At 37.5% G+C, this 57671-nt stretch carries 54 protein-coding genes, 3 pseudogenes and 2 riboswitches (1 of these 59 only partly in view); of the genes and pseudogenes, 38 read left to right on the top strand and 19 right to left on the bottom strand.

The features are described from left to right. The 4 genes from RCG22_RS16755 to RCG22_RS16770 form a co-directional block, all read right to left on the bottom strand. Positions 1-2248, bottom strand: partial view of a DEAD/DEAH box helicase gene (locus RCG22_RS16755; protein ID WP_308103845.1) — the 5' portion only. The gene continues 728 nt to the left of window position 1, outside the view; 2248 of the gene's 2976 nt are visible here — the first part of the coding sequence; its start codon is at positions 2246-2248; its stop codon lies beyond the left edge, outside the window. 449 nt (positions 2249-2697) lie between these two features. After that, positions 2698-2991: an RNA polymerase alpha subunit C-terminal domain-containing protein gene (locus RCG22_RS16760; protein WP_308103846.1), complete on the bottom strand. Its 294-nt coding sequence runs from the start codon at positions 2989-2991 to the stop codon at positions 2698-2700. Between the two features lie 116 nt (positions 2992-3107). Then, positions 3108-4739 (bottom strand): SWIM zinc finger family protein, encoded by a 1632-nt coding sequence (locus RCG22_RS16765; protein WP_308103847.1) that lies wholly within the window; start codon positions 4737-4739, stop codon positions 3108-3110. A gap of 350 nt (positions 4740-5089) precedes the next feature. After that, positions 5090-5227: a hypothetical protein gene (locus RCG22_RS16770; protein WP_308103848.1), complete on the bottom strand. Its 138-nt coding sequence runs from the start codon at positions 5225-5227 to the stop codon at positions 5090-5092. Between the two features lie 570 nt (positions 5228-5797). Here RCG22_RS16770 and RCG22_RS16775 point away from each other — a divergent pair. After that, positions 5798-7036: an SH3 domain-containing protein gene (locus RCG22_RS16775; RefSeq protein WP_308103849.1), complete on the top strand. Its 1239-nt coding sequence runs from the start codon at positions 5798-5800 to the stop codon at positions 7034-7036. A 301-nt stretch (positions 7037-7337) separates the two neighbouring features. Here RCG22_RS16775 and RCG22_RS16780 read toward each other — a convergent pair whose 3' ends face one another. The 4 genes from RCG22_RS16780 to RCG22_RS16795 form a co-directional block, all read right to left on the bottom strand. Continuing rightward, positions 7338-7646 (bottom strand): hypothetical protein, encoded by a 309-nt coding sequence (locus tag RCG22_RS16780; RefSeq protein ID WP_308103850.1) that lies wholly within the window; start codon positions 7644-7646, stop codon positions 7338-7340. Between the two features lie 5 nt (positions 7647-7651). Continuing rightward, positions 7652-8077 (bottom strand): hypothetical protein, encoded by a 426-nt coding sequence (locus tag RCG22_RS16785; RefSeq protein WP_308103851.1) that lies wholly within the window; start codon positions 8075-8077, stop codon positions 7652-7654. 69 nt (positions 8078-8146) lie between these two features. Then, positions 8147-9679, bottom strand: coding sequence for a multicopper oxidase family protein (locus tag RCG22_RS16790; RefSeq protein ID WP_308103852.1), 1533 nt, complete (start codon positions 9677-9679; stop codon positions 8147-8149). A gap of 128 nt (positions 9680-9807) precedes the next feature. Next, positions 9808-9921, bottom strand: coding sequence for a YjcZ family sporulation protein (locus RCG22_RS16795; RefSeq protein WP_308103853.1), 114 nt, complete (start codon positions 9919-9921; stop codon positions 9808-9810). Between the two features lie 538 nt (positions 9922-10459). On the opposite strand from RCG22_RS16795, the gene RCG22_RS16800 reads away from it, so the two are divergent. Continuing rightward, entirely contained in the window at positions 10460-10798 is a 339-nt protein-coding gene (locus RCG22_RS16800; RefSeq protein WP_308103854.1) for a hypothetical protein, read from the top strand. Between the two features lie 46 nt (positions 10799-10844). Here RCG22_RS16800 and RCG22_RS16805 read toward each other — a convergent pair whose 3' ends face one another. Then, positions 10845-11357, bottom strand: a complete 513-nt coding sequence (locus RCG22_RS16805) for a GNAT family N-acetyltransferase (protein ID WP_308103855.1) — start codon at positions 11355-11357, stop codon at positions 10845-10847. A gap of 220 nt (positions 11358-11577) precedes the next feature. On the opposite strand from RCG22_RS16805, the gene RCG22_RS16810 reads away from it, so the two are divergent. The 8 genes from RCG22_RS16810 to RCG22_RS16845 all read left to right on the top strand — a co-directional run bounded on the left by RCG22_RS16810 (position 11578) and on the right by RCG22_RS16845 (position 19165). Then, positions 11578-12003, top strand: coding sequence for a hypothetical protein (locus RCG22_RS16810; RefSeq protein WP_308103856.1), 426 nt, complete (start codon positions 11578-11580; stop codon positions 12001-12003). A gap of 179 nt (positions 12004-12182) precedes the next feature. After that, positions 12183-12623 (top strand): hypothetical protein, encoded by a 441-nt coding sequence (locus RCG22_RS16815; protein ID WP_308103857.1) that lies wholly within the window; start codon positions 12183-12185, stop codon positions 12621-12623. 262 nt (positions 12624-12885) lie between these two features. After that, entirely contained in the window at positions 12886-13152 is a 267-nt protein-coding gene (locus tag RCG22_RS16820; protein WP_308103858.1) for an AbrB/MazE/SpoVT family DNA-binding domain-containing protein, read from the top strand. A 15-nt stretch (positions 13153-13167) separates the two neighbouring features. Further along, on the top strand, positions 13168-13572 hold the full coding sequence (locus RCG22_RS16825; RefSeq protein WP_308107189.1) for a type II toxin-antitoxin system death-on-curing family toxin: 405 nt from the start codon (positions 13168-13170) through the stop codon (positions 13570-13572). Positions 13573-13737: 165 nt separating this feature from the next. Beyond that, positions 13738-14175, top strand: coding sequence for a CBO0543 family protein (locus RCG22_RS16830; protein ID WP_308103859.1), 438 nt, complete (start codon positions 13738-13740; stop codon positions 14173-14175). A 347-nt stretch (positions 14176-14522) separates the two neighbouring features. After that, positions 14523-14703: riboswitch (cobalamin riboswitch) on the top strand. Between the two features lie 175 nt (positions 14704-14878). Further along, complete coding sequence (metE, locus tag RCG22_RS16835) at positions 14879-17170, top strand: 5-methyltetrahydropteroyltriglutamate--homocysteine S-methyltransferase (RefSeq protein ID WP_308103861.1); 2292 nt, start codon at positions 14879-14881, stop codon at positions 17168-17170. A 975-nt stretch (positions 17171-18145) separates the two neighbouring features. Then, positions 18146-18667, top strand: coding sequence for a GNAT family N-acetyltransferase (locus RCG22_RS16840; protein ID WP_308103862.1), 522 nt, complete (start codon positions 18146-18148; stop codon positions 18665-18667). A gap of 363 nt (positions 18668-19030) precedes the next feature. Next, entirely contained in the window at positions 19031-19165 is a 135-nt protein-coding gene (locus tag RCG22_RS16845) for a hypothetical protein (RefSeq protein WP_308103863.1), read from the top strand. 155 nt (positions 19166-19320) lie between these two features. Here RCG22_RS16845 and RCG22_RS16850 read toward each other — a convergent pair whose 3' ends face one another. Both RCG22_RS16850 and RCG22_RS16855 read right to left on the bottom strand, forming a co-directional pair. Then, positions 19321-19671 (bottom strand): DUF805 domain-containing protein, encoded by a 351-nt coding sequence (locus tag RCG22_RS16850; protein WP_308103864.1) that lies wholly within the window; start codon positions 19669-19671, stop codon positions 19321-19323. Between the two features lie 115 nt (positions 19672-19786). After that, a complete protein-coding gene (locus tag RCG22_RS16855) occupies positions 19787-21010 on the bottom strand; it encodes a C40 family peptidase (protein WP_308103865.1) in 1224 nt (407 codons plus the stop codon). A 292-nt stretch (positions 21011-21302) separates the two neighbouring features. Between RCG22_RS16855 and RCG22_RS16860 the strand changes: the two genes are divergently transcribed. Further along, positions 21303-21458, top strand: coding sequence for a YwzD family small protein (locus RCG22_RS16860; RefSeq protein ID WP_308103866.1), 156 nt, complete (start codon positions 21303-21305; stop codon positions 21456-21458). Positions 21459-21640: 182 nt separating this feature from the next. Here the strand turns inward: RCG22_RS16860 and RCG22_RS16865 are convergent, their stop codons facing one another. After that, on the bottom strand, positions 21641-22441 hold the full coding sequence (locus tag RCG22_RS16865; protein WP_308103867.1) for an SGNH/GDSL hydrolase family protein: 801 nt from the start codon (positions 22439-22441) through the stop codon (positions 21641-21643). A gap of 223 nt (positions 22442-22664) precedes the next feature. On the opposite strand from RCG22_RS16865, the gene RCG22_RS16870 reads away from it, so the two are divergent. The 20 genes and pseudogenes from RCG22_RS16870 (at position 22665) to RCG22_RS16965 (ending at position 40339) form a co-directional block, all read left to right on the top strand. After that, a complete protein-coding gene (locus RCG22_RS16870; RefSeq protein ID WP_308103868.1) occupies positions 22665-23414 on the top strand; it encodes a YveK family protein in 750 nt (249 codons plus the stop codon). 46 nt (positions 23415-23460) lie between these two features. Continuing rightward, complete coding sequence (locus tag RCG22_RS16875; protein WP_308107190.1) at positions 23461-24105, top strand: CpsD/CapB family tyrosine-protein kinase; 645 nt, start codon at positions 23461-23463, stop codon at positions 24103-24105. A 98-nt stretch (positions 24106-24203) separates the two neighbouring features. Next, positions 24204-24965, top strand: a complete 762-nt coding sequence (locus RCG22_RS16880; RefSeq protein ID WP_308107191.1) for a tyrosine-protein phosphatase — start codon at positions 24204-24206, stop codon at positions 24963-24965. A gap of 329 nt (positions 24966-25294) precedes the next feature. Continuing rightward, positions 25295-26188: a UTP--glucose-1-phosphate uridylyltransferase GalU gene (gene galU, locus RCG22_RS16885; RefSeq protein WP_308103869.1), complete on the top strand. Its 894-nt coding sequence runs from the start codon at positions 25295-25297 to the stop codon at positions 26186-26188. A gap of 20 nt (positions 26189-26208) precedes the next feature. After that, positions 26209-26880, top strand: coding sequence for a sugar transferase (locus RCG22_RS16890; RefSeq protein WP_374049372.1), 672 nt, complete (start codon positions 26209-26211; stop codon positions 26878-26880). An 81-nt stretch (positions 26881-26961) separates the two neighbouring features. Then, positions 26962-27870: a glycosyltransferase family 2 protein gene (locus RCG22_RS16895; RefSeq protein ID WP_308103870.1), complete on the top strand. Its 909-nt coding sequence runs from the start codon at positions 26962-26964 to the stop codon at positions 27868-27870. A gap of 25 nt (positions 27871-27895) precedes the next feature. Beyond that, the gene (locus RCG22_RS16900; protein WP_308103871.1) at positions 27896-28984 is read left to right on the top strand and encodes a glycosyltransferase WbsX family protein; all 1089 of its coding nucleotides are present in this window, start codon (positions 27896-27898) and stop codon (positions 28982-28984) included. Between the two features lie 61 nt (positions 28985-29045). Then, positions 29046-30215 (top strand): glycosyltransferase, encoded by a 1170-nt coding sequence (locus tag RCG22_RS16905; RefSeq protein WP_308103872.1) that lies wholly within the window; start codon positions 29046-29048, stop codon positions 30213-30215. 4 nt (positions 30216-30219) lie between these two features. Further along, complete coding sequence (locus tag RCG22_RS16910) at positions 30220-31551, top strand: O-antigen ligase family protein (RefSeq protein WP_308103873.1); 1332 nt, start codon at positions 30220-30222, stop codon at positions 31549-31551. An 8-nt stretch (positions 31552-31559) separates the two neighbouring features. After that, the gene (locus RCG22_RS16915) at positions 31560-32942 is read left to right on the top strand and encodes a flippase (protein WP_308103874.1); all 1383 of its coding nucleotides are present in this window, start codon (positions 31560-31562) and stop codon (positions 32940-32942) included. Between the two features lies 1 nt (position 32943). Continuing rightward, the gene (murA, locus tag RCG22_RS16920; RefSeq protein WP_308103875.1) at positions 32944-34248 is read left to right on the top strand and encodes a UDP-N-acetylglucosamine 1-carboxyvinyltransferase; all 1305 of its coding nucleotides are present in this window, start codon (positions 32944-32946) and stop codon (positions 34246-34248) included. A gap of 94 nt (positions 34249-34342) precedes the next feature. Further along, a complete protein-coding gene (locus RCG22_RS16925) occupies positions 34343-34894 on the top strand; it encodes a hypothetical protein (protein ID WP_308103876.1) in 552 nt (183 codons plus the stop codon). Beyond that, the gene (locus tag RCG22_RS16930; RefSeq protein WP_308103877.1) at positions 34887-35429 is read left to right on the top strand and encodes a nitroreductase family protein; all 543 of its coding nucleotides are present in this window, start codon (positions 34887-34889) and stop codon (positions 35427-35429) included. Before RCG22_RS16925 ends, RCG22_RS16930 begins: the two co-directional genes overlap by 8 nt. A 29-nt stretch (positions 35430-35458) precedes the next feature. Further along, entirely contained in the window at positions 35459-36337 is an 879-nt protein-coding gene (gene rfbA / locus RCG22_RS16935; protein ID WP_308103878.1) for a glucose-1-phosphate thymidylyltransferase RfbA, read from the top strand. A 15-nt stretch (positions 36338-36352) separates the two neighbouring features. Further along, the gene (rfbC, locus tag RCG22_RS16940; protein ID WP_308103879.1) at positions 36353-36913 is read left to right on the top strand and encodes a dTDP-4-dehydrorhamnose 3,5-epimerase; all 561 of its coding nucleotides are present in this window, start codon (positions 36353-36355) and stop codon (positions 36911-36913) included. Positions 36914-36916: 3 nt separating this feature from the next. Continuing rightward, positions 36917-37771 (top strand): dTDP-4-dehydrorhamnose reductase, encoded by an 855-nt coding sequence (gene rfbD / locus RCG22_RS16945; RefSeq protein ID WP_308107193.1) that lies wholly within the window; start codon positions 36917-36919, stop codon positions 37769-37771. After that, positions 37771-38790, top strand: coding sequence for a dTDP-glucose 4,6-dehydratase (gene rfbB, locus RCG22_RS16950; protein ID WP_308103880.1), 1020 nt, complete (start codon positions 37771-37773; stop codon positions 38788-38790). The genes rfbD and rfbB overlap by 1 nt, the downstream gene beginning before the upstream one ends. A gap of 452 nt (positions 38791-39242) precedes the next feature. Beyond that, complete coding sequence (locus RCG22_RS16955) at positions 39243-39362, top strand: ATP-binding protein (protein ID WP_308103881.1); 120 nt, start codon at positions 39243-39245, stop codon at positions 39360-39362. Between the two features lie 133 nt (positions 39363-39495). Next, positions 39496-39771 (top strand): annotated as a pseudogene (locus tag RCG22_RS16960) (hypothetical protein); the annotation flags it as partial. A gap of 308 nt (positions 39772-40079) precedes the next feature. After that, positions 40080-40165: riboswitch (cyclic di-GMP riboswitch) on the top strand. Positions 40166-40213: 48 nt separating this feature from the next. Continuing rightward, positions 40214-40339 carry a DUF3789 domain-containing protein gene (locus RCG22_RS16965; protein ID WP_308103883.1) on the top strand — a complete coding sequence of 42 codons (126 nt, stop codon included), beginning with the start codon at positions 40214-40216 and terminating at the stop codon, positions 40337-40339. Positions 40340-40425: 86 nt separating this feature from the next. Here the strand turns inward: RCG22_RS16965 and RCG22_RS16970 are convergent, their stop codons facing one another. Further along, positions 40426-41403 carry an LCP family protein gene (locus RCG22_RS16970; RefSeq protein WP_308103884.1) on the bottom strand — a complete coding sequence of 326 codons (978 nt, stop codon included), beginning with the start codon at positions 41401-41403 and terminating at the stop codon, positions 40426-40428. Between the two features lie 534 nt (positions 41404-41937). Here RCG22_RS16970 and RCG22_RS16975 point away from each other — a divergent pair. The 4 genes and pseudogenes from RCG22_RS16975 to RCG22_RS16990 all read left to right on the top strand — a co-directional run. After that, entirely contained in the window at positions 41938-42438 is a 501-nt protein-coding gene (locus RCG22_RS16975) for a hypothetical protein (protein ID WP_308103885.1), read from the top strand. 87 nt (positions 42439-42525) lie between these two features. Next, a complete protein-coding gene (gene istA, locus RCG22_RS16980) occupies positions 42526-44055 on the top strand; it encodes an IS21 family transposase (RefSeq protein WP_308103886.1) in 1530 nt (509 codons plus the stop codon). Further along, positions 44052-44750, top strand: coding sequence for an IS21-like element helper ATPase IstB (istB, locus tag RCG22_RS16985; RefSeq protein WP_308103887.1), 699 nt, complete (start codon positions 44052-44054; stop codon positions 44748-44750). The genes istA and istB overlap by 4 nt, the downstream gene beginning before the upstream one ends. A 123-nt stretch (positions 44751-44873) precedes the next feature. Further along, a pseudogene (locus RCG22_RS16990) lies at positions 44874-45482 on the top strand (transposase); the annotation flags it as partial. 309 nt (positions 45483-45791) lie between these two features. On the opposite strand, the gene RCG22_RS16995 reads toward RCG22_RS16990, so the two are convergent. After that, the gene (locus RCG22_RS16995; protein ID WP_308103889.1) at positions 45792-46628 is read right to left on the bottom strand and encodes a hypothetical protein; all 837 of its coding nucleotides are present in this window, start codon (positions 46626-46628) and stop codon (positions 45792-45794) included. A gap of 548 nt (positions 46629-47176) precedes the next feature. Further along, complete coding sequence (locus RCG22_RS17000) at positions 47177-47518, bottom strand: hypothetical protein (protein WP_308103890.1); 342 nt, start codon at positions 47516-47518, stop codon at positions 47177-47179. A gap of 268 nt (positions 47519-47786) precedes the next feature. On the opposite strand from RCG22_RS17000, the pseudogene RCG22_RS25520 reads away from it, so the two are divergent. Both RCG22_RS25520 and RCG22_RS25525 read left to right on the top strand, forming a co-directional pair. Further along, positions 47787-49022: pseudogene (locus RCG22_RS25520) on the top strand (SpoIID/LytB domain-containing protein); the annotation flags it as partial. A gap of 21 nt (positions 49023-49043) precedes the next feature. Then, a complete protein-coding gene (locus RCG22_RS25525) occupies positions 49044-50084 on the top strand; it encodes a fibronectin type III domain-containing protein (RefSeq protein ID WP_489685536.1) in 1041 nt (346 codons plus the stop codon). A 768-nt stretch (positions 50085-50852) separates the two neighbouring features. Here RCG22_RS25525 and RCG22_RS17010 read toward each other — a convergent pair. From RCG22_RS17010 to RCG22_RS17020, 3 genes are all read right to left on the bottom strand, one after another. Beyond that, the gene (locus RCG22_RS17010; RefSeq protein ID WP_308103892.1) at positions 50853-51086 is read right to left on the bottom strand and encodes a helix-turn-helix domain-containing protein; all 234 of its coding nucleotides are present in this window, start codon (positions 51084-51086) and stop codon (positions 50853-50855) included. Between the two features lie 33 nt (positions 51087-51119). Beyond that, positions 51120-51722 (bottom strand): competence protein ComK, encoded by a 603-nt coding sequence (locus tag RCG22_RS17015; protein ID WP_308107194.1) that lies wholly within the window; start codon positions 51720-51722, stop codon positions 51120-51122. A gap of 383 nt (positions 51723-52105) precedes the next feature. Then, the gene (locus tag RCG22_RS17020) at positions 52106-52939 is read right to left on the bottom strand and encodes a hypothetical protein (protein ID WP_308103893.1); all 834 of its coding nucleotides are present in this window, start codon (positions 52937-52939) and stop codon (positions 52106-52108) included. Positions 52940-53943: 1004 nt separating this feature from the next. Between RCG22_RS17020 and RCG22_RS17025 the strand changes: the two genes are divergently transcribed. Then, a complete protein-coding gene (locus RCG22_RS17025; protein ID WP_308103894.1) occupies positions 53944-55488 on the top strand; it encodes a fibronectin type III domain-containing protein in 1545 nt (514 codons plus the stop codon). A gap of 315 nt (positions 55489-55803) precedes the next feature. On the opposite strand, the gene RCG22_RS17030 is transcribed toward RCG22_RS17025, so the two are convergent. Then, positions 55804-56775: an SMP-30/gluconolactonase/LRE family protein gene (locus RCG22_RS17030; protein ID WP_308103895.1), complete on the bottom strand. Its 972-nt coding sequence runs from the start codon at positions 56773-56775 to the stop codon at positions 55804-55806. Positions 56776-57671: the final 896 nt, after the last annotated feature.

Genomic DNA, 57671 nt, shown 5'->3' on the forward strand with positions numbered 1-57671 from the left:
TATCAGGGAGATTCAAGGCAACCTCTTCATCCTTTTTCGTGCGGCGCAGTAAAAACGGCCGGATCAATGATTGAAGCTGCTGCACTTTGTCCTTCTTTTCATCCTTTTCAATCGGAATCACGAACTTTTTCTGAAAATGGCCCAAACTGCCGAGATAGCCGTGATTGGTAAAATCAAAAATAGACCACAGCTCTGAAAGGCGGTTTTCCATCGGGGTTCCGGTTAGCGCGATATGGTGGCGGCCGCGCAGTTTTCTCACCGCCTTTGATTGCTTCGTCTGCGCATTTTTAATGTTTTGCGCTTCATCAATCGCAATCGAGCTCCAAATCAGCGACTCGAACTCCGCGAGGTCAATGTGGCTCAGGCCATACGAAGTTAATACGATATCAGCTTCCTTGGCCTTGGCGGCAAAAGCTTCCTCTTTGAGACGGTTCGACCCATAATGCAAATACACCTTCAGCTCCGGTGCAAAACGCTCCAGCTCCTTCTGCCAGTTTCCAAGCACAGAAGTCGGGCAAATAATCAGCGCCGCCTTCGTTGGAACCTTAGCGGCAGACTTGGCATCTTCATCCTTCTTGGAGCGCTTTTTCACCTTATTTTGAGTGTCATTTCCAGTCTCGGTGTCAGGCACCACAGTCAACTCATCGCCGACGACTTCTTTCACCTTTAATAGATAGGAGATTAGCTGGACGGTTTTCCCGAGGCCCATATCATCGGCGAGGCAGGCACCAAATCCGTATTGGCGCAAGAACCAAAGCCAGCTCATCCCCAGCTGCTGGTATGGTCGGAGCTCGCCTTGCAGTCCTTGTGGCACGTCCTCAAGCGGAATTTCGTGCACTTCTGACAGCTGCTTGATCATTTGCTTCCATTGACGGTTCAACTCGATTTGAATCTTCGCAAATGCCTTCGGGTTCTCCAGTTCATCCTCAGGTGCATCCTCCTCAATTAGCTCCTGCTCAAGCAAATCGCGAACATGCAAGCCTTCTTTTTCGGCACGTTTCATCATATCTTGAATCTGTCGAATAAACTGCGGATCCAGCTTCACCCAGCGGCCGCGAATAAAAACAAGCCGTCTTTTTTCCTCGACAAGTTTCCCGAACTCATCCTCGGACAAGTCGACACCATTCATTGAAAAGCGCCAGTTAAAATCAAGCATCGCCTGAAGTCCGACGAAGGATGGGCGGTGACTCGAAGTCCCCTTCAGCGACGCCTTTACCTTCAAATTGGCATTCTTCATCGCCTGCCACCAAGAAGGGAGAAGAATTTCGACATCCAACGCCACCAAGGTCTCACTCGCCTCCGTCAGAAACATCCACGCTTCTTCCTCGCTAAGATGCGTCTTGAAGGAACCATCTTCGCCCAACCACGGAATCAATCGCACCCAGCGCCCGCGCTCACGGTCGACCTTTTCTAAAAAGGGACGCCACTTCGCCGGTATCTTGGCGGAGCCATCGACATCATAGACCTCATCGATATTTTTCTTTCCTCGTAAAAATAAATCCAGACTCCACGCGCCTTCGCCATCAAGCGGCTCATCGAGACGGAGCCCGATTGTAAACGGCGTGTCACTTTCTTTAATCCCGACCCATTCCAACCAGCTTTCCTCATCAAAATAGCGTGCGAGTTCGCCGCCCGAGATATTTTGCTTGCGGAGCAGATCGAGCTTCGGCCCGAACAACTCCTTCATCGCTGAATTCCGCGTAAGGTAGCCATCGAGGGCCTCGTTGTAGAGGTCGGAGATATAAGTCTTAGTCGTCCCTAGATGGGGGTCTATCGGCACATCAATTGGACCTTCGCTGGGTTCTTCGGAATCCTCAATTTGTTGTTCCCAAAACGAGGGGTCAAACTCTTCCTTCACACGCTCTGGAAGCTTCCATCGGAAATCGCCATGCTCCCAGACCGAAAAGTCCGGCAGCCAATCTTTTTCCAAGATGCCTTCATATAGTGAATGGGCGGCTGCTAAGCAAATCTCAGATTGCTCATTCCAATCCCATTCGATGTAGCGATTAAACGACTCCTTGGCAAAGAGAGATACGAGATGCCAGCTGCTTAGCGCAACACCTTCCACGTCATTGACAGTCTCCGTTTCAAGGAGCGTGCCAAAGAAGCTTTCTTCATGACTGCTGAAAACGAGATTCTTCCACTGAACCGGGTTCATCGTGCGTCCTTTTTCATTCTCAGCCGTAAGAAGAAAGCGGCCGTCCCCTAATTTAGTTGTCATCAATTTCAAAAACCTTGTTTTAAGCATCGATACAAAAACTCCTTTGTTGGGGGAGAGAACATAATAGGCTAAAAACTAGCTGATAATTTCCAATAAATGTCTAATTGAACAAAACCCCATGAAAAATGAACAAAACCTATAAAAAATTGAACAAAAGTCCCCTGAAATTGAACAAAACCATATAAAAAATGAACAAAACTGCTCAAAAAATAAACAAAACAAAAACCAAAGATAAAACTACAAACCCCAGAACCACAATATGTAATTAGAAACATCCAATATCATATAAATGTCCACCCCGTGCAGACAAAATGCACTAAATTGTCCACGACCGGTGCCTGACACCACAAACGACACTATGAATATCACCAAAATGACATATAATTGATAAATTAAATGACTCCATAAAAATCCATATCCTCTATTATACCCAAAAATTCAAGGCGAGGCTTGAATTATCTTGAAACAACAGGTATCTATGGTTTAAATGATAATCCCTCTTCCTCCAAAGCCTTCCGAAGTTTGGGCAAAGAACTGGGGCCCATCCCGTGAAATTGCAAAATCTCTTTCTCTGTAAAATTGGATAGCTGTTGCAAAGTGGTTACCCGATTGTTTTCTAGTGCCCGTCTTGCTGGGGCTGAGAGTACAGATAGAAATCCATGTGCAGGCTTGCGTTCTTGTTCACAAGTTGGGCAGGTTGGACAGTCGCTGCTTTTATAATATTGGTGACCTTGCTTGCAAGTTCTTAAATTTTTTTCAGAAGCGGTCATGCTAAAATGTCTCCTTTTGTGATGAATTATCGGTTGGGCCATACAAACGGCCCCGTAGGAACTGTTGCCAAAATAAAAACAAAAGGTGCCTGAACCACCGGCACCTTTAAAAACCATCAACCTTCAATCAGCTTACTCCGTTTACACTCCTCATGAAACGCCCGCAGCCGCTTCGTCCGCTCCATCAACGTGTCCAAGAAATATTCCCAATCATCGACCCGTTTCAGCTTCTTATAAAGCGTCCGCAGCTTCTTCAAATGGCGCACTGCCATCCGGTAGCTCGCCCGGTTCTTCTGATCAATTTCTTTCTGGGCCGTCTGATGAAGCATCCCGAGCAGCACCTCAGGCCGCTCCTTTTCAATCAGCTTCAACCGTTCTTTTGGCAGCTCGTAATAATCAAAGCCGACAAATGCCTGGAGCTCACCCCAGCGATCATACTGCTTCCGCTCAAACAACACATACTCGTAATCCACAAAGCTATACGGCAGCATCGAAAGCAGGGCCCGCTCATACAAATCCCCCCGGTCACTCTCCGCGCAATAAGGCGCCACCGTCCGCAGCGCATTCCGCACAAACGTTGCACAGCTATGATAACCGCCAAGCCACTCCAAATATCCCTTCACCTTTTGCAAAAATAACTCAACTACCGGACCGACACGTTTCCAATCCTTCAGCCCCGACAAATACTCAATCCAATACACCAAATAGGGCGTAATCTCCTCATCATTAAACGGAGCCGTCAGCTTCAACGCCGCCTCATCATCCCCAAGCAAGAAGTTCAAATGAATCCCGGCTAAGAGCAGTGGAGCAGGGCTCTCCCAATCCTGCAGCCCCTTCAGTCGCGTCTGAATCTTCACCAGCTCTTCCTCACGCCACGCCTTCTTTTTGAAAAAATGAATCCACAACAGCCGGTACAAGAAAATCCGCTCATATGCTAGCCCCTGTGTACATGTCAGCAACTCAAACGTATCCTCACGAAGCTTTTCGACAAATTCATCAAAATCAAACGGCAGCGACTGTACGCCAATTTTCAGCGAAAGCTCCTCGGCATCATCCATCAAATTATGGAACAAATGCAAATAAGCCCGCTTCACCATATCCTCCTCATGGCCAAGGTCGTCACTCAGCCGCGCCAGCTTCCGAAACGACACGACAATCCCGACCAATTCATACAACAAGCGCCATTCCTGTTCGACCGGCGCACTTGCATGAATCCGGCGTTCATAAATCCCAAACAGCTCAGGAATCACATACGGACTCGTATACTTCTTCGTCGCCAAGAGTGTATCAAAACTCACCTCAAACGAATGAACCCAGCGGCCATAATCCGGCTTCGACACCCCATTCGCCTTAATCAGATCCTTCGCCGTCTGTAGCCCCCAGCCAGATATCGACTTCGACTCACGCACCGGTTCCCGCCAACCCGTCACCCAATCGGCCACACTGCCGACCCGAGCATACGCACCAAAAAACACCGCCATCTGATGACGGCAAAATCCCTCCGTCGGGCATGAACACTTACTCTGCGACAAAAACTCAAAATTCAACTTCACATAACACGGCGTCACATCCTGTACCGTCGCCGTAATCTGCTCATTCCATATCTGTATCTGCTTCACCAGCCCTTGCCGGTACAACATCAAACCCTTCTGAACCAGCCGCGCATCCTCCGTCACCGTCGGGTGCAGCAGCTCCCGCACCTGATCCCCAAAAAGCTCAATCCGTTCACTTGCAGGCGTCAACTCCAAAGCCACAACCCCCTCAAAAAAATCCATATCCTCTATTATACCCAAAATCGCGGTGTCAGGCACCATGTGAAATCTTCACATGTTGTCTGACACCGAACCTCGAGGGAGGTTTTTATTAAAAAGGTAACTTAAGAAGGGGTTGATGTTGGAATTAGGCAGGCTTGCTGAGAAATGTGGGTTTTGGCGGAATAGTTGCTGAAGTTGGCGGAATCCCTCCATAGTTTGGCGGAATCAATCTGGAAATTGGCGGAATCATGCTATGGTTTGGCGGAATCTTCATCCAAATCGGCGGAATCCACCCCCACTTCAGTAAGCTAACCACCCAAAGAAAAAAGCCACCCCGCACGAATTCACGGGGTTGGCTCGATCTTCACACCATCATTTTTTGACAAACTAGAAATATATTCAAATAAACTCGTAAGATAGCTAGTAAGCTCAAAACCTTCTTCACTCGCAAACTCCGACAATGACAACTGACTTTCCTTCATTCGGATACCCCCTCGATTACGACTATCCTCATTATCGCCAAACTACCATTCTTCTATACATACAATCTCAGGAAAAATGACCTGATCCAGGCTTGAATGCCTGAATACTTAGTTAGTTGGAGGGGGAAGGAAGTAAATCCGCCGGGCCTAGAGGATTCTCCCTATCAGTAATACCGAAATCTAGGACCAATCTTTCTTAAAATAGGTATCTTAAAAGGGGTTTGGCGGAATTGTAGCTGAAGTTGGCGGAATCCCTCCGTAGTTTGGCGGAATAAATCTAGAAATCGGCGGAATCCTGCCACTAGCTGGCGGAAATCGCCACTAAAATGGCGGAATCCCTTTAGAAAGTTCGCCATTGTGATTTAGTCAGACACCAGTATTTTCGTATATTTCTAAAAAATCAACGAAAATTGCGACAGAAAATGACGAGAAATGTCGAACAATACATAGGGGAGGTAAATGGTCATGGGCCGCATTAAGTGTTAATCATGATCTTCTACCTTATTAAAACTATATCATCGTCCATTTTTCATAAATAACAACAAACAAGAAATAGGAGAACAAGGTATTATGTCGAAGGAATTATTTGTAAATGGTGAATTAACACGAATCAGAAAAGAAACCCACGGAAAAAGCAAGCAAAATAAAACAGTACAAGATTTCACCTCGAGGATGGAAAAACGTAAATACTATCAAACTATCAATTATTTTGATATTCGGAATGTATTAGACGTCAAAGGTTTCTTACAAGATATTCGTTCGAATTGGAATACATATGTGTCACAGGTTAACCAATGGATACAAACTAGCCCAGTAAAAAAAATGGTCGTAACGGGCATTTTTACCGTAGTACTTAGCTTTTTTGCGAGCACATCTAATGCCGCATTTATTCAGGAATATACATATCAGGTAAAAAGCGGTGAAAAAATTGGAAATATCGCCGCCGCACATGGAATAACAGCACAAGAAATATTAGAGGCCAATGGGCTAACTTCCATTAACGGTAAAAAAATTCTTTTACCAAAAGTACATAACAGAATGGTAACCGCCACTACACTAAATGTTCGCACACACCCGACGACAGGAAGCAATATCATTGGAACCTATAAGCAAGGGGATGTAGTGAAGGTTTCATTCGTAGAAAACGGCTGGGCTGGCATTCTGATTAAAGGAAGAGTTTGTTTTGTGAGTGCCGATTACCTTACCACACAAGTAGAAACGACGAAACCGGTGATCGCTCAATCCAAACCTATGTATGTAACGGCCACTTCATTGAGAGTGAGAGAGGCTGCCTCTACCAGTAGTGCGGTATTAGGTACGCTAAAAGTAAACGAAAGTGTTTCTGTCAAATCATCCATAAATGGTTGGGCCCAGATTCATTTCAAAGGCAAAGTTGCGTACGTGAGTGCAACCTATTTAACACCTAATCGACCAGCAACAACAAAAACAAGTACATCCGTGTATGTGATAAAGCCCGGTGACACATTTACAAAAATCAGTAAAGCCCTGACGATCTCTGTCTCAGTCATTCAACAACTAAATCCAAACTTAGACTCAACAAAGTTGAAAATTGGCCAAGAAATCAAAATCCCTGCCACAACAGCTACGAATCAAATAAAAGTTGCAGCTCGTATAGGAAGGGTGGACCCCGAAGGAACGTTTCGGTTTATCACATCCAATGGGATTACGTATGCTGCCAAGGCATCAGGCCGCTTGTTAAAGGAATTAGTCGAACATCAAGGGGGAAAAGCAATCCTCACACTTGAAGGAAAAAGGGGTCAGCAAATGACTTTACGATCTTTACAATAAATCGTACAAAAAAGTAGCCTCAGATTTTGAGGCTTTTTTTATCAATCTTGGCGAGTCAGACAGCACATCCTAGCGGGTCCTCCCCAATATCGAAATCTAGACATCATTCATCTTAAAATAGGTATCTAAAAGGGGTTGGCGGAATAGTTGCTGAAGTTGGCGGAATCCCTCCACAGTTTGGTGGAATCAATCTAGAGATCCGCGGAATCACGCCACAAGTTGGCGGAAATCTCCGCTAAATCGGCGGAATCCCCAATCCAAACGCCCCTCGACCCGTAGGGAAAGTGCACTATCAATCAAGCTAATAGTAAGAATAAGATCCAGGATACCCATACCCATAATAAGGGGCACCGTAATCATAACCATAACCATTAGCAGTGAAAAATGGGCGGTTAAACCATCCATCCATAAACCCGCCGAACAAAGGGGCACCGAAATGTGGTCCCCCATACCCATAGTGAAAATGGTGATAAAACCCATGAGGGTGCAGGAATATCCGTCTCGTATCATTCCCATTAACCAAGTGCTTTCTCGATGGATCCATTTCAAACCAGTTCCTTTTTATCAAAATAGTTGGCCATGTCTCCAATTCAAACTTCAACCAATCCATAACCGTTATGGAAAGAACTTGAGCGGTGCCAATTCATCCTGTTTTTCCTCCAGAATAATTTGCGTACCTGCGTTTGCTTCTAATAAAGTCCCTAAGGTTTGGAGCCAATCTCCCACATTGGTGATTTCCTGCGCCTCCAACGTGATCTCTTCCTCATCCGATACAATTTGTTGCGTCGTACCATAACCTTCTAAAAATTGCCCCAAGGTTTGAATCCATGCTCCCAGTAATATCTGTTGTTCATTGGCATCCGATCGGACTTCTTCACTAACCAACATAATCTTTGATAAATAATATGCCTCCATGATTTGGCCAATAAATTGAATCCAGACCGCAATGGAAACTTGCTTTTCAAGCTGTAAAAGCACTTCTTCATTGTCAGAATGACTATTTTCCTTGGCTGCCTTTGTATTTTCTGTTTGAGCATTCACTGTCATTCACCCCACTTTATATATCCTTATGCAAGGATCGAGGGGAATGCCTATAAAAAAAATGGCCAGTTACCGGATCACGATAAATGGCCGCATCATCTCATAATCCTCATGCTCCAGCATATGACAGTGCCAGACATACAAGCCTGTAAACGGACCAAACCTCATAATCATTCGCGTCACTTGCTTCGGATCGGCGCGAACGGTATCTTTCCAGCCGCGTTCGTGCGGTTCGGGCGGATGCGCCGGCCCCGTATAGTGGATCGTTTTCTCCTTTTTATACCTATCCACATCAAAATCCCTGCGGTCTAACACTTGAAAATCAATTAAGTGAATGTGAATCGGGTGGGAATCCGTAGTTAAGTTAATCAAATACCATATTTCCGTCGAGCCCAATTTTGGATTTTCAGAGATGGGTGCATCCCACGACTTGTTATCAAGCAGCATCCATTCCCGGCCGTACGAATCCATCTTGTCATCTAACGTGAGAAATCGTGACCTGGAAGATGACTGTTCATGAAGCCTCGGAACAGGCATCAGAAACGCAGGAATCATACTCGTATCCACACGAGCCAAGGGAAGTACCACTTGAAACTGCATCACCGTGCCCGTATCTTCACCCACCGGCTTTCCCGCTGGAAAAGCAGCAGGCGCATCATTTTTCATAATAATATGTTTGCCCTCAAGATTCGTGAAATCAATAATCACCTCAGCCCGTTCAGCCGGCGACAACAGGATTTCATTCACACCCACCGGCTCCTGCATGAAACCCCGTTCCGTCGCAATCAAATACATCCGTGGCCCCGAATCCAGCTTCAGCCTAAAAAAACGACTATTGGCGGCGTTGAGGAGCCGAAATCGATATTTACGCGGTTCCACTTTTAAAAAGGGAAAGACCTTGCCATTCACCAACAGCATATCCCCAAAAAACTCCGGAACAATCGACGTTTCCAGTCCAGGGACAGGTTTTTTGGGCTGTTTCGGGTAAAAAAGCGACCCATCTGGATGGAACGTCTTATCTTGAATCATCAGCGGGACCTCATATTTCCCACTTGGTAAATTCAATGACCGCTCCCGCTGATCTCGGATCAAATAGAATCCTGCTAAGCCCGCATACATATTAAGCCTCGTGATCCCGAGGGCATGGTCGTGATACCAAAGGGTGCAGGCACGCTGACAATTATCATAGCGAGAAACCTGCTTCCGAAAATAAGGACCCACCTTTTCAAAGCCCTTCGTAAACCAGGCCTCGGGGTAGCCATCACTCTCCCATTCCACACACGCCCCGTGAACATGAACCACCGCCCGGACCTCCGGCACATCCTTATGGGCGCCATGTACCGAATAATCCACTGGCAAAAAATGTTGAGCCGGCAAATCATTGATCCATTTGATATACACCTTTTCATCACTTTCGACCTCCAGCGTTGGGCCCGGATAGCCGCCTTCAAAGCCCCACACTGTCGTTTCCTTCAAGTCACGATGGAAGGAATGCTTACATTCCGTCATCTTCACCTCATAATAACTAGAGGCCGCATCCCTCCACCGGGGCTTTAAAATCGCAGGAATCGGCAGTTCATCCACAAACTTAGCGAGCTTCATAGGTCCGTACCCTCCTCCCTCGGAAAATTATCATCATAGTAATGTATGAAACAGAAATCGAAAATATATTAACATAGGAAAAAGGACAGGTTATTCCAACCTGTCCTTCATTCCTTTCCAATCCTAAATTAGTAGCCGCTCATTAAAGAAGCGCCAACAATGATCAACAAAATGAAAAGTACAACGATTAAGACAAAGCTGTTACCGCCGCCATAACCGCCGCCGCCGTATCCGTAGCCCATACATGATTCACCACCTTATACCACTTTTAGGATGCCAACAACCATCCCACAAATAGTATATTTTTTCCAGAACAACATGATTGGACAAGTTCATATTTCCTATAAAAATCCGCAATTATCTCAGAAAATCAGGCATTTATTTTCCATAAATTGTCTAATTGTACAAAACCTTTAGATTTTTGTACAAAACCTATCAAAATTTGTACAAAAGTCTGTTGGAATTGTACAAAACACCTTGAAAATCGCACAAAACCATTTCTCAAACCTCTTTTTTTAAAAATGAACTCCATTCGTACTCGACCACTCATGCCACGCCGAAACCCAATCTAGACAGCGAACAATATTCCAGCCTTAGGAAACCTAAATTTCGCATGATTCACGTTAAAGGGTTCAAAATTTTTAATGAAAGAAGGTAACTTTAGAGGTTTAGGGCTTTGAACTTATAACTGTTTTTTTATCTTTGGACAGGTAACCATACCTTGATACAAGTCCAATCATAGTTTATCTAAGAGAGGTAAAAGGGAGGTGGAGGAGGTAAGTGGACGGGAAGGATCATCATCAAAAAGAAAAATCGTCGAAAGAAATGGACCCCTTTTCAAGATTTATGTTTGGCAACCGCAAGTCAAGACGCTCAAACCATTCAACAGAAAGAACAGAACCAAAAGGTGATTGGTTTTTCGGACGAAGAAGAAAGAGGATTGAAAACAAGGAAACTCAAACGACTCAAAATAAACTAGAAAACATGATGAATAATGTGGATATAGATTTGCTATTGGAAACCTATGACATCCTCGTAACAACAACCGAACAATATAAACCGATTTTGAAAGGAATAGCTCCGTTTTTTAGTAAATTCACAAACAAATTTAAAAGGTGATCCAGGCTTAGTCCGCCTGGATCTTTTTTGCAAAAACTATTTTCTATTAAAATTCCACCCCATACAACTTAAGCTCCTCCGTATCATTTGCAAGAAAGATCATCTGTTCATACTTCATGCCAATCTTTTCAAGAAGCCGAGATGACCCCACATTATCGACGGAAGTAATCCCAACAATCCGCTTCAGTCCGATTTGATCCCTGCCAAACTCCAATGTTGCAGCGGCTGCCTCAGAACCATACCCCTTTGATTGAAACCGCCCTAAAAAAGCAAAGCCCAAATCAACATCCTCTAATCCATCCCGTTTGATCAATCCACATAGCCCAACCGGGGTCCGTTCCGCATCCTTAAGCTCCGTCAAAAAGAGACCAAAGCCTAGAAGGGAGTACATCTCCATGGGCCCGGTTACAATATAGTTTCGAGCGTCATCTAAAGTCCGCACCCCTCGGTCGCCAATGAAACGCACCCAAGAAGGATCATTCAAAAGCTCAAGAATAAACGCCGCATCATCTGGTGTTAACCAGCGGAGAATTAAATGTTCTGTTTCCATTACTTTCAATTAAAATACACCTCATTTTAATGCTATTCATGAAAAATTCTTACTCAAGTCAAACTATATCATGTATCCTTAAAAGGTGGAACTTTATTCCTGTGAAGGAAATATGGTGGAAAACCCTATCTTCATATAAATTGGGTGGCTCACAAAATCGAAATGATTAATAATGAAAGGGTGAAGTTTTATGAAGTCCCTGTTTATAGGTCTTATAACAGTTTTTGTTATGTTAAGTGGTTGCTCTGAAAAGAAAGAAGAAGTGGTGAAATTCGAGGATAAAAGTTTTTCGGGCATGCTATTGATTCAAAAAACTGAAGATCAAACATCCTCTGAGGAACTGACCAAAATGGTTACAGATCAACAAAAAATAGAAAAAATATTAACATGGGTAGAAGGTCTCAACGTTAAAAAAACGGACGCGGATTACATGTTAGCTGAAATGAAAGCTCAGGATTCCTATTCTTTCAGCTTTGCTGAAGGTGAAAAGATGGAATCCGGAAAGCCAGCTCCTTATTCCTTTGTCGTATTAAATGATGGTACCTTCATATTCACCCACAAAGATGTTAATTCCCCGCAAAAACCTCGGATGACTATTGAAAAGCATAAAGATATATTAAAGGAAATGAAAGATCTATTAGAAATGGATTTTTAAGCCCAAGCAGTCATAAAAAAAGGTAACTTAAAAAGGGGCTTGGCGGAATAGTGATTCAAGTTGGCGGAATTCGCACCCTAAACTACTATTCTCCTTTCTAATAAATATACAAAAAATTACAAGTGGCGAAATTTGGGATTAGCTTTGATATTGGTGCTGTACTAAAATGGAGGGAAGGAGTGGTAAAGTTGAAAGAAATTATTCTTATGCTTACTGAACTATTAAATAATGTCCATGATTTTATAAATGTCTATGCCAACCAATCGTTAAATCTTGGTTTGAATGATAAAGACCTGCACTTTTGGATTATGGGTATCATCGGAATCTTTGTATTTCTGATCGTCCTGATCATATCTAAATTCATATCTAAAATGCCCTATGGGATCACTATCCTATCATTTCTCTACACGTTTACCTTCATGGTCGTTTTAGTATTTGCTATCGAAATACAGCAAGCAATCACGAATCGAGGCAACATGGAATTCCAAGATGCGATTGTCGGATTATGGGGTTACGTAGCATTTTTCCTAGCATTCGCCATCATTGGATTTGCCTTCCTCACTGCTAAAAGACTTATAACGACCCTCTTAAAAAAAGATTCTAATAAAAAGACTTACTAAATAATCCACTTTAATTAAGCATATGGTGCTTTTTTAACAATATCACACCGCTAGATGCATCCAACAACAGCTAGGGGTATTTTTTTAGCCGACAAAGTATTTACGGTTACTGGAAATACACTAAATAATGAGGTTCCGTTGTGTGAAAATTAACATTAGTGTGTTATTATCGTTATAACATATTAATGTTAGAACGGTTATTTTTGTTTTATTGGTTATAAACCACTAAAAAAATGTTTATAAATAGTGAGGAGGAATGATTATGACGGTAACGGTGGTGAAAGAAGTGGAACGAAAGGTAACAAGAATCGGGAATAGTTTAGGGGTTACGTTTCCACAGGAAGTATTGGAACAATTGGGAATTGCCCAAGGTGATGAAGTACGTTTTGAAATAGTGAATGGTCAAGTAACCATTAAGAAAAAAGTAAGTTTAAAACTGCCGAAAGGAATTGACGAAGAATTCTTAGAGCAGATGAACGATATGATTAATGAATACGACCAAACTTTTAAAAACTTGGTCGATAGGTAGGTAATCATGGATGAAATGAAATATTTAACAGAGCTTCAAATTATATTTCTGAACACTCACCAAATAAGACTGTATTCTCCAAAAGAACCACAAGGAGTGAAGGATAAGGGTCTATTAAGTAGCGCAGTTAATCGTCCGAAGCAGAGCGCCTTTGAGGAAGATGCCTATCCTACCATTTATGAAAAGGCAGCGGCCCTTTTTGAAAGTTTGCTAAAAAATCATTGTTTTTATAATGCAAATAAGCGAACTGCTTTTGCTAGTTTGTATATGTTTCTAAGACAAAATAAATATAGATTAATTGTCCATCCTAAAAGGGCAGAGGATTTCTGCGTTCAAATCGTGGATCCTGAACAGTCAGATGTATCCTTTGAGGAAATTGTCTCTTGGATTCACGAATGGACGGAACCTGATAATTATTAATTACGCAGGGACGGTTCTCATGGCCCTTTTTTAATTCGTCTGACCACCAGAACCGTCCCCCCGGTCGAACCGCCCCCCTGAAAAGTTTTTCTTTCAATATAGTTTAAATTTCAATTATATGCAGAAAATAAACTGAAGTTTACTCATTTACGGGAGGAATAGTGCTTGTACTTTGTCTGGGGCATGATTGGCTTACTGTTGCTTGCAACACTTTTAATGCCAAAAAGATTAACATGGAGAGAAGATATCATAACTTTTCTAATCGTAGGCTATTGTGCTTGGGTTTCACATATTTTGATTGGGGTTAAGTTAGATTGGTTGGATTTTGGCCCAACCAAGAAAGTGGAATACACGGATTGGGTCCTGGTTTCACTCGTTCCATCATTAATGGCTGTTTTATATTTAAACTTCAAAAAGGAAAAACAATCCCTACTTTATATTATGCTCTGGACAGCGCTGTCATTTTTGATGGAATTCCTACTAGCAAAAATAGGGTACATGAAACATCATCAATGGAAGATTTGGTACTCGATTCCTGTTTATTTCGTATCCTATTTTGCCTTGTATTGGTTTTTTAACAAGGTAATTAAGAATAGGTATTGAGTAAAGGTGGGCATCCAATGGGGATTTTCAGTAAATCAATAGAAGTAGACAGTAAAGTCAAAAAGCCAACAGTAATCTATGAAAAGCAGACAGTAAATAAGAGATTGTTATGAAAAGAGGTATCTGAAGTAGGCTCCTTGGCAAGAAATCCTGTCCGGTTTGACTTTGGGCTCTCTTAAAAGGGAATGACAATGACCTGATCCAGGCTTAAACGCCTGGATTTTTTAGTGGGTTTGGCAACTGGCTGATAACTTGCCGAAAGGGGCAGTCATAAAAAAGTTAACTCATTCGACTCTTCAGAAAATTATGTACACGATACGTTGGATATGTTATAGTAAGTGAAAATTACATATCGTGTAAGAGTTGGTGCCAAGCTACGGCTTGGCTTAATAGGGAAGAACGGTGTAATTCCGTCGCTGTCCCGCAACTGTAAATCGGAGTGAATCACAAATACCACTGTCTGAGGATGGGAAGGTGTGAGGAGCCATGATGATAAGCCAGGAGACCTGCCAAATTCTAGTACACACCAAATACCTACGTGGAAATAGGTGGTGACAGTCATTTGTACGACAAACGAGTTATGAGCAGCGATGTTTATGCTAGTTTTTATTAGCATACCTATAACTTGATTGTAGAGCCATTTCCATTTTGGAGATGGCTTTTTCGTATTTGGAAAATGTAGTTTAAAAAGGAGGAATGAAACATGAATTTAGTCAGTACAAGCATTGGTTACCCGTATATTGGGGAAAATCGCGAGTGGAAACGCTGTGTCGAATCTTTTTGGAAGGGGGCGAAATCAGAAGAGCAATTGATCGCCGAAATGAAAACGATTCGCTTGAATCATTTGAAGCGTCAGCAGTCCTTAGGCTTAGAATTATTAACCGTTGGGGATTTTACCTTCTATGACCGGATGCTTGATCTTGCGACAATGTTCGGACTGATTCCAAATCGTTATCAGTGGACAGGTGAAGAAGTCAACCTCACCACCTATTACGCAATGGCACGTGGGGCAAAGGATGTGGTCGCTTGTGAAATGACCAAGTGGTTTAACACAAACTATCACTACATCGTCCCTGAATATGAAGGCCAGTCCTTACATTTAACGAAAAACTATCTGTTAGATTATTTTACAGAAGCCAAAGAAGAATTAGGTGTGAACACAAAGCCGACAATTATTGGTCCGTATACGTTTGTGAAACTATCAAAAGGATACGATGCAAAAACGAAAGCATTTTTTATTTTAAAACTCATCCCGCTCTATGCACAAGTATTCCAGCAGCTTGTCGATGCAGGGGCAAGTTGGATTCAAGTGGAAGAACCAGCCCTAGTCCTATCACTTACAGCAGATGATGTAAAATTAGTCCAAGTTATTTACAAACAATTAGCAGCAGAAGTACCAGCTGCACAAATTATGTTACAAACCTATTTTGAAGGATTATCCGCTTATGAAGAACTTTCTCAATTACCGGTTGCCGGGATTGGTCTGGATTTCATCCATGGTGCCGAAGAGAATATGGTTTCCCTTCGTAAACACGGCTTCCCGCAAGATAAAGTATTAGGGATTGGTGTGGTCAATGGACGTGATATATGGCGGGCGAATTTGGCTGAAAGAGCAACCCATACGAAAGCTGTTTTATCCTTAAGTGGTGTAAAAGAAGCGTGGATTCAGTCTTCATGCAGTTTACAGCATGTCCCTGTGACGACAAAGTCAGAAACGCGTCTAGATGCCATCTTAAAAGACGCACTGTCATTTGCCGATGAGAAAATTGTGGAGTTAACACATATCACATCTTATATACGTGACGAGGCATGGGCTGGAAATAAGAGCGTGTCACAAAGTATGATGGCGATCCAAGCCTTGGCGCAACATAAGACGAGGAAGAATGCGCGTGTGAAGGATCTTGTATCACAAGTAACACTAGAACATTTTGCCCGTCCAATGACGTTTAAAGAACGTCAGTCTGTGCAGAAAGAGGCCTTAAAGTTACCAGATTATCCAACCACAACAATTGGCAGCTTCCCTCAGTCCGATCAAGTAAAACGTACACGTACAGCATGGCGTAAAAAGGAAATGACGGAAGCAGAATATACAGCGTTTCTAAAAAGTGAAACAGCCCGTTGGATACAAATTCAGGAAGAAATTGGACTGGACGTTTTAGTACATGGTGAATTTGAGCGTACAGACATGGTTGAGTACTTTGGAGAAAAGCTAGAAGGCTTTGCTTTTACAGAAAAAGCTTGGGTTGTATCCTATGGGTCACGCTGCGTAAAACCACCCATTATTTATGGTGACGTCGAGTGGACAGCGCCAATGACAGTGAAGGAGGTTGAAGCGGCACAGCAATTAACGTCTAAGTATGTGAAAGGGATGTTAACAGGTCCTGTTACCATCTTAAATTGGTCGTTTGTCCGTGATGATCTTTCACGTGAACAAGTCGCCAACCAGCTAGCTTTAGCCCTAAGAGAAGAAATTCAAGCTTTAGAAAATGCAGGCATTTCCATTATTCAAGTGGATGAACCGGCATTACGTGAGGGATTGCCTTTACGGAAAGAAAACTGGGCGGACTATTTGGCATGGGGAGTCAATGCTTTTAAGTTAGCGACTTCAAGTGTGAAGAATGAAACACAAATTCATACACATATGTGCTATTGCGAGTTTAATGACTTTATTGAACCGATTCGTGCCCTTGACGCAGATGTGATTTCGATTGAAACGTCTAGAAGTCATGGGGAACTGATTCAATCGCTGAAACAAAATCCATATGAACTTGGTATAGGTTTAGGAGTATATGATATTCATAGCCCGCGAGTACCAAGTGAAGAAGAAATCGATGCGATTTTAAACGATAGTTTAGAAGTTATTTCAAAAGATCAGTTCTGGGTAAATCCAGATTGCGGTTTAAAAACGCGTCAGGAAGAAGAAACCATTGCCTCGTTAAAAAACATGGTGGCGGCAACCCGGAAACTTCGCCTATTGCAACAGCAAACCGTTTAATGCGAAAGACAAGGTGATATATATCAGTGGTAAAACATGGATTTTTGGTAAAATAACTTGACTCCGATTGAGTGAAGTTACTTTTTAAAAAGTTCCACCTAATAAGAAGTTAAGAATTAATTAAGAATCATGAGCTATTGTTAGGATAGTCCTTTTCAAGACCCCCTTTAGATATATTACTTGATGCCCTCGACGAATGTTTCCGATCAATCTTGAGGGCTATTTTTTTGGCTGATAAATCAAGGAAAAGTTGCTGCCATAGATTGTATTGGATAAATGAAAGAAGTTGAGATAAATATGCCTAAAATAAATCGCTTCATATACAACCTCGTCAAATTGTAATGATCATTTTCCCCTTAGTATGTCCTTATTCAATAAAATTGATCAATTAGCACCAAAAAAAGAGCTGCAGCCGTTACTTAAGAACAAGCTGTTTTAATTATTAATTGCTTGATCTATGGATATCATAACTGAATTTGCAAATACTAATCCAAGACTCAGTCTAGCAAAAAAAGGTGGTGATTACATGAAGCGATTTATGGTGCTAATGCATTTAATTTCAGGTACTTTTGCAGCTGCCTTCGTTTTATACTTTGTTAGGAAAAACTCTTTCGAACATAGAAGAATTATTACATCGATTTTTGGAACTCAACTTATTTCGTGGGTATTTCTTTTTATAGCCACTATGGTAAAAAGGGCGAAACCTTAAAGTTTCGCTTTTTTCTATGCCATTATTTATATTCAAAATCATAACATCCTCCGCCATGTCTTAATAGCCTAGGTGTATTTATCTATACCTCCGTTAACAAAAGTAGGGAAGATCTAGCTGGAGCGCTTGGCTTTTTTGTGGGTTTGACGGGAAGAAAAGTCAAGTGGCCGATAAAATGCCCAAAGTGGCAGGTAATCCCTTCCAAAGCCAAATGACATCATGTATTCTAAAAAGGCAGTTAGTGGATACCATAGGAGGAGCCCGCAATGACGACGAATTTTATCAAATTAACGGAACCCACCTCTAGCATATTAGAGGTGCTAAATCGCTGGGATAACGACCCAACGCTCATTCCATTTACTCGCCCCAGCCAAAACCAAGCCGAGCTGGACCGACGGGAAAATATGTCCTTGGAGGACTTAACCAGGCGCCTGGAAGACCATCATATGTATCTGATCTATCACAATGACCAGTTGATCGGAGAAATGAACTATGTCGTCAATCCGCCCTATCTTTTCAAAAAAGAGTCAGGGACTGCCTGGATCGGGATCACAATTGGTGAGGCAATCGGACGGGGCCAAGGGATTGGGTATGCAGCCATTCAATATATAGAGGAACAGATTAAGAAGCAGGGGCTTCATCGCGTGGAATTAGGCGTGTTTGAATTTAACCACCAAGCACAGAAGCTTTATCAGAAACTCGGGTACAAAGAAATTGGCCGGATTGAAAAGTTTACCTATTGGCAAGGTCAAATGTGGACGGATATTCGAATGGAGAAAAATGTGTGAAATATGCTTTAAATCTTTCTTTTTAAAATGAACTCCATCTACGTTTTCTGAAACCTTGGTGCGGTTGCGACCTCCGCTTGGCTCCGAGAGGAATCCCAGACTCAGAAAACCTCAATACCGCAATTGAATCGTTCACGTGTTTCAAACGTAGATACGGAGAAGGAAATCTCGTGATTTCCTCCTAGCTGGAACAATCTTCTTCTAAACAATAAGGTTCAGAAAATAAACATATTTTTTTCGCATAAAATCCTTTGAAAAATAGCAGGATAATATGGGTCGCTAGGAAGAAACAAAACTTCCGATGTTACTTCAAAAGGTAACTTCAAGGAAACTTCCAGATAATTTATCAAAGGAGAGATCACGATGACAAACCGCAACAACAATCGAAATCAGCCCCATACGGGTGGTAGTAAAGCAGCCGACACGGAATTTGGAGCGGAGCTGAACCAAAGTAAAAAAGCCCGGAAACAAGCCGCAAGAGACAGTAAGAATAAGTAACACACAAAAAGAGGAAGACACCAAGGCAATGATGCACGCGCCTGTCGGAGTCATCCTCTTTTCACACTGGTTAATCACAACCATTCGCGAGGAAAATCTCATGATTTCCAATAAGATAAAAACCGCCTGATAAACAGGCGGTTACACATAGCTAACTAATAGGTTGCTTTAGGGTTGGAACCGTACTTGTTATCATTGGATTGGCTATCTGTACACATAAAGACAATTAAAATAATCGCACCAACAAAAGGGATTAGCGCAAGTAAAATCCATGCACCGCTTTTGCCGGTATCATGGAGTCTGCGAATGGACACCGCTAGCGATGGTAACAGGACGGCTAAGGAATAGAGCCCATAAAGCACGGGGTATATCCCTAGGGCTTTATCGACAACGGATAAGATAATCAAGGCAATCACATTGTAGAGAACAAACATCCAATATTCCTTCCGACTCGCTCTACCTGAAAAGCCTACATAATTCTTTAACACCTTCAAATACCATTCCACTGCAATACCCCCTCAAGAAGATATAACAAACTAATAACGTTTTACTATTGCATTATTAGTTTAGTAATCTTGAGGGATATTAAGAACAACAAATTTCAGACCCATCTCAATTTGGTTAATAAAACCGTTTAAAGCTTTCAAAGTGGGCTTGGTAATAGGCACCTTGCAAGTTGGAGATCATTACACCGGAATCATTGGCGTGGATGAACTGGTTGTTGCCGAGGTAGATCCCGAGATGGGAAATCCCTTTTTTATATGTATTTTCAAAAAAGACAATGTCGCCGGCTTTCGGTGTGTCGACATAGTATGTGCGGTCATAGTAGCCTTCCGCCGAATAACGGCCAATTTCCATGCCTGCCTGATTGGCCACGTAGTAAATAAACCCGCTGCAATCAAAGCCAGAGAGGGTACTACCGCCCCAGACATACGGAATCCCGATAAGTTCCTTTGCACTTGAAATCATCTTCACCGCCAATTCCGTATCAACAACGGTTGAGTCCGGCTTTGTCGTCCCAGGAACCTTCAGCTTTTGGCCGACATAAATTTGGTCGGAGCTTAGTTGGTTAAGCTCTTTTAATTCCTTAATCGTCAGCTGATAGCGGCCAGCGATTTTTCCCAGCGTATCACCGCTTTTGATGATATAATCCGTCGTTTCAGGTTTCTGAACAACAGGTTTCGACGGTGCTTGTGTTTTCGGTGGCGTCGTTTTTACGGGTGTCGCTGCGGCTTTCTTCACAGGGACCTTGAGTTTTTGCCCCACAAAGATCATATCTGTTTTAAGTTTGTTTAGTGACTTCAGGTTTGTTACGGTTGTTGCATGTTTCCCAGCAATCTTGCCAAGATAGTCGCCGCTTTTGACCGTATAGACACCAGTTGCTGTGGTTGTAGGGGTCTGCGGTTTTGGAGCAGGTATCACGGGCTTTTTCGCGGGTGTCGTTATCGTCGTTGTCTGTTTCGAAGCGGACACCTGCAGTCTTTGGCCGACATGAATGATCGTTGTATCGAGCTTGTTCCACTGCTTCAGTTCGCCTACACTCACGTGAAAACGGTTGGCGATTTTAATCAAAGCATCCCCTTTAACAACGGTATAGGTAGTTGGCTGTGAGAGCTGCGTCATGTTGCTCGCTACGGTTATTTTGAGCATTTGGTTAACGGAGAGAAAATCCGATTTCAGACCGTTGGATGTTTTAATTGCTAAGACTGTTGTATCGTATTTTCCGGCAATTTTCGATAAGGTATCGCCTTTTTCCACCTTGTATGTATCGGCCAGGGCAGTGCCTGCATATACAGTCGAAAGCAGGGCAGCTGTCGATAGGGCACGAACAATAGTTTTCTTCATCTAGCACATCACCTCTTTTTTTACACATTTTTATTAATTTTACCATAGTTTACTAGTATTTCCGATAAAAAGTTGCAAATCCATCCTGAATTGTAAGCGAAAAATGATATATTAGCGGAATTATTAAAAAATTGAGAAGAATAGTCCGAGAAGGGAGGTGTTTTATCTCTATTTATAACAAATACTTACAATATTCATTAATTTATAACAAATCCTACGGGAGCTCTATTTACATCTTACTTTCAAGCTTGTAAAATTGACTATTAGAGTAGACTAAAGGAGGAAGTGAGAGGTGGAGCGGACGGTAGAGGATCATAGCGATAAAATGGCCTATTTCTCAGAGATTGTGAGAAAGGCATATGAAACGGGCAAAAACGAGCATGGAATCACCTTAGAAAAACTAATCGCAGACTTAGAAGCGGACCTGAAAAATTTGATGGTTGGCTAATTATATATATACCAATGGCTATCGCTGAAAAGAATGATAGTCTTTTTTTGTGCCATCAACCTCGGACCTGTTCATTCGAATGTTTCCTAGTTTCTTCTATTATACAGGGAGTTTTCACTATGGTTACGTTTTCAATTAACAGCATAGCCAGGTGATATTTATAAAAACAAAAAAGCGAATCATCATTCGGATTCGCTTTTACTAATAAGAAATTGTGTAAGGTACTCACTCCATAGTTGATTCCCCTTGTCGCTAGGAGCACTTTGGTCGGGTAGTAAATAATCTTTAATTTCCTTCGAATCTGGATTAGGCCAGGTTGACCAATGATCGATATAGGTAATTTTGTTTTTCTTTGCAAATTTCTTTAGTTCTTCCACCTGTGCGGGGTAAATTTTGGCCTTATAAATTGGAAAAGCTGGCTGGAGGATAAAGGCAGTCTCCGGATTCCTTGTTTGTATGTCATCCATGAACGTAGTAGCATCCTTTAAGGAGTCTTCTATGAGGACTTCACCATTATTCAACCAAATAAATGGTTCGAAAATAATTAAATCCGCTTTTTCAGAAGCAATCTCCGCTGGGGTATGGTTATGAATGAATTGTGTTGAGGTTGAATTAAAGGTTTGAATGGTTACTTGGATATGGTCTTGCCCAAAAGCTTTCATTAAGTGTTCTTTAACTAACGGAAATGCCCCACTTGTTTCGGAACCCATCGCAGGAGAGCCGACAAAGAGCAGTTTAAATACCTTCTTCTCATCAAGTGTTTGCTGGAATCTGTCGATGGAACGACTCGGCCAATTCCTAGTAAGTTTCAGCAACTCGTTACTATTTTCATTCGTTTGGGTATCCACCTTAGAAGGCTGTTTATCCGATGTGCTTGGAGCCATGTTTGAAGCGGTTGTTATTCGTTGATTCCAATAAGAATGTCCATAAAAGAGTATCGTAATACATGCTATACCTAACAGGATCGTAAAAAGATTCTTCATTAGTAATTTAACCCCCAAAAAGTTTTGCCTTTTTATTATAGCAGATTAATTTTGAAAATTAATTCCAATTTCGAAATTAATCTACAAAATCTTACAAAATGGTGTAGAATAGGTAACGTGAATAGGAAAAAAACTAGAAAAAATGTCAAATTGTCGAAAACAGTAAATAATATATGATATAATTGCTTTTGTGTCTATTTTGGATAATTATGGGGAGGACATCATGGAGGAAACAATAAGTTTAAAAGAATTGATGCAAACACTGCGAAAGCGACTAAGTTTAATATTAAGCATAACATTCATCGCCGTATTAATAAGTGGTGTGGTTAGTTACTTTTTCCTAACCCCTATTTATCAAGCATCAACACAATTGCTGGTAAATCAATCGAAAAACGATGAGACAGCCTACCAGTATAATGAAGTGCAAACGAATCTTCAATTGATCAATACGTACAATGTTATTATAAAAAGTCCTGTAATACTAGAAAAGGTTATAAAAGACTTAAAGTTAGATATGACAGTTACTGAACTAAATGAGAAAATTACGGTTCAAAATGAAAAAGATTCACAGGTCGTCAATCTATCTGTTCAAGATACAAGTGAAACAACAGCAGTAAAAATTGCTAACAAAACAGCAGCTGTTTTTCAAAAGGAAATCGTCAAGATTATGAATGTTGATAATGTTAGTATTCTAGCAAAAGCTACGGTAGCGGATCATCCCTCACCGATTAAGCCACAGCCACTATTAAACATTGCGATTGCGATGGTAGTTGGTTTAATGGCAGGTGTAGGCTTAGCCTTCCTACTTGAATACATGGACAATACCATCAAAGATGAACAAGAAATTGAAAAATTACTTGGATTACCTGTCCTTGGTGTCATAGCAACCATGGATGAATCAGAAATAAAGGCAAGTATAAAAAAACATGCGAAGCAAAATGTTAGAGTAAGAGGTGAATCCATTGGCTCTTAAAAAGAATAAAAATAAAGCTGCTAGTAGTAGAAGAACAATCATCACAATGTTGGATTCTAAATCACCGATTTCGGAACAATATCGAACGATTAGAACCAATATTCAATATTCTTCGGTTGACCAAGAAGTGAAAACGCTGATGGTGACATCGTCCGGCCCTGGTGAAGGGAAGTCAACGACAGTTGCCAATTTAGCGGTCGTTTTTGCCCAGCAAGGAAAAAAAGTGTTACTTGTTGACGCAGATTTAAGGAAACCAACTGTACATTATACCTTTAACCAAACCAATACATTTGGATTGACCAGTGTATTAACAAAGCAAATGACACTAGACAAGGCCATTTCAGAAACAGAAGGGAAAAATCTTTTTGTTTTAACAAGTGGGCCAATTCCTCCCAATCCAGCAGAGTTATTAAGTTCACGTGTAATGGAACAATTCTTCCATGATGCTCAAGAATTGTTTGATATTGTACTATTTGACACACCACCGGTTTTAGCCGTAACGGATGCCCAAATATTAGCGAACAAATGTGAAGGTACCATACTAGTGGTTTCAAGCGGTAAAACTGAGAGGGACCCCGTAGTTAAAGCAAAAGAACTACTTGATTCTGCTCAAAGTAAGCTGCTAGGTGTAGTCTTAAATAATAAGAAAATACAAAACACAAATTATTATTACTATTACGGCGCTAAATGACAAGTTTCGACATATTACACCCTTTACCAAGAGAAAAGTAAGTGTTAATATGTACAACGTCCTATATTATTGTTAATTTTATGGAAGGGGATGAGCAGATGATTGATATCCATTGTCATATTTTGTCTGGTATTGACGACGGTGCAAAAAGTATTGATGATAGTCTGTTAATGGCAAGAAAAGCGGCAAGTGAAGGGATTCATACAATCATTGCCACCCCTCATTTAAATAGCCAGTACGATAACAAAAAAGAACTGATTCTTTCGAAAGTGGACCAGTTAAATCAAGCACTAGCAGTAGCAAATATAGATCTGATCATCCTACCGGGGCAAGAGCCAAGAATTTACGGAGATATAATAGAAGATTTTGAGAAAAATGAGATTCAAACTTTAAATGATAGCCAATATCTATTTATTGAATTCCCATCCAATCATGTTCCGAGATATACGGAAAAGCTCCTATTTGATCTCCAAGTAAAAGGTCTGACGCCTATTATTGTTCACCCCGAACGAAATTCAGAGCTGATCGAGCGGCCTGAAATTCTCTATCGCTTAGTGGAGAAGGGTGCTTTAACACAGGTCACGGCCTCAAGCCTTTGTGGTTATTTCGGGAAAAAGATAAAAGGCTTTTCTATGCAATTAATCGAAGCAAATCTAACTCACTTTATTGCTTCGGATGCCCATAACATCGTAAACCGATCTTTCAAAATGGAAGAAGCTTTCAACATAATAGATTCTAAGTTTGGTACTGACTATGTGTATCTCTTTCAAGAAAATCCTCAATTATTAATCGCAGGGAAAAATGTAATAAAAGAGATGCCTGTCCTGATAAAAAGGAAAAAGAAATTTTTGCTTTTTTAACCAACTATGCCGATAAGAAAAGCAGAGTATTATCCACATCTATTTCAGGTTTATTCACCTGAACGGCGAGGCTTCCCTGTCCGTTATCCATGGAGGCACTCGGTTGTGCTGTGGGCCTATTAGCATAGGGACCTTAGACGCATGTCGTCAAGAGCATGATGTGAGGCTGGGTTAAATGCCCGACTTAAAAAAAACCTTAAATATCTAATGAAATAATAAGTGGTGTAAGCACTTGCGATTCCATTAGATATTTATTTTTTTGCTCCTTTGCTTTAGCAGAGGAAAGAGTTTATTAGATAAACAAAAGATAATTAGTGGGGGAATTAGGAGTGAAAAGAGTTAGAAAAGCCATCATTCCGGCTGCAGGTCTGGGAACAAGATTCTTGCCAGCAACAAAAGCAATGCCAAAAGAAATGCTTCCAATTGTTGATAAACCAACGATTCAGTACATAGTAGAAGAGGCTGTGGCATCTGGGATCGAAGACATCATCATTGTAACTGGAAAAGGAAAACGAGCAATCGAAGATCATTTCGACAATGCCTTCGAGCTAGAACAGAATCTAATCGAGAAAGAAAAATACGAGTTATTAGAAAGAGTTCAGTATGCGACAAAATTAGCGGATATCCATTACATTCGTCAAAAAGAGCCGAAGGGACTTGGTCATGCCGTCTGGTCAGCAAGACATTTTATCGGTAATGAACCATTCGCAGTTCTTTTAGGTGATGACATTGTACAAAGTGAGACGCCTTGTCTAAAACAATTAATGAATCAGTATCAAGAAACCTTCTCTTCTGTCATTGGTGTGCAGCAAGTCGCTGATCATGAAACACACCGTTATGGAATTATAGACCCTTCAACGCAGGATGGAAGACGTTATCAAGTGAATAACTTCGTTGAAAAACCAAAGCAAGGTACAGCTCCATCAAATTTAGCTATTATGGGGCGATATATCTTAACCCCTGAAATCTTTATGTTCCTTGACCGTCAGGAAAAAGGTGCCGGCGGAGAGATTCAACTAACTGATGCGATTCAACGCTTAAATGAAATACAAAGAGTATTTGCCTATGACTTTGAAGGAAAACGATATGACGTTGGTGAAAAATTTGGTTTCGTGAAGACAACAATTGAGTTTGCCTTGCAGCATGATGACATCCATGACGATATGCTAGATTACCTAAAGAATCTAGTTACTTCATTAGATAAAGAAAAAGCAATTTTTTAGAGAGAAGGAAGGGGTCAAGGTTGTCTAATCTGGCAAATCAAGAAGTTTCTTATTTAGAAACAAAGAAGTCACTTGTGAATAATGGGAGAACATACTTACTATCAAAAAGAACAATAGATATTATTGGGTCATCATTCGGAATTATCTTGTTAAGTCTTCTGTTTATAGTTATCGGCATTTTAATCAAGATCGAAGACCCCAAAGGGAAAGTTTTTTTCTCGCAAAAGCGTATAGGGTTAAATGGAAAGGAATTTAAGATGTATAAATTCCGTTCGATGGTATCCAATGCGGAGGAAAAGTTACAAGAACTGTTAAAGCATAATGAAGTATCGGGTGCCATGTTTAAAATGAAGGATGACCCAAGGATTACTATAGTTGGGAAATTTATTAGGAAAACGAGTATCGACGAATTGCCTCAGCTATTCAATGTTTTAAAAGGTGATATGAGTTTGGTTGGTCCGCGTCCACCGCTTCCTCGTGAAGTTGTTCTTTACTCTGAATATGATAAGCAACGTTTAATGGTAACACCAGGGTGTACAGGGCTATGGCAGGTTAGTGGGAGAAATAGTGTAGGTTTCAAAGAAATGGTAGAGTTGGATTTGATATATATACGTAATCGATCAATAAAATTTGATATTAAAATTATTTTCAAAACTGTCTCGGTGTTATTTAGATCAAATAACGCATATTAAATTCATCATATTTTATTCATTAATCAAAAGTAAAAAATGTTTATATCTGTACCATAATAAAAAAATAGGAGAATTATCAACTTGAAATTATCTGTGCTAATTCCAACCTTTAATGCTGAAAAATACATCTTCAGTCTATTAAGCGCACTATTTAGTCAAAAAATTAATCTAGAGGTTGAAATAATTATTGTAGATTCATCATCTACAGATAATACTTTAAAAATAATAACTTCTAGTTTTCCAGAGGTTAAGACGAAGGTAATACACAACAAACAATTTGATCATGGGGGTACTAGGAATTTCCTAGCATCTCTAGCTTCTGGTGACCTTTTATTATTCATGACTCAGGATGCTATACCTATAGATGATTATCTATTTGATAAACTAGTCCAACCTTTAATAAAAGATAGTCATATTGCCGTATCTTATGCAAGGCAAATACCAAAGCCCGAGGCAAGTACTTTAGAAAGATTCGCCAGAAACTTCAATTATCCTAATATATCAATTTTGAAATCTAAAGATTCACTAAAAGAATTAGGCATAAAGACCTTTTTTAATTCTAATGTTTGTAGTTTGTATAGAAAAAAAGTATTTGAAGAGATGGGAGGTTTTCCGGAAAATATTATATTGAACGAGGATATGATCTTTGCATCAAAATCAATATTAAAGGGACACAAGGTCTTCTATAATTCTGAAGCAAAAGTAAACCATTCTCATAACTATTCATATAATCAACAGTTTAAACGATACTTTGATATTGGTATGGCATTTAAGGAAACAAATTACTTGTTAAAGATAGCTTCTAATGAAAAAGAAGGCTTTAAAATGATTCGAAATCAAATTAGGTATCTACTTCTTAATAAAGAATACAAATATATCATTGTTGCATTAATTGAAAATTTTATAAAACTTATAGCTTATAATCTTGGTAAAAAACATGAAATTATCCCTATAAAAATAAAAAGAAAAATATCAGCTTATTTAAAATAACATTAATAATATAGGAGTGTTAGAATTGAAGGCTATTGCATTCTATTTACCTCAGTTCCATAGAATACCAGAAAATGATAAGTGGTGGGGAGAGGGCTTTACAGAATGGACTAATACCAGAAAGACTAAGAGTTTGTTTAGTGGACATCATCAGCCAAGAGACCCATTAAATAACTATTATTATGATTTATCAAATCCTGAAGCTAGAAGATGGCAGGCGGAATTGGCAAAAAAGTATGGAATCCATGGATTTTGTTATTATCATTACTGGTTCAAAGGTAAACGATTGTTAGAAAAACCATTTAATGAAGTTTTAAATAGTGGAGAACCTGATTTACCATTTTGTTTGTCTTGGGCTAATGAGCCTTGGACTAGAGCATGGGATGGTGGAGAAAGGCAAGTTCTCATGCCTCAGGATTATGGAGACGAAAAGGATTGGTTAGAACATTTCAATTATCTTATCCATTCTTTTAAGGATGAACGTTATATAAAGGTTAATAATAAGCCACTTTTTGTTATTTATAGACCTGCAAGTATTCCTAGATGTGGTGAAATGTTGAAATATTGGAATAACAAAGCACAAGAACATGGTCTTTCAGGAATTCATTTTATTGAAATGCTTACTAGTTTTGAAAAATCAAATGTTCAAGAATTTGATGCATATATTGAGTTTGAACCTATGCATACAATTAGACATCATTTTCCATTGTGGTTCTTAGCTGTAAGAAAAATAAGAAAGGAAATTCGTTCTTATTTTAGTAAACTTAGAATTGATAAAAATTTATTCTTAGATAATATTATGACCTATGATTTAATTTGGAAAAGGATTTTAAATAGAAAATTAGATAGATTAACATATCCAGGTGCCTTTGTTGGTTGGGATAATTCTCCGAGGAGAGGTCAAAATGGATTAATGGTAAAAGGTTCTACTCCTGAAAAATTTGGGTATTACTTAGAGGAACAAATAAAAAGATCTATTTCATCAAATAATCAAGAGTTTTTATTTATTAATGCTTGGAATGAGTGGGCAGAAGGGACTTATTTAGAGCCGGATACAAAGTTCGGATATAGATACTTAGAAGAGGTAAAAAGAATTGTTGAGAAATATAAATAGTTATTAAAAGTATATTTGGAATGTAGGTGTAAATATGAATATACTATATATCTGTAATGATATGGAAATTGGTGGATCTCAAAGGGCCATTATTGCTGAAATTAAACAACTTCAAAAAAAAGGGCATAAAGTGATTTTGGTAAGCAGAGGTGGATCTCTTGAATCCGTGTTAAATAATGATAAGGTATCTTTTTATAAATTAAAATTTCCCTATATAGGGACAAATGAACTACATCAAAACAATAAATTTTCTGTTAAAGAACACCTTCTATTTATTTACCATATTTTAATAAAAACATCACTCCGGAAAAATATATATAGTCTTTTAAGAATTATTAAAAAACATAATATAGATATAATAAAAGCTCATCAACCAGGACCTAGTTTTATTGGATACCTAGCTGCTAAAAAACTAAACCTTCCTTTAATAATTAGGGTTCAGCATATTTTAAGAAATGAGTTTCCTCCACCATTTTACAAGAAAATAGTGAAATATTGTTCTTCTATTTCAGTCATAACAAAAGAAGTTGAAGATTTCCTAATTAATGTTTATGAAGTGGATAAAAATAAAATAAGTATAATTCCTAATCAAATTATATTTGATCAGCCACTCTTATCAGGAAATCATAATAATGATAGTACCAGTAATTTATTAAGGATATTGACAGTATCTCGTTTAGCTGAAGATAAATATAATTCCGTAATGGAATTAATAGAAGCTGTAGATAAATTACTTGGAAATGGAGTGAATTGTCATTTAAAAATTATTGGTGATGGATCAAATAAAAGTGACATAGTACGTCAAATACAAAACATGAAAAATAATAGTAATAATGTAGAGTTAGTAGGTTCTAAGAAAGATGTTATTCCGTATTACTTAGAAACAGATGTGGTTGTTGGAGTGGGGAGAGTAGCAATGGAGGCACTTTATTTTAAAAAGCTTCTATTATGTTGTAGTCACTTTGCTTACGGTGGTTTATTTGCTAAGGAATCAGCTGAAGAAATTAGTCATTATAACTTTTCAGGTAGAGGTGGTTCTACGAATTCATTGAATAGTGATAATATTTTTGAGGACTTAAAATTCATTAATAATTTGAATTCTGAACAAAAGAATGAAATGGTAGCATTTAATAATAAATTTTACAATGATCATTATGATTCAAATATAGTGACAAATAAACTAGAATCTATGTTTCAAAATTTTATTAAAAAAACAATAAACTCTGGGTGAAAATATGATATATGGATTTGCACTAATAACAATAATAATTTTCACTGGATTATACTTCAGTAAAACTAATGGGTACAAATGGTTACTTCTTTTCTTTTTATTGTTGTTTAGTTCTATAATTAGTTTTACTAAATTTGTTGGCCCTTCAATTAATTACTTTGTATATGCTATTACTTTAGTTTTACTAATAATTATTTTTAGAGTTAATATTTCTAAAAGTCTGATAAAAACGTGGCCATTTTTACCGTTTTTTATTGCTTTAATATTTTCTTTATTATCATCAATTAATATTAATAGAAGTAAATACTTTATTTTAACTTATTTACTTGGAATATGCTGGTTTGTATTCTTTCGATCTTTAATAAAGAAAGATGAAAAGAATTTGGAGAAAATATCTTTATCCTCAGGCTTTCTATTATATATATGTATAGCCTTTAGCATATGGGATTATTTAAATTATGATAGTTTTATTGTTTTTATTGAACAAATTTTAAGTCCAACAGCAATTGAAGACTATAATTTATTCCATTTTTTCAATAGAGTCATAGGCATTGGTCTTTATCCCGGGATTAATGCTGCTTTGGTTTCAATGTTATATCTTATAGCAATTCCTTTATTTAAAAGTCATAAATTATTAAATACAATTACAGTTTTACTTGTAACTTGGGTTATTATTATGTCGGGAAATAGGGGGATTCTTCTATTATGGGTTTTTTCTTTAAGTATTCTTTATATAGAGTTACTTATTAAATTAAGCATAGTGAAAAAAATAGTAATTATTCTATTCACAATATTATTTATTATATTAATAATTTTGTTTAGTGGATATGGATCCTTTAATAGTGAAAAACTAGTTGGATTAAATAGATTATTTACATCTGAAAATAATGCTAGTATTGATTCTAGATTTAGTATCTATCAAGAAGCATTTTCCATGTGGAAAGAAAACAAGATGATAGGTATAGGAATAGATAATTTTGTTGCAAGAGCAGAATTAAGAGGTGGGGTTGGAATATTATCAGAGGTAACACAAGTACACAATATTTATTTGCAGATACTTGTTGAAACTGGAATTTTAGGTGCCCTTTTCTTTTTAGTTTTACTAATCAATTTTATAGTTACTGATATTAGACTTCTAAAAAATTATGGATTAAATAATGAATATACCGGCTATTTATTGGCTAATATGATATTTTTATTTAATGGCCTTTCAGCAAATCCATTATATAACAGTCAATTATTTTTAATGTTTTTATTAATAAGAGGGATTATATCTGGAATAAATAAAAATAAATTATCTAATTTCAAACCTAATGAATTATTGTTAAGGAATTAAGGATATATATGAAGAAAGAAATCAGGTTAAATACAATTGTTGAGTTATTCACAAAAGCAGTTAATTTTTTAATGACTGTAATAATTAGTAGGATATTTGGTCCTGAGGCACTTGGGATAATTTCTACGTCTCAGGCTATTACCGGTTATATTACCTTAGTTGGTGATTTTGGAACAAATAATGAAGCTATTCGGAGAATTTCAAAAAGTGAGAGGGATGTCTCAGAAGTTTTTAGTATTATATTTTATTGGAGATTAATATTAGCATCTTTTTTAATTATCGGTATCGTATATTACTATGTAATCTTTGGTTCTCTTGATAAAATCCTATTATTCTATATTTTAATCTCACTTATTGGCTTCTTTATTCCTAGTTATATTTTTATTGGATTAACTAAATACAAATATAATGCCATAATTAATTTTCTAATAACTATTATTTCATTATCTCTTTTTCTTTTATTACTAAGTTTTAAACATTCTATAATTTTTTATCCAGTCTCTTTAATGACCAGTACTTTTATAGGAATGATAATTTCTTTAGTTTTCTATTTTAAAATAGCCAGAATGCAGTTTGTATCAAGATCTAAACTGTTTAACTTTATTAAAAAGTCCTTTTATTTAGGTCTGACTATTATTTTCGCAAGAATTTATTACGATTTTGATATTATCTTGTTAGGATTTTTAACATCTAAAATACAATTAGGATTGTATTCTAGTGCATTTAAATTAATACAAATGCTTTGGTTTATACCTACTTTATATACAACCTATGCATTACCCTATACCACAAGAATGATACAATCAAACATCAATAATATACCTAACTACATTATAAAGGTGATAAATAATATATCTTTATTTATTTTGCCAATTTGTACATTAGGTTATTTTTATTCAGGTGATATTTTGTCTATGTTTTTTGGTAATGAATTTGACAAGGGTGGACCTATTCTAACTATATTAATATTCTCTTTTTACTTAATGTTTTGCAAGACAGTTTTTGGTAATTTACTAATTGCATTAAGAAAGGAAAAATTCCTTTTTAAGGTATCAATAGTGGGCTCATTCATAAATATATGTTTAAATTTATTATTGATACCTGTGATTGGAATTTTGGGGTCGGCATTAACTACTCTAATTACCGAAGTAATTCTTTTTATAATCGAATATATTACAATTAAAAGGAGCTTTAAAGTTAGAATTATTTCGTTAAATATTACGAAGATATTTATAGGAATTACCTTAATGTTTCTTTTTTTACTATTTATAAAAGTTGGAGTCTTCCTCGGAATTATATTAGGGTGTACTTTTTATTTAGTTATATTATTGATTTTAAAAGAAGATTGTATAAAACAATATAAAGATAAAATATATACAGGAGTGAAATAATATGAATAAATCGGTTATTGTAAATAAGTCATGTGCCCTAAAAGGAAATATAGAAGTGTCTGGAGCTAAAAACTCGATATTACCAATAATATGTGCGAGTTTATTAACAGATGATGTAGTGGAATTGAGTAATGTTCCAGATTTAAATGATGTTCATGTATTAATAGGTATCTTGGAAGACTTAGGTAAGCGATCAATGTTTGAGAAGGATAAATTAACCTTATATCCTACTGATGAGCTAAATATCAATATTCCTATATTTATTTCGGAAACAGCAAGTAAAATACGTTATTCAATCTTAATATTAGGAGCATTACTAGCAAAGGGACACGAAGTTAGTTTACCTTTACCTGGTGGGTGTAGTTTTTCTGAACGACCAATTGATATTCATTTAGAGGGTCTACGAAAGCTTGGCGCGACAATAGAAGAACATCCAAATAAAATAATTGCAAAGTCAGATAGGCTAAAAGGTGCGCATATAAAGCTAAGATTCCCTTCTGTAGGTGCAACTGAAAATCTAGTAATTGCTTCAACCCTAGCCCAAGGTGTAACAATTATAGAGAATGCTGCCAGGGAACCAGAAATAGAAGACTTAATTAATTTTTTAAATAGCTTAGGAGCAAAAATTGAAATAGAAGAACCTGGTAAAATAAAAATAATAGGTGTCGAAAGTCTAATAAAAAAACAAAGTATTAAACATAAAATAATTCCAGATAGAATAGAAGCAGCGACATTCATTATTTTAGGTGCAATTGCTGCGGAAGATTTTATAACAATAAAAAAAATGAATGTTACTCACAATTTAGCATTTCTAAACTTATTGCAAAAGATTGGTGTCAAATTTGAAATTATTAATAATAGTACACTTAAGGTTTATAAATCTACAAACCTAATTGGTACAAAAATTGAAACAGATATATACCCATCAATTGCAACGGATATTCAGCCATTACTAGCTGTTTTATTAACACAAGCAAAGGGTGAAAGTACAATTATAGATTCTATTTATCCTTCTAGATTTCAATATATAAAATATTTAAATCTAATGGGTGCTAATATTCAGTATTTGGATAGTTCAGAGGGGATAAAAATTATTGGAGAGACAAAATTGTATGGCCATAAAGTATTATCTACTGATTTAAGGGGAGGAGCTGCGGTATTGCTCGCGGGTATCCTTGCTGAAAATACAACAATTATAGAAAATAGTTATCAGATATTTAGAGGATATTCAGACTTAGAAAATAAGCTTTTGGGATTAAATGTAAGACTTGGTAATTCCTCTGATAAAATATTACAAATGATCTAGTATTGTAAATTAATATAGGAAGATAAGTGTTCAGTTGAAAAATAGTACTATGTATTTGGAAAAGATTTGATTTTCCGAAAATTCTTATTTAGGAATGAAGATAATGATTGGAAAATATATAAGGAAAATAATAAAAAAGACAATTAAATACGTGTTAGAATTTATAGCATTATTTCTAAATATTAAAAGTAGAACTGTTGTTTGTAGCTATTCATATATTTATGAAATAAAAAGGTTATACTCTGTTGAACTAAAAGGAAATATTAATACAAGAATACTGTTTAAAAACTTTTTTGGTTTTTCCTTTATTCCAAAGGAATACTATGATGCGTTAGAGATTTCAAAAGTTGAATCTGGTATTATGGATAGGTCAAAAAAATTATATGAAACCAAAGAAATTCTAAGTAGTGAAATAATTAAATATGCCCATGCATTAGACAAAGGGTTAAGAATGCCATATAAGAGAGAGATTTTTGGCAGGGAAAAGAGTAAAGAATTAGAAAAACTCTTATTAATATGGAATGATAAATTCCCACAACAACATCCGATATATATATGGGCGAAAAATATTTTAATTGAGTATTGGAATGACCAGAAAATTTCAAAAAAATCGGGAGTTTTTTGTGAGGGAGAACATAATGCATAATGGAGAAATGCTTAATAAAATTAAAAATAGAAGAAGTATTAGGAATTGGTTACCTCAATCTATACCTAATGAAAAAATAGAAATAATAATTGAGGCTGCTAGATGGGCTCCTTCAAGCTGCAATAGACAAAGTACACGTTTTCTAGTAATAACAAATCCTTCTGATAAAGAATTAGTTACTGAAGTAAGTACAGGTGGAAAGGGATTTGCAAATTATGCTCCTTGTATGATTATTGTATTATCAGACATCCGGATTTACAACCTTCCATATGAGAGAAATCTAGCTTTTATCGATGGTGCTTTGGCTTGTCAAAATTTGATGCTTCAAGCAGATACAGAAGGATTGGGGACTTGTTATTTAAATTGGGCTTTAGAAGAACCAATAAAAGAGCAAGTATTATATAAACATTTCAATATACCACATTACATGATAATCATAGGAGTAATACCAATAGGTTATCCGGATTATTCAATTCCAGTAAAAGTATCTGAAAGAAAGCCTATTAAGGAGCTTATAATAAAAGACAAATTTTAAATTAGTATTTTAAAGGGGGCAATTGAACTTTGAAAGGAATCATTCTTGCAGGTGGAAGCGGTACACGTCTCTATCCATTAACTATGGTGACAAGTAAACAGTTGTTACCGATATATGACAAACCAATGATCTTTTATCCTTTATCAACATTAATGTTAGCAGGAATTCGAGATATACTGATCATTTCTACTCCGGAGGATACTCCCCGCTTTGAGGCATTGTTAGGGGATGGATCTCAATTTGGTATTAATCTTGAATATAAAATACAGGAGAGGCCGGATGGATTAGCCCAAGCATTTTTAATTGGGGAAGAATTTATAGGTAATGATTCAGTTGCAATGATTTTAGGAGATAATATATATTACGGGAGTGGTATGCGGAAAATTCTCCAACAAGCGGCCCAAAAGAAAATCGGGGCAACTGTTTTTGGATATCATGTATTAGATCCTGAGAGGTTTGGTGTTGTTGAATTTGATAAAAACGGAAAGGTTTTAAGTGTTGAAGAAAAGCCAAAAATTCCAAAGTCAAATTATGCAGTAACTGGTTTATACTTTTATGACAATCGGATTATTGATATTGCAAAAAATGTAAAACCATCTGTACGTGGAGAACTAGAAATCACTTCTGTAAATGAAGCTTATTTGCGTATGGGAGAGCTTGATGTAGAATTACTTGGTCGTGGTTTTACATGGTTGGATACTGGAACACACCAAAGTTTAGTAGAGGCAACTAACTTTGTTAAAACAGTTGAGGAGCATCAGGGAATTAAAATTGCAGCACCTGAAGAGATTGCTTATATTAATGGATGGATTGGAAAAGGTGAATTATTTGAATCGGGAGAGAAATTCTCAAAGACAGGTTATGGACAATATCTATTAAGAGTAGCTAATGGTAGCATAAAGTACTAATTAGAGGTGAATAAGTTGAATGTAATAGAAACCTCCTTATCAGGAGTAAAGATTATTGAGCCGAATGTTTTCGGGGATCATCGCGGTTGGTTTATGGAAACATACAATGAGGCAAATTTTAAAGAAGCTGGAATTGATATAAAATTTGTTCAAGATAATCAGTCGTTTTCTGCAGCAAAGGGAACATTAAGAGGATTACATTATCAATTAAACCCTAAGGCACAAACTAAGCTTGTTCGATGTACAACAGGAGCTATTTTTGATGTTGCTGTTGATATTAGAAAAGGAAGCCCAACGTTTGGTAATTGGTTTGGAGTCGAGCTTAGTGCAGTGAATAAAAAACAATTATTAATTCCAAAAGGTTTTGCACATGGTTTTATGACCTTGACAGAAGATGTTGAAGTTCAATACAAAGTTGATGAACTTTATGCACCAGAGTGTGATGGAGGAATTATATGGAATGACCCTGCTATTGGAATTGAATGGCCGCTGGATATTACACCTGTATTATCATCAAAAGATGAAAAGGCACCATTATTGGCGGACGTTGATAATAACTTTGTCATTGGAGAGTAAATGATGAAAATTTTAGTAACCGGTTTTACAGGACAGTTGGGGTTTGATGTTGTTCGTGAAGGCTTAATACGAGGATTTGAAATGGTAGGGGTTGGCTCTAAGGATTTGGACATAACAGATGAAAAAGCAGTTTATCAATACGTAAAAGACTTGAATCCTGATGCCATCGTTCATTGTGCGGCATATACAGCAGTGGATAAAGCGGAAGATGATAGAGAAGACTGTTGGAATGTAAACGTTAAGGGAACAACGTATTTAGCAAATGCCTCAAAAGAAGTCAATACGAAGTTTATATATATCAGTTCGGATTATGTCTTTGATGGTGAAGGAGAAAGTCCTTTTGTTGAAACTGATCAAGCAAATCCCATTGGATATTATGGGAAAACTAAATTTGAAGCGGAAAAAGTTGTGCAGTCTCTTTTAACAGACTGGTTCATAGTTCGGATATCTTGGGTTTTTGGAATAAATGGTAATAATTTTGTTAAAACGATGCTTCGTTTAGCTGAAACGCGAGATGAATTAAATGTTGTTGGTGATCAATTTGGTTCTCCTACGAATACGTTCGATTTGTCACGTCTATTATTAGATTTGATTCAATCAGAAAAGTATGGAATTTACCATGCAACGAATGAGGGCTTTTGTAGTTGGGCAGACTTTGCAAAAGAAATCTATCATCTTGCGGGGGATAAAATAAAGGTAAATGCAATCCCTACAGAAGATTACCCCACAAGAGCGGTGCGTCCAAAAAACTCACGTATGTCCAAGCAAAAATTAGTCGACAATGGTTTTAAACCATTACCTTCCTGGCAAGACTCATTAGATCGGTACCTAAAGGCATTAAAACAAGAGGTGAAATAATGGTAAAGAAAAGGATTCTAGTAACAGGCGGAGCAGGTTTCATTGGTGGGAACTTTGTTCAATATATGGTGAACAAGTATCCACAGTATGATATTTATAATTTAGATTTATTAACCTATGCTGGTGATTTAACTAAGCATCGTGATATTGAAAAGAAAAGCAATTATTATTTTATCAAGGCGGACATTGCTGATCGTGTGGAAATCATTTCACTTTTTGAGAAAGAGAAATTTGATTATGTGGCTCATTTTGCAGCTGAAAGTCATGTAGACCGCTCGATCACTGAGCCTGAAGTCTTTGTTCGTACAAATGTGTTAGGTACACAGGTCCTTTTAGATGCGGCAAAACAAATTGGAGTAACAAAATTTGTACATGTTTCTACGGATGAAGTATATGGTGAACTTGACTTTGACCCGAATACATTTTTTACGGAGGAAACACCATTGCAACCTAATAGTCCATACAGCGCGAGCAAGGCATCTTCGGACTTCTTAGTACGTGCATATCACGAAACATTTGGATTGCCAGTCAATATTACTCGTTGCTCAAATAACTACGGACCTTTCCACTTTCCAGAAAAGTTGATACCATTAACTATTTCTCGTGTTCTGAATGAGGAGAAGATACCGGTATATGGTGACGGTAAAAATATCCGTGATTGGTTGCATGTACTCGATCACTGTGCTGCCATCGATCTAGTCTTACATGAAGGTATAAATGGTGAAGTTTATAATGTTGGTGGACATAATGAACGAACTAATTTAGATGTGGTAAAAACTATTATTAGAACATTAGGGAAATCAGAAGAACTAATAGAATTTGTTACTGACCGTTTAGGACATGACAAGCGCTACGCAATAGATCCAACAAAACTAGAAAATTTAGGTTGGAAACCAACTTACACATTTGAAACAGGAATTGCTCAAACTATTGAGTGGTATTTGGATAACAAGTGGTGGTGGGAGCAAATTATTAGTGGGGAATACCAGAACTATTTTAAAAGGCAGTATACGTTATAGTTGATTTGTTGTTTCCTAGAACTCGTTTTCACTTTTTGTGGAAACGGGTTCCTTTCTGTCAATGAATTTGGTGGATAGATTACCGATAAATTAAATGGAGTTTCTCCATGTCTACAAAAGTTAGCTTATTGTGGTTATTTATTAAAAGATAGAGGTTTAACAGATGAACAATCAAAATTCACCTTCCATACAATCCCACAATACCAATTCAAATGTTAAAAGATTTGGACTGAATTGTTGTTTAGCATATTGAAGAAGTAGTCCAGCACTTAGAAGGACAAGAAATACTATCTTTTACCCCTGTATCCGTCAAGTAGAATTAAACCCTAACTTAACTTCAAATAATCATCTCTTATTTCTGGTTCGCCACAAAAGGACTTCCGATATACTATTGGCCACGAGTAGTCAAACGGGCTCTTGAAATTGCAGCGGCAGATGAACATAATGTGCTTATGAGCGGCCCACAAGGATGTGGAAAAAGCCTGCTTGCGGAAACTTTTATTTCTATATTACCTGCCATAACAAATCGGGCACAGCTAGAAGTAATGGGTTTATATCAGTTATCAGGGTAAAGTAAAAGATTATATCAAAATGCCCCATACCGACATCCACACCACTCTGCCCTCAGTCGCCATAATTGAAGGTGGCTCAACACCGAGGCCAGGAAGAGGCTAGGTGGCTTCTTTCTTTTGACTTTTTCTATGCATTCATACATCATGTGAAGGTACGTTAGTATTGGAGACCCATCAAAGCTCGGACACCACTTATTCTTATCGGGTGTATGATTATGACCGTAAGGATACCCGGGGGGAATTTGCGGGAACTTTATTTAGAAAAAGCGATGAAGGTACTACGGTTCCGAAACAGGATACGCTAAGTATGTCTACTGTGGAGTGGGATGGGACACAGTTGATTCTTCCTGTCAGTTTTGGGCCATTTGAATTAGATGGGGGTTGTGAAATAATCGTTTCTCATACCTAAAATATTAGTAGTCATCTTTTTCATTCGTTATGAAAACTAAGTCCCCCGTATAATGAAAGAAGCCTAAAGCTTTATCATAATACGGGGGGGCTTTATTGTGAATTAATCATGCAATTGAATAACGTATTTAACCTAGAAGTTTAATAGGACTACCAATTATCCGACAAATTCCAATTAGACCTACTCTATATTTACATACGAGACTTAATGTAAAAATTAATAGTCCAAAGGTCTAATTTGTAATTATTAAAGGGAATTTTGACCTATTATTTTCAAGGAATTTATGGTATAAAATAGATACATAGTTCGTACGATAAGGGCAAAACCATTGAAAGATGGTGGCGCAAAGCTATAGGGGCTAAGGTTTTATAAACTAGGCCAGCCAGATACCGAATATGATCACCTTCCGACGAATTATGAAATAAAAAATAGGAGGGTACCTATGTTTATTTTTATTGCAGGTATATTTGTTGGTTCTTTTGCTATGCTCATTACTATGAGCCTCATGTTTGCTGCGAAAAATGGGGACAAACAGATTCAAGCATTTTATAAAGGAAAAGCATACTAAACAATTTCTATAGAGAAAAAACATCCTTTCTGTGAAGGATGTTTTTTTATAAGTATTAAAGAAGGCCATTTTTTTATTAAACCTTTTCAAAAGTGAGTAGAGATTAGCTCATTTATTTTATCTTGATCAATCACTATTTGATAGTTGTTCGCCTTTAAAATATCATCATACATCCTTTTTCCAACACCAGGTATTTGATGATATTCTAATTGTTTATTTGGTTCAAAGTCCTTTGCTGAGAGGCCGAGACTTAACATATCGGAAGTTGTCATATTGCTTGCAATAATAAAATCAGGGATGGAATTTACTAGTGAAGGTAAATTATTGATATTACTAGGGCTAAGGGCTTTCTTAGCAATACCTTTTAATGCTTCCTCTTGAAGTTTTTGACGACCATACTCTCCATTTTTAAGAGAATAGCGCTCGTGGACAACCTCTGCCACCATTTTTCCGTCTAAAGCATGCGTACCCTTACCTATTACTCTATTTTTGTTTTCACTATACCAAGGATGCGTTAATTTAACATCAAAAGGTACATTCATATCAATCCCACCAACCGCATCAACCATCGCTTGAAAGCCTCCATAATTGGTTTCTACGTAATAATTGATAGGAACACCAGTTAATTCCCCAACAGCTTTGACAGCCGCTTCTACCCCTTTTTTTGCCCCTTTGGTTGCCTGCATAATATATTGAACACTCGTAATTTTCGTATAACCATAGCCATCTAAATGGACCCGCGTGTCACGCGGAATGCTAATTGCATCATATTCATGCTTAGTTAAATTAACATGAACAAGCATCATTGAATCAGAATGCCCTATATTTTGACCCTTTCTTTCATCTGAACCTATTAATAACAAATTAAATACTGGTTCTTTTACTTCTACATCCTCACTGGTCAGTTGTTTACTATTCCCAGAACTTACAACCGGTACGGATTTAAAATGGTTTTTTGGTTGTAATTGATAGAATTCGTATCCTAGGCCTGCAATGACGAGTAAGACAATACCCAGAAAGCTGAACCCTGCAATTTTCCACTTGTTTTTACTCTTTTTTTTCATCTTTTCCTCCGATATTAGTAGAGAGCATTCTCTAAATTAAAATAGGTTTATAGTCATGGAGTAATTTTACTATTCTTGGATAATGTATTCAATATTAATTATTGGAAGAAATACGTTATTTGTCGGAAATATGTATTTATGGTTAAAGTGAAGTTTCAAAAGGTGTTGGTGAACTCAGAAGAATTATAAAAAATGACGGAAAGCAATTAGAAACCCTTATTGAAATAAGTATTAAAGCCGGAATGAAAGTTGAAACTGTTATTAGTGATGCAGCCTATTCTGAAAAAGGCGACTTAAAGTTCACATTTACGAATTTTAAAGTCGTCTTTTTTGTAGATCGTTAGAAACTTTTGAAAACCGAAGGTTTTTCTGTGCCCTCCTAGTTAGAGGTGGGGTTTTTTATGTTTACTTAAGTTCCAACCTCCAAAGTAGATTATATCAATTCCAGCGCACTGTCACACCCCACTATGAGAAAATCCCCTTCACACAAAGGTGGAGGGGATTCTTACTTGTATGTTCATATTAATCATATGTATGAATATGTTAATATATAATAAAAAAGTACTATTTTTTGGGGGATTTATGAAAAAACTTACATGTATAATATTATCAGTGATTTTAGTATTTAGTATATTCAATTTTTCAGTAAAGAATGTTCATGCCGAGGACGATGTTACAAAAGTTAATCGTTTTTATTCTGCTGATACTGTTGTTTCTGGAACAACTACACCAGACACTCGAGTAAAAAGTGAAGCTTTTACTGCTAGGTCAAATAGCCAAGGGATTTTTAAATTATTTGTTGGTGATCACAAAGCTGATACAACCTTTACCTTAGACACATATAATTCGAACGGTGATTTAATAGAGACTGATGAGGTGTATGTACTAATTGCATCACTCGACGCCGGTTTTACAATACACTTTACTGATCCTTATAAAGACTTTGGTGAATTCCCATATAAAAGGCGCAGGGCATTAATAGAGTATAAAGCTAGTAAAGGTGTATTTGCTAATCTAAAAGTGTACCACTTTTGATGAAACGCTAGCCAAAAAATTGACCACCTCGAAATACTTTCCTGTATTCTAATAATTGTCGAGATTATTAGCAGCAGGAGGAAAGGTATGTACGAGATGGCTGATTATGAGTTTATCAGAAATTTACATTATAAACTAGGGTGGTCAATTAGAAAGATAAGTAAGGAACAAAAGGTTTCTAGGCAAACGATTCGTAAAGCGTTAGAGTCCACGGAGAAACCAAAATACAACTTAAAAGTGGAAAAATCAAACCCCGTTATGGACCCCTTTATCCCTCTTATCACTGAATGGTTGCGTAATGATTTGGAATCCCCTCCAAAACAACGGCATACTGCAGTAAAGATATTTAATAGGTTACAGGATGAATATGATTTTACAGGTGGAGAATCTACTGTTCGTGGACACGTCCAAAAGTTAAAAGTAATGCTCGAACAAGACAAACCGAAAGGTTTCATTCCACAAGAGTTTCCACCTGGTTTATACGGTCAATTTGACTGGGGCGATGCAGACGTAATTCTTGATGGTAAACAAGTTACCATACAATTGTTTTGCATGAGACTTTGTTTTAGCAGAAAGATTTTTTTAAAAGCATTTTATCACCAGAAACAAGAAGCGTTATTACAGGGTCATGTTGATGCATTTGAGTATTCCGGATTTGTCCCTAAAACTATTACATATGACAACTTAAGAACCGCTGTAAAAACAATTTTAAAAGGTAGAGAAAGAATAGAACAAGATAAATTCATTCAATTGCGGACTCATTACTTGTTTGATAGCCGTTTTAATGAACCGGCAAAAGGGAACCAAAAAGGACAGGTTGAAGGTTTAGTGAAATATGCAAGGCAAAACTTTCTTGTACCAATTCCATCTTGCACATCGTTAGATGAATTAAACGATTTTCTTCGTAAGAAATGTGATGAATACGAGAATCGACAAGTTCCCCAATCATCACTAACTGTTAAGGAAGCTTTTCGAATTGAAAGTAATGAACTTTTACCTCTTCCCAAAACAGCACTCCAGTGCTGCAGAGAAATCTATGTATCTAGTAATACTATTTCACAGGTAGCGTTTGATACTAACAAATACTCTGTACCTACCAATTATGAAGGAAGAAAAAATTTACTTTTAAAGGCATATGTAAATAAGATTGATATCTATGATGGTAACCATCTCATTGCTTCACATCAAAGGTGTTATGAACGAAATGAAGAAATCTTTAATTATGATCATTACCTGGATTTACTTGCCCACAGGCCAGGATCTGTACCATTCGCTCGGCCGCTAATCTATGCAAAACTAGAACCTGTCTTTAGAGAATTTGAAAAACAATTAACAAGAACTACACAAGGGTGTAGAGAATTCATTCAGATCCTAAAGTTATTAAGGAAGTATCCTAAGGAAAAAGTTGTAGATGCATTAAATGAAGCTTCCACCAACAAAATGTACTGTTTCGATACAATACAACAAATTCTATATCGTAATAATGAAGAGATTTCAAATTTAGTTCCCTTTAATGAGAAGGAATATAATCATCTCCCAACAGTTAAAGTTCAATTACCGGATATGGGGAAATTTGATCAGTTATTGTATGCAGATAAGAAGGTGATCTTACATTGAGTACAACATTACTTGTCGAAGAATATTTAAAAAGGCTACGATTACCAGCTATCCTCCGAGAGTATAAAGAGGTAATGAGAGATGCAGAATCAAGAGGTATGAATTATGAAGAATTTCTCAGAGTTTTATTGGAGAATGAAGTAAATCAAAGAAATGATAATATGTTAAACCTAAGAATAAGACAAGCAAAGTTCCCGTTTCCAAAAACCATTGATTCGTTTGACTTTACTGCTGCTCCATATATCAATAAACCGAAGGTTTTAGGACTTCATAGAAGTGAATTCATTGATAAGAAAGAAAATATTATTCTTATTGGTAATTCAGGAACGGGCAAATCCCATTTGAGTATCTCATTGGGCTACGCAGCTTGTCACAACGGCTATAGTGTTCAATTTTGGTCTGCTGCACAGCTTTGTAATGAACTTCTTGAGGCACAATCTGAAAAGAAGCTATTAGCTCTAGAAAAGCGCTGGCTAAAGTCTGATTTAATTATTCTAGACGATGTGGGATATATCCCTTTTAGTATGGCTGGTGCTCAACTATTGTTTCAGTTCTGTGCTTCTCGTTACGAAAAAGGAAGTATGATCATAACTAGTAATCTTGAATTCTCGAACTGGACCCAAGTTTTCGGTGACGAACAAATGACTGCTGCGTTAGTTGATCGTTTAACTCACCGTTTGTTTATTGCAAAATAAAAGTACAGAGGTTTGCGAGGAATTTATGCAGTACTTAACTGCATAAAAAATAGGCTTGCCAGCCCCTAAAATATCTCCTACTGTATTGATTGAGAGATCACAACAGTGGGAGGATTTGAAAGGATGCTAGCAATGCCTGAAGTTGATTATATCAAACATTTAAGAGAAGAAGAAGACTTATCAATAAATGAAATTGCAAGAAAAACTGGTTGTAATTGGAGAACCGTTAAGAAATATGCAGATGGAGAAAGTTTAGAAGAGTCTCTTACTTTCTCAAAAAGAGGAATGATGTATGAGGAGGGGTACGGAGAAATCGTTGACTTTTGGCTTGAGGAGGACATGAAGCTCAAAAGGAAAGACAGGAGAACCAATAAAAAGATCTATGAAGATCTTAGAGACAATCATGGCTTTACAGGATCCTATAGGACCGTGTGCGAATATATACAGCACAGAAAGCCACAGCTCAAAGCAGCCAAGGTCGAAAGACATGAGCGATTAGAACACCCTCCGGGTGAAGCCCAGGTGGACTTCGGAAACATGACTGTCGTAAAAGACGGAGCCTATAAAGATATCAAAGCCCTAATCCTTAGTTTTCCACACAGTAACACAGGATTTGGCTATCCCCTTCCTAGCGAAAATACAGAGTGTTTCCTTGAGGGGCTGAAACAGTTGTTTCACCAAGCTGGAGGGGTTCCAACTTATTTACGCATTGATAACCTGATTGTTTCGATTAGTAGCGCAGTTTTTAAAATTGTCAGGCGAATTAATTCCAATTGTAGGTTTATCAATCTGCTGTGTAAGAGATAAATTATTTATTTGATCCAGTTTTATCTCAATAATTCTATTTTCTAAGGATAATTTGTTAATAGGGCAATATAATATTCCTTCAATTGTTCTTAGCATCTGATTACTGATCACCTCGATTAATTATTGAAACAGATTAACTATAGGAATAGACCCAAATAATAAAAAATTCCCTCCATATTTTCAGAACCACCTAACTTGTCAACCTGGAATTTTATTGAATGCAGTTAACTCTAATCACCTATTTTCTAGTTCTTCTTTGAGCTGACTATATAGTCTCTCTATCTCTTTAGATGCTTCCAAACTCACTTTAACCTCTGTACCATGTACTACTGCATTACGATACATTCTTAGTTCATTAATTTTACTAATTAATTCCTTATCAACTATCTCTTTAGAAGATAAAATTCGCAAAGATTCCATAATGCTAGGTCGGAATTTTCTTGTATTATTTTTATAGACATTATCATTTATCATATTATTACTTTTTTTGATAATTAATCGTTCGAGAAGGTTATAGTATTTTAAAAAATCTGCCAAACTACCTTCCTCTTCTCCAAAATAATCATTATCTTTTTTCAATTTTTCATTTATTTTACTCATACTTTGTGGATTAATTGCTTCCCAACTAAATTTTACAATAATAATTATTTCTGTAATAATCATTACTGTTGACTGATTTAATATGAAATTAAAAAATTTATTCAAATGTGAGAATCGATTATAAGTATTTATGACAAAAAAACATGCAAGGATGCTGATAATACACATAATTCCCATAACGATAATTTTTATATGCTGCTGACTTTTTAATTCTTCAACCACATCGTAATAAGTTTCATCATCTTGTACTATCTTGTTTAATCTATCATTTAGAAAAATGTAACCTGTTAATGTCAGGCCGTAAAGTCCTGCGATCACTTGCGCAGATGTAGAAAAATAATATAATATTTGATTTTCATTAAGGGTGATTATAGCTGGGATAAAAAAACTTACACAAAGACAAATAATCATTATCGTGAAATGAAAGAATAAAATATTTTTATTTTCTACAGCCCATTTATTAAAGTGCACTATTAGTTACTTCCTTTCAAAATTATGGTATTAATGTTCTTATAAACGAATGATAAATCCAATTTTGGCTTAAGTGTTACTGGAAAATAAGGTACTTGTATTACTATCGACAACAAACTTTTTCATTTTTTTTATATCTACTTACGATAATAATCACCGAAATAGAATAACTCTCTTTCTTTTAATCGTTCACATAAATCACTAACCAACATTATCCGCTATTTTTCTCCCAAATTCTATAAAATTTTACAAACCAGACGACTGAAAAATCAGTGAGTTTATTTCTTTAATCCAGTCACTGCTAATATCTTCTTAATACCATCTACATCATTAACCCATAAATTCCAGTACCTGTCACCGCCCGATATTTGTCGAGATGTGTAGAATAAGAGAAATAGGTTAGGATCCTTGTTGCCCATTCCCGTAGGTTTATTTTACTGCGGGACGAATGATTTCCGGCCTGTGTCACCACCAGATAAAAGTTCCTAGTGGAGATTCTGGAGTGAGAATGTTTAGAATAAAATTAAAAAGCACTCCCGCTGGAATGCTTAAGAATTATTTCTGTTTTCAATTACTATTTTCAATGCTGCCACCATGCAACCTGACACAATGAGTAGTGTCTCCTTTTTATGTTTATTCAATTTATCTAGAACAGTTTCTTGTTTTTCTGTGATCTTCTCAGTCCTATCTAACAAGTCTTTTAATTCATCATCTGTATAATTACCAGATCCAAGTTTTTGTTTAATTATCATTTCAATGACATTTTTATCTTGTTTTACAAGATCATTATAATCTCCTTCTGACTTATCCGAAGATTTTAATATCTCCTTTGCGAAATTTGGAACCTCCCCAACTTTGTCAACAATATTCCCTACAAATAATTTAATCATTACCAATTTTGTAAGCTTACCATTCTTCGAATCTATTAATTCCGGTGCCTGTCACCACCAGATATATGTCGAGATTTGTAGAATATGTGAATCCAATTGGGACCTGTTTGCTACGATTCAGATGCCAGTCACTAGGATCCCTATTTTTTAGGACAAATGAGGAAATATGGTTGAAAAAGAAGTATTATTAAGATATGAAACAATGAGGGAGGATTTTCTTATGAAAAAACTATTAATCTACCTAATTGTATTCGTTGTCTGCTTGGGGATGGTTCCAAGCTATAAAAAGGCGGAAACGATTGCGACAGAACCACAGGTTCAAGTAAAGTTAAGGAATTATTTAGGTAATCAGTCAAGTATTTCATTAAACATAGTGGGCAGCTACTACTTAAACGGCGATTCCGCGAATCTATTAACTAGTGAACGAAGTTATTTAGTGAAGGTAGAGAATGAAACACTTGGATTATATGATGGAACGATTAAATTAGCCTCCGGGAGTGAATTATCCATTACTCCGGTTAAAAGTAATGATCATGCCGTTATCAATAATCGTGAATACGCCGGCAGTTTTCTTTTGACGGTGGAAGATAAACAATATGTCAGGCCGATTAATACTATTAATCTCGAAGATTATGTAAAAAGTGTGGTTCCTTATGAAATGCCTGCGCTTTGGCCGATGGAGGCCCTAAAGGCACAGGCGGTTTCAGCCCGAACCTATGCGTATTTTCGTTTGAACCAGGTGATCAATGATACTACCACTTTTCAGGTATATGGAGGCATGACAAGCTTACATCCTAGATCATCTGAGGCAGTTGACGCGACAGAAGGTGAAGTCTTAACCTACGGTGGGAATGTCATTGATGCTGTTTTCTCTGCCTCTAACGGTGGAAAAACGGAAAAACTATTTAATGTCTGGTACCCAAAATCCCTTCCGTATTTTCAGGTACAAAACGACGAGTATGATACAACCTTTACTTGGGATGCTACCTTGCATAAACAGCAAATTGATGTCACTTCATTGGACCTCAAAAATCCAGACAGCTGGTGGGATTCTTCGAATGAAATAGATGCCATGTACGCAAACAACATTAAAAAATGGATGATGAGTAATCTATCAGGATTGAGTGGTAAACAAATCAAAATTATTGCCATCCCTAAGGTTTCCTTTTACGAGCCTACCGAAAGCGGTCGATTTTCAAAAAGTAATCTATCGCTCGATTTTTTTGTAAAAGACGTTTTCAATTCAAATGGGGAGCTTGAACTTCAAACTGTAAGTATCAACAACCAGCTTGCAGACAATATGCGTTGGATCATCAGTTCAAAAGATCTGAGGAGCAATTTGTTTTCCATCAACGAAACCAATGATGCTTTTGTGTTTTCAGGATCCGGGTGGGGACATGGTGTAGGTTTAAGTCAATATGGTGCTAATCACCGTGCAGCTGCAGGTATTCTGTACAAGGACATTTTATCTTTCTACTATCCCGGTACAGTTTTAAACAGACAATATGATAACATAAAACCAGTCATTTCAGGGGCAACATCGAAGACGATTTATGTGAACACAACGTTTGATCCAAGAGCAGGCGTAACTGCAATGGATAACTCAGATGGGGATGTGACAAGTACCATAATAATTAATGGTTTAGTCAACAGTAAGGTTGCCGGCGTATACACGTTGACGTATACCGTTACGGACTCGTCAGGGAATGAAACGAATGTTACACGCCAAATCACTGTAAAACTTGCATCACCAGCGAATTTGAAGGCCGTGGCGAGTACTTACAATAGCGTGAACTTATCTTGGTCAGCCGTTAGCGGCGCCTCAGGATATGAGATTTATCGATCAACATCCAGCACGGGGACTTATACGAAAATAGCTTCTACGTCGAGTACGTCATATAGAAGCACATCTCTGAATACGGGGACGGCTTATTACTATAAGGTTAGAGCCTATCAAACTGTAACACCATTAGCTTATAGTGGTTATAGTTCTGTCGTTTCTGCCAAACCAGTCCTTGCGACACCATCTTCACCCAAGGCAGCATCATCGGCTTATAATAGTATCAAAACGAGCTGGACAGCTGTTAGTGGCGCAAGCGGATATGAGGTATATCGGGCAACCTCAAGTACGGGGTCCTATTATTATGCAGGGTCAACCACATCCACAAGTTATAATAATTCAGGGCTTGTTACAAATAAACCCTATTACTATAAAATTAGAGCCTACCGCATGGTAGGAAGTACGAAGGTTTATAGTAATTTTTCGGCTGTTGTTTTTGCAAAACCTCTACCATCTGTTCCAACTAACTTCAAAGCAGCTAGAGTAAGTTCGACCAGCTTTAAACTGACATGGAGTGCTATAGCAGGCGCCAGTGGTTATGAACTCTACAGAGCTACATCGAGCTCAGGAGCCTATACTCTTCTAAAAAGGACCACTTCCTTATATTACACGAACAGTGGTTTAATAAGAGGAAGGACTTATTATTATAAATTAAGAGCCTATAGAATGGTTGGCATAACCAAGGTGTATAGCGGCTGGACCACGATCATAAGTGTGAAGCCTTAGATTCCAATGGCACCGCCCGATATATGTCGAGATTTGTAAAATTGAAAATCCAGCATAAATCAAGTGCTAGTAGCATCAACTATTTCCACATTAATTGTAAAGCGACGAGGTAGAGTGTGACCTTAGCTAGCATTTCAAATGCTATGGCAAACAAAGCTAATATAAAAAAGTAAGAGCAGCGAATGCTCTTACTTTTTTCGGCTTAATGAGTCAAAGAGGGTGTGGGTTCATAATCATCAGTATTTGTTTTTGATAATCTAATTCCGGTGCCTGTCACACCCCGAAATTTGTTGAAGATTGATAGGTTTTTAGAGTGATGGAAAGTGATAGAATATAGTTGCAGTTGAATATTGTTGGGGTGGTTAGTTAAATCAAAATTATTCAATTCAGGTGCCTGTCACCGCCCGATAATTAACTTGTATTTGTAGTTTTGTAATTTTAGCGGATAACGCTTTAATTGCCCCTGCCATAACTCCAATAACTATGTAAGTATTAATACAATCTTGATCATAATTCATAAATTAAATTGGTGTTGCAAAATTTCTTCCAAAAGTGACATTCCGCATAAACCAATCTTTGTTACTAATGCTGTTGAACTTATTAGTTGAAACAGCACAAACTATTTTAGGAGTAGGGGGTCCAATCTGAAACACTTCCTGACTGAACCCCTACTTAAGGAGAAATTTAAGTATCCCTCAAAAATCTTTAATTTGGTACATAGAGTAGTATTTCAGTGGCTGCTCTAAAACGTTGGAATTCTCCTTTTGATCACTTGTTTTCGGTATGTTGTTCTATTTCCATTAACATTTCAGAAGCTTTCATTTCTAAACCGTTGGCAAGAGCCATAATCGTGTCTAGGCTGGGCTTTTTAATATTCCTTTCCATTAAACTAATATAGGATGGGTGTCGACTGCAGCGGTATGCCAATGTTTCTTGGGAAAGCTGCTGCGCATTCCTTAACTTTTTTAATACGAATCCAAAGTGAGAAGTTGAATGATCCACAAAATTACCCCTTTTCCATGATATAGACAAGATCTAATCGTTTATTTGTTGGCTATCTTCCAGGTTACTAAAATTATATTTTCCTGTTTCCTCTTTGATTAATTGGTGGCCTTTTGGAGGCTCGAGGTAAAAGATGGTTGGACTTGGTTGGTCGCCTCTTTTCATATATATTTGCATCAATTGATTGGCTTTCTGAATCCGATTATTAAAGGAATGTATTCTGGAATCGACAATAATCGAATGCCCGTTACTTAATTCGACCTTTGTCTTGTTTCCTATCGCTTTTGTCCCCACAATATGTTCGGGGTTGAACCAAATACAATCCGGCCTAAATGGTGATTTGTTTGGAAACAAGTAAATCCCTTGATATGGATTGACGATGATAGGACACCTTGCCTTCTCGCCAAGAGTGAGTTTGGCACTTGCCATGGCCCCTCTTAAATCAAATCCTATGTATGTAATGGTGTCGTCTAAAAGTTGCAGGGGAGTCCGATCGACCAGAAAAGACGATCTTCCTGCCAGGACTCGTGTACACAGCTTGCCATAACGGTCATATTCTCCCATCATTAAGATCATTTTCTTTTCGATCAGATAGTTTTTTTGAATAATAATGGTCTTCCTCTCCTTAACATCGATTGATTTGAATAAGGCCTACCTACTACTATTTCTGTCATGTACTGCCCGTTGGGAAAGGAAAGCTGTGTTTTTTCATTTGTATGTATGGAAGTCTCAACAATCTTAGGGCTTGCGGGTATATTCTCACTAAGTAGGTAAAATTAACGAATCTATTTGTCTTGCGATGATAGCAATTGTAAATAAGTTAATCATTGCCTCTCGTATTAATTAAATAGTAGAGAGGACTATATTACTACAGACTAAAGTATGTGAATTCGCCATAATTCGCCTAATTTCGTGACAATCCAGTGACAGGATTTTACAAAATCCCTTGGGTACGTTCTGGTGGTACTAACTAATAAATCATGAGAAGAACCGTTCCTTTGGTATAAACGTAGAATTTATTACTGAACAGTTATTGCTTGATTCAACCCCAGACTAAACAGCACTTCTACATTACTCAAATCGTACTTCTCTTTGAGTGCTTCGTGATAAAGGATGAAAAACTTATGGTTTAAGATTCCATAAAAATAGGCGAATGGATTTTTGATGCTGCGGTTAAACTTGAGCTTCCGGATTAACTGCTTAAAAGATTGGATCGCGACATCTAGAATGAGTTCGGGATCATTCTCCCAAAGGTGTTGATAGGCAGAGATTTTTACCATTTTCCAATACTCCTCGATTGTCTTTGCTTCAGGAAAGAAGCACTTGACCAGCTTAACAAAAGGCTGTGGAACTCGGTCACTCACATAGGTATGATCTAATTCGGACGGTTCTTCTTTACGTTCTTTTATCTTTTGATTTTCAGTTTTTAAAAGATTATTAGTTTCTTTAGGGTGGTTCATGATTTCCACTTTAGGTGGTTCATTTGATGGAAAGCGATTAAACGAATAGAGGTTACTAGACTGCGAACCATTTTTCCTTTCCGTTTCATAAACGGAGAGGATTCCCAATTCCTTTGCTTTTAGAATCATTCGTTTAAAGGTAGAGCGGGAGATTCCGTGATCATTGTATTCATGATGAATGGCTTTTAAGATGGTCCCAATTTTAGCATTGCAAACGCCGGGTATTTTGGCAGAAAAACGAACCAGCCTCATTAATCCCACCAGGGCTCCTTTAGAAAAGTCCTGCTTATGTACTGCTAACCACATCTCGATATGAGTATTCAATTCCTGGAGCGAACTAAATTGTGAGAAATGCTTGAATCCCTCGATATTGCCAGATTTTAAACCTACCATTTCAAACGCCCTTCCACTGCTTTTTTGTGCCAAGTTAATGATCTCAGCACCTCCACAATAGCGGGTTTAACTCCGTAAATCGAACGACTAAAATTCACTTTTGAGGCTGTTTTTGTAACGAAACGTGCCCAAAAGGGGGTCAAAAGTGATTTTTGAAGCCATTTTGTGCAATTTCAGCTAGTTTTGATATCATTTTGGAATTTAACCCCGGAAGAGGTATTCGTACCTAATTTTGATAACCTTCTATATACATTCTGTTTACTAGGTTTGCTAGAGTATACTCAGTAAAAGCAACATATTTGAATGAGGGGAAATCTAATTCAGCTGCCTACTTGGGATTCCTTTTTCAAAAAGGCATGGTTGGAGACAGCTATCGACATTCTTTTCATGTGTTTGAAGGGATAAATCCAGTCCTAGTGGGTACTGAGGCGAGTTTTAATCAATCGTTTGTGTAATAGGGAAAGGAGGGGGAATTTATCAAATGAAGGAGGTTCATAAGAAATCAGGGAATTTTTGTGGAAAAGAGGGGGATTTCCTGGAGAATATTCTTGCCGTCTTCGACAATCTTCGTATTTAGTTGGTACTGAGAAGGATTATAATTCAGTTTTTTACTCGTAATAAATAAACACATCTTCAGTTTCTTTTTAATTTGGTTTGAGATTTGAAACTGAGATTGAAGTATCAAGGGATTCATATAATACCAAATTTATATTTTGTCATAATTTTGTCGGAAAATTTGGCGAAAGTTATTATATGCGAAGAAATACCTAGAAATTTCTGGTAAAATATAATAGTGCTAATTGCCTATTATTTTTAACGAATAATAAAAAGGTGATAATTAGAAATTTCTAGGGGGGTGTCCATTTTTTTAAAAAATGCGCTACAGGAATTATGGAGGAAAATATGGGCTAGAGTGTTGATTACATAACCACCGCAGCTTATCAATTAGTCCATATTTATGTGTCATAATTCATGCAAATTTATTTCAAAAGGGAGAATTGATTATGAGAAAAACTTTTTCTATCATGATATTAATAGTTTTGATATTTGAAATCGTATTATCTTCGAATGTTGCGTATGCTTCCGCTTCGGATGAAATCCAAAACCTGTCTAGCAAGAGTATTAATGTAAACTCAACAACGTCTTATTTAAATTTTTACGAGAGTGAAGCTAATAATGGGACTGATAAAGCAAATGTAATTTCCAATAATTTCACAGGCAATTCAGGTTATTATATCTATGGCAAGATAAATAACTACTATTACGATTTGGACTACTATAAATTCACAGTTCCATCAGACGGCCAATTTGATTTAAAGGGTGTTTGGCTGGATGATTATTATGGAAATGGTTGGGAAGATGACCTAGCTATTGGGCTGGAAGACCAAAATGGAAACACAATTATGTATGGTTCCTTACGTAATCTTTCTTCGGGTGGAACATACAAATATATCAATACTTTCTTGAAACAGGGAACTTATTATATAGTGGCGTTTCAATCAAGTAGTTACCAATATCTATATGTGGATCAACCTTACGGATTGATAATGAACTTTTCACCAAGTCAGACACAAACGCCATACACTTTATCTTTTAATTCCCAAGGTGGTAGTTATGTTTCACCTGTAACTGCAAATAGTGGCTCAACGTTTACGCAACCAACTGCACCAACGAGAACAGGATACATATTTGGTGGCTGGTACACAGATGCGGCTTGTACTAATTTATACGACTTCAATACACCAGTAACATCAAATGTTACGTTATATGCAAAGTGGACTACTAATATATATAGAATTTCATTTAATAGTAATGGCGGAACATCAGTACCATCCACAACTGTAGGCTATAATAAGACGTTCACACAACCAACTGCACCAAAGAGAACAGGTTACACATTTGGTGGCTGGTACACAGATGCGGCTTGTACTAATTTATATAACTTCAATACACCAGTAACATCAAATATTACGTTATATGCCAAGTGGGTAGTAAACCCAGCAACTCCAACAGCAATGAAGGTGGCTTCATTAACATATAACACCAATAGTATTAGTTGGGGTGTAGTAGCAGGAGTTAAAGGTTATGAAGTGTACCGTTCGACATCTAGTAATGGAACATACGCTTTAGTAACAACAACGACTGCAACTAGTTTTAATAACACAGGCTTGGCAACAAATACGGTGTATTACTATAAGGTACGAGCTTATAATGTAGTTGGTGCTGTTAAAGCCTATAGTGGATTCTCAGCTGTGGTTAGTGCTAAACCAATACCATCTACACCGGTTAATTTAAAAGTCGTAAAGGCAACCACTTCTTCCATTAAAATAACATGGAATGGAGTAACAGGTGCAACTGGATATGAGATCTATAGATCAATGTCTAGTAAAGGAACCTACACTTTAGTGAAAACCGTAGCAACTCCTTCTTATACCAATACAGGACTGGTCAAAGGTAAAACTTATTATTATAAAGTAAGAGCGTACAGAATGGTCGGTAAAACAAAAGTATATAGTGGTTGGACGACAGTAAAATATGTGAAATTATAAAACCATGTGGAAATAGAGGCGGTTTAAGTATCGGTCCAACATCGGACAGGGCAAAGCCAAAAAAGCGAAGTTGTGTCCGAAGTCGAGTCAACATCGGACAAGAGCGTTTAGATAATTGTGGGGAACCCACTATATATAGGGGCATTTTTACAGATTATCAAGGTATCACCAAGCCTTCATAGTTGGCAAAAAAAGAGGCTGTCACATAAAGGATTTGTGACAGCCCTTTAATAAACCTGAGAGATCTTTGTAGAAGAGAGAAACTATTATCTACTGTCAATCAATGATCCATAGAGATCTCTATCATTGTTAATTCTATTGTAACCCGTACGTCTGCAAGCCTTCCTGTTTGACTTCAATACGCCAGACTTCATTTTTCGATGACTCTGTTACATAAAGGTATCCATTATGAAAGGTCAGATTGGTTGTAAAAGTTCCCTCATCTTTAGGCAGGCGAATGGTACCGTATTTAAATCCACTTGCATCAAGTACGACAATTTCACCAGCCTGGAAATGGGCTACGTAAAGATTGCCTTCCGTATCGACGGCTAAGCCATCTGGACCAATCCCGCCTTCAAATTGACCGAAGACAAACGGCGTTTCACGTGCGTCTTTGGCATTCTTTGAAGGGACGGAGATAATCCGGTTTGTAGCGAACTCAGAGATATAAACACGTTGACCGTTCGCTGAAATCGCAATCCCATTTGGATAAGCAATCCCTTCTTGAAAGAGTACGGGTTCTTTACTATTCGGTGGCAAGTAAAAGACACGTCCTGTTGGTTTTGTTGCACTGGATCCCATGGGCTCTGTAAAGTAAAGTCCACCATCTTGGTCAAATACGAGGTCATTAAGTCCATTTAAAGGGCTGCCATTGTATGAATCAACAATGGTCGTGCGACTTCTAGTAGTAGGGTCGTAAGCATAGAGTTTTCCAGTAACGTCCGTGATAAAAAGGCGTCCATCCTTGTGAAACTTTGCCCCTACAGGGAGGAGCCCTGCATATTTTTCTATGATTGAAACCTTATCGTCTTCAACCTTAATAATTTCGCCTGTGGGCGGACTAACCATCCAGATATTTCCGCTGCGGTCAAAATTAATCCCCTCCATAAACCCACTTCCGACAGCTACCTTTTCCCACTTACTACTAGGACTGACAATTTCAGAAATGGAGTGTCTTTCCTCTTTTGGCACTGCTTTTGTTACATATAAGGCTTTTGCTCCAACGACTGTAACAGTGATGAGGGAGAGTATGATTAAAACGGCTACTACGAATGCTCTTTTTTTCATTTCATGCATTCCTCCTTGTTAACCTAAAAAGGTCAAGTGATAAAATTTTTATTTATTCAGCTCCCAGAATTCAAACAAAGGGAGCCTGTATATCGACTAAATTTATCATAATATTATGAATATAAACAATATAAATAAATGTTTGAATTTTATAAAAAGTAAGTAGTTTTTTCTTCTATTTTATAAATATGTATTTTGTTACACTAGAAATTTTAGACTCTTTTCCTGGATGGAATTTTACCTTGCATTGGTGTAACTAGTTTACTAGAGGGCACTCAAGTATTCGACTGCATAACTGTTTGGGAGGGAATATCTAATTCAGCTATCCGCCTGGGTTCCTTTAAACAAAAGGCATGGTTGGAGACAGCTATCGACATTGTTTTCAGGTGTTTGAACGTGAAAGTCCAGTCCTAGTGGGTACTGAGGCGAGTTTTAATCAATCGTTTGTGTAGTAGGGAAAGGTGGGGGGATTTATCAAATGAAGGAGGTTCATAAGAAACTTGGGACTTTTTGTGGGAAATCGGGGAATTTCCTGGAAAATAGTAATGTCTTCTTCGACAATCTTCGGACTAAGTTTGTATGGAGAATCCTTATAGGTCAGTGCTTTTAGCGGTTTTAACCAAACGTTTGAATAGTATAGCCTATATGGAATTTGATCGAACGGCTGTCGTTTGGTGACAAATGTGGTTTGAAACGTATAAATCACCTATTTTCCTGTCATTTGTCAACAATTTATTTATGCCCCAAGAAGGATAGATTTATGTTTATCAAGGAGTACAGCGATTCTAATCAAACGTTTGATTGAAAGGGAAATAGGAAGAAAGTAGTCGAGGTTTGTCATTTCATCCATGATCAACTGGTCATGCTGGAGATTAAATTAGTTGTTATAGTGATTA

Source organism: Neobacillus nitrireducens (genome assembly GCF_030915405.1).
Taxonomy (GTDB): Bacteria; Bacillota; Bacilli; order Bacillales; family Cytobacillaceae; genus Neobacillus.

Coding starts and splice junctions, on each gene's coding strand:
- RCG22_RS16825 (WP_308107189.1), top strand. CDS start 13,168: ATGAAATATTTAACAGAGCTTCAAATTATATTTCTGAACACTCACCAA.
- RCG22_RS17030 (WP_308103895.1), bottom strand. CDS start 56,775: ATGAAAAAAAGAGCATTCGTAGTAGCCGTTTTAATCATACTCTCCCTC.
- RCG22_RS17020 (WP_308103893.1), bottom strand. CDS start 52,939: ATGGTAGGTTTAAAATCTGGCAATATCGAGGGATTCAAGCATTTCTCA.
- rfbD (WP_308107193.1), top strand. CDS start 36,917: ATGAAAATTTTAGTAACCGGTTTTACAGGACAGTTGGGGTTTGATGTT.
- RCG22_RS16915 (WP_308103874.1), top strand. CDS start 31,560: ATGAAGAAAGAAATCAGGTTAAATACAATTGTTGAGTTATTCACAAAA.
- murA (WP_308103875.1), top strand. CDS start 32,944: ATGAATAAATCGGTTATTGTAAATAAGTCATGTGCCCTAAAAGGAAAT.
- RCG22_RS16955 (WP_308103881.1), top strand. CDS start 39,243: ATGAGCGGCCCACAAGGATGTGGAAAAAGCCTGCTTGCGGAAACTTTT.
- RCG22_RS16880 (WP_308107191.1), top strand. CDS start 24,204: ATGATTGATATCCATTGTCATATTTTGTCTGGTATTGACGACGGTGCA.
- RCG22_RS16760 (WP_308103846.1), bottom strand. CDS start 2,991: ATGACCGCTTCTGAAAAAAATTTAAGAACTTGCAAGCAAGGTCACCAA.
- RCG22_RS16975 (WP_308103885.1), top strand. CDS start 41,938: ATGAATATGTTAATATATAATAAAAAAGTACTATTTTTTGGGGGATTT.
- RCG22_RS16780 (WP_308103850.1), bottom strand. CDS start 7,646: ATGGATTGGTTGAAGTTTGAATTGGAGACATGGCCAACTATTTTGATA.
- rfbB (WP_308103880.1), top strand. CDS start 37,771: ATGGTAAAGAAAAGGATTCTAGTAACAGGCGGAGCAGGTTTCATTGGT.
- RCG22_RS16845 (WP_308103863.1), top strand. CDS start 19,031: ATGACAAACCGCAACAACAATCGAAATCAGCCCCATACGGGTGGTAGT.
- RCG22_RS16930 (WP_308103877.1), top strand. CDS start 34,887: ATGCATAATGGAGAAATGCTTAATAAAATTAAAAATAGAAGAAGTATT.
- RCG22_RS16870 (WP_308103868.1), top strand. CDS start 22,665: ATGGAGGAAACAATAAGTTTAAAAGAATTGATGCAAACACTGCGAAAG.
- RCG22_RS16925 (WP_308103876.1), top strand. CDS start 34,343: ATGAAGATAATGATTGGAAAATATATAAGGAAAATAATAAAAAAGACA.
- RCG22_RS16820 (WP_308103858.1), top strand. CDS start 12,886: ATGACGGTAACGGTGGTGAAAGAAGTGGAACGAAAGGTAACAAGAATC.
- RCG22_RS16965 (WP_308103883.1), top strand. CDS start 40,214: ATGTTTATTTTTATTGCAGGTATATTTGTTGGTTCTTTTGCTATGCTC.
- RCG22_RS17025 (WP_308103894.1), top strand. CDS start 53,944: ATGAGAAAAACTTTTTCTATCATGATATTAATAGTTTTGATATTTGAA.
- RCG22_RS16810 (WP_308103856.1), top strand. CDS start 11,578: ATGTTAAGTGGTTGCTCTGAAAAGAAAGAAGAAGTGGTGAAATTCGAG.
- RCG22_RS16875 (WP_308107190.1), top strand. CDS start 23,461: ATGTTGGATTCTAAATCACCGATTTCGGAACAATATCGAACGATTAGA.
- istA (WP_308103886.1), top strand. CDS start 42,526: ATGTACGAGATGGCTGATTATGAGTTTATCAGAAATTTACATTATAAA.
- RCG22_RS16840 (WP_308103862.1), top strand. CDS start 18,146: ATGACGACGAATTTTATCAAATTAACGGAACCCACCTCTAGCATATTA.
- RCG22_RS16855 (WP_308103865.1), bottom strand. CDS start 21,010: ATGAAGAAAACTATTGTTCGTGCCCTATCGACAGCTGCCCTGCTTTCG.
- RCG22_RS16905 (WP_308103872.1), top strand. CDS start 29,046: ATGGAAATTGGTGGATCTCAAAGGGCCATTATTGCTGAAATTAAACAA.
- metE (WP_308103861.1), top strand. CDS start 14,879: ATGAATTTAGTCAGTACAAGCATTGGTTACCCGTATATTGGGGAAAAT.
- RCG22_RS16970 (WP_308103884.1), bottom strand. CDS start 41,403: ATGAAAAAAAAGAGTAAAAACAAGTGGAAAATTGCAGGGTTCAGCTTT.
- RCG22_RS16865 (WP_308103867.1), bottom strand. CDS start 22,441: ATGAAGAATCTTTTTACGATCCTGTTAGGTATAGCATGTATTACGATA.
- RCG22_RS17000 (WP_308103890.1), bottom strand. CDS start 47,518: ATGATTAAATTATTTGTAGGGAATATTGTTGACAAAGTTGGGGAGGTT.
- RCG22_RS16795 (WP_308103853.1), bottom strand. CDS start 9,921: ATGGGCTACGGATACGGCGGCGGCGGTTATGGCGGCGGTAACAGCTTT.
- RCG22_RS16770 (WP_308103848.1), bottom strand. CDS start 5,227: ATGAAGGAAAGTCAGTTGTCATTGTCGGAGTTTGCGAGTGAAGAAGGT.
- RCG22_RS16910 (WP_308103873.1), top strand. CDS start 30,220: ATGATATATGGATTTGCACTAATAACAATAATAATTTTCACTGGATTA.
- RCG22_RS16775 (WP_308103849.1), top strand. CDS start 5,798: ATGTCGAAGGAATTATTTGTAAATGGTGAATTAACACGAATCAGAAAA.
- RCG22_RS16790 (WP_308103852.1), bottom strand. CDS start 9,679: ATGAAGCTCGCTAAGTTTGTGGATGAACTGCCGATTCCTGCGATTTTA.